This is a genomic window from Robertmurraya sp. GLU-23 (assembly GCF_052983275.1).
Window position 1 is genome coordinate 1 of sequence record NZ_JBRKCV010000006.1, and the last position, 57,671, is coordinate 57,671.

Annotated in this window: 51 protein-coding genes, 2 rRNA genes and 1 riboswitch (1 of these 54 running past the window's edge); of the genes, 31 read left to right on the forward strand and 22 right to left on the reverse strand. The window is 38.3% G+C overall.

The features are described 5' to 3' along the window. The 5 genes from ACVBAX_RS11585 to ACVBAX_RS11605 form a co-directional block, all read left to right on the forward strand. A 23S ribosomal RNA gene (locus ACVBAX_RS11585) occupies positions 1-229 on the forward strand; the annotation flags it as partial. A 190-nt stretch (positions 230-419) separates the two neighbouring features. Next, positions 420-535, forward strand: a 5S ribosomal RNA gene (gene rrf / locus ACVBAX_RS11590). Between the two features lie 123 nt (positions 536-658). Beyond that, positions 659-1,510 (forward strand): DNA-3-methyladenine glycosylase family protein, encoded by an 852-nt coding sequence (locus tag ACVBAX_RS11595; protein ID WP_447117166.1) that lies wholly within the window; start codon positions 659-661, stop codon positions 1,508-1,510. Positions 1,511-1,527: 17 nt separating this feature from the next. Beyond that, on the forward strand, positions 1,528-2,910 hold the full coding sequence (gene rlmD / locus ACVBAX_RS11600; RefSeq protein ID WP_447117167.1) for a 23S rRNA (uracil(1939)-C(5))-methyltransferase RlmD: 1,383 nt from the start codon (positions 1,528-1,530) through the stop codon (positions 2,908-2,910). 210 nt (positions 2,911-3,120) lie between these two features. Further along, a complete protein-coding gene (locus ACVBAX_RS11605; protein ID WP_447117168.1) occupies positions 3,121-3,615 on the forward strand; it encodes a DUF1456 family protein in 495 nt (164 codons plus the stop codon). A gap of 112 nt (positions 3,616-3,727) precedes the next feature. Here ACVBAX_RS11605 and ACVBAX_RS11610 read toward each other — a convergent pair whose 3' ends face one another. Next, complete coding sequence (locus ACVBAX_RS11610) at positions 3,728-5,281, reverse strand: ABC-F family ATP-binding cassette domain-containing protein (RefSeq protein WP_119706760.1); 1,554 nt, start codon at positions 5,279-5,281, stop codon at positions 3,728-3,730. Between the two features lie 522 nt (positions 5,282-5,803). On the opposite strand from ACVBAX_RS11610, the gene ACVBAX_RS11615 reads away from it, so the two are divergent. Together ACVBAX_RS11615 and ACVBAX_RS11620 are read left to right on the forward strand one after the other, a co-directional pair. Then, positions 5,804-6,133, forward strand: a complete 330-nt coding sequence (locus ACVBAX_RS11615; protein WP_447117170.1) for a hypothetical protein — start codon at positions 5,804-5,806, stop codon at positions 6,131-6,133. 238 nt (positions 6,134-6,371) lie between these two features. Next, positions 6,372-7,298, forward strand: a complete 927-nt coding sequence (locus ACVBAX_RS11620) for a DMT family transporter (RefSeq protein WP_447117171.1) — start codon at positions 6,372-6,374, stop codon at positions 7,296-7,298. Positions 7,299-7,523: 225 nt separating this feature from the next. Here the strand turns inward: ACVBAX_RS11620 and ACVBAX_RS11625 are convergent, their stop codons facing one another. Together ACVBAX_RS11625 and ACVBAX_RS11630 are read right to left on the reverse strand one after the other, a co-directional pair. After that, entirely contained in the window at positions 7,524-8,324 is an 801-nt protein-coding gene (locus tag ACVBAX_RS11625) for an ABC transporter ATP-binding protein (protein WP_430777151.1), read from the reverse strand. A 167-nt stretch (positions 8,325-8,491) separates the two neighbouring features. Further along, positions 8,492-9,454, reverse strand: a complete 963-nt coding sequence (locus ACVBAX_RS11630) for an iron-hydroxamate ABC transporter substrate-binding protein (protein WP_447117172.1) — start codon at positions 9,452-9,454, stop codon at positions 8,492-8,494. A gap of 124 nt (positions 9,455-9,578) precedes the next feature. Here ACVBAX_RS11630 and ACVBAX_RS11635 point away from each other — a divergent pair, with 124 nt between their 5' ends. The 5 genes from ACVBAX_RS11635 (at position 9,579) to ACVBAX_RS11655 (ending at position 15,972) form a co-directional block, all read left to right on the forward strand. After that, the gene (locus ACVBAX_RS11635; RefSeq protein WP_447117173.1) at positions 9,579-10,592 is read left to right on the forward strand and encodes a FecCD family ABC transporter permease; all 1,014 of its coding nucleotides are present in this window, start codon (positions 9,579-9,581) and stop codon (positions 10,590-10,592) included. Continuing rightward, on the forward strand, positions 10,592-11,614 hold the full coding sequence (locus ACVBAX_RS11640) for a FecCD family ABC transporter permease (protein WP_447117357.1): 1,023 nt from the start codon (positions 10,592-10,594) through the stop codon (positions 11,612-11,614). Before ACVBAX_RS11635 ends, ACVBAX_RS11640 begins: the two co-directional genes overlap by 1 nt. A gap of 18 nt (positions 11,615-11,632) precedes the next feature. Then, entirely contained in the window at positions 11,633-13,018 is a 1,386-nt protein-coding gene (locus ACVBAX_RS11645) for a M14 family zinc carboxypeptidase (protein WP_447117174.1), read from the forward strand. Positions 13,019-13,211: 193 nt separating this feature from the next. Further along, positions 13,212-13,898 (forward strand): response regulator transcription factor, encoded by a 687-nt coding sequence (locus ACVBAX_RS11650; protein WP_447117175.1) that lies wholly within the window; start codon positions 13,212-13,214, stop codon positions 13,896-13,898. Beyond that, positions 13,873-15,972 (forward strand): histidine kinase dimerization/phospho-acceptor domain-containing protein, encoded by a 2,100-nt coding sequence (locus ACVBAX_RS11655; RefSeq protein WP_447117176.1) that lies wholly within the window; start codon positions 13,873-13,875, stop codon positions 15,970-15,972. The genes ACVBAX_RS11650 and ACVBAX_RS11655 overlap by 26 nt, the downstream gene beginning before the upstream one ends. Before the next feature lie 43 nt (positions 15,973-16,015). Here ACVBAX_RS11655 and ACVBAX_RS11660 read toward each other — a convergent pair whose 3' ends face one another. Continuing rightward, positions 16,016-16,945, reverse strand: a complete 930-nt coding sequence (locus ACVBAX_RS11660; RefSeq protein WP_447117177.1) for an iron-hydroxamate ABC transporter substrate-binding protein — start codon at positions 16,943-16,945, stop codon at positions 16,016-16,018. 218 nt (positions 16,946-17,163) lie between these two features. On the opposite strand from ACVBAX_RS11660, the gene ACVBAX_RS11665 reads away from it, so the two are divergent. From ACVBAX_RS11665 to ACVBAX_RS11675, 3 genes are all read left to right on the forward strand, one after another. Further along, on the forward strand, positions 17,164-19,248 hold the full coding sequence (locus ACVBAX_RS11665) for a 7TM diverse intracellular signaling domain-containing protein (protein ID WP_447117178.1): 2,085 nt from the start codon (positions 17,164-17,166) through the stop codon (positions 19,246-19,248). Beyond that, a complete protein-coding gene (locus ACVBAX_RS11670) occupies positions 19,245-19,934 on the forward strand; it encodes a response regulator transcription factor (protein ID WP_447117179.1) in 690 nt (229 codons plus the stop codon). The genes ACVBAX_RS11665 and ACVBAX_RS11670 overlap by 4 nt, the downstream gene beginning before the upstream one ends. Positions 19,935-20,242: 308 nt before the next feature. Then, complete coding sequence (locus ACVBAX_RS11675) at positions 20,243-20,410, forward strand: anti-repressor SinI family protein (RefSeq protein WP_430777180.1); 168 nt, start codon at positions 20,243-20,245, stop codon at positions 20,408-20,410. Between the two features lie 193 nt (positions 20,411-20,603). On the opposite strand, the gene ACVBAX_RS11680 is transcribed toward ACVBAX_RS11675, so the two are convergent. Genes ACVBAX_RS11680 through ACVBAX_RS11690 form a run of 3 tightly spaced genes read right to left on the reverse strand, consistent with a single transcriptional unit; the run spans position 20,604 to position 24,421 of the window. Beyond that, a complete protein-coding gene (locus ACVBAX_RS11680; protein WP_447117180.1) occupies positions 20,604-21,557 on the reverse strand; it encodes an NAD-dependent epimerase/dehydratase family protein in 954 nt (317 codons plus the stop codon). Between the two features lie 21 nt (positions 21,558-21,578). Continuing rightward, entirely contained in the window at positions 21,579-22,733 is a 1,155-nt protein-coding gene (locus ACVBAX_RS11685; protein ID WP_447117181.1) for a glycosyltransferase family 4 protein, read from the reverse strand. Between the two features lie 41 nt (positions 22,734-22,774). Beyond that, positions 22,775-24,421: a CotS family spore coat protein gene (locus tag ACVBAX_RS11690; RefSeq protein ID WP_447117182.1), complete on the reverse strand. Its 1,647-nt coding sequence runs from the start codon at positions 24,419-24,421 to the stop codon at positions 22,775-22,777. A 368-nt stretch (positions 24,422-24,789) separates the two neighbouring features. On the opposite strand from ACVBAX_RS11690, the gene ACVBAX_RS11695 reads away from it, so the two are divergent. After that, positions 24,790-25,740 (forward strand): ribose-phosphate diphosphokinase, encoded by a 951-nt coding sequence (locus ACVBAX_RS11695; RefSeq protein WP_391558714.1) that lies wholly within the window; start codon positions 24,790-24,792, stop codon positions 25,738-25,740. Positions 25,741-26,159: 419 nt separating this feature from the next. On the opposite strand, the gene ACVBAX_RS11700 is transcribed toward ACVBAX_RS11695, so the two are convergent. Further along, positions 26,160-26,498 carry a hypothetical protein gene (locus tag ACVBAX_RS11700; RefSeq protein WP_447117183.1) on the reverse strand — a complete coding sequence of 113 codons (339 nt, stop codon included), beginning with the start codon at positions 26,496-26,498 and terminating at the stop codon, positions 26,160-26,162. A 76-nt stretch (positions 26,499-26,574) separates the two neighbouring features. Here ACVBAX_RS11700 and ACVBAX_RS11705 point away from each other — a divergent pair, with 76 nt between their 5' ends. Together ACVBAX_RS11705 and ACVBAX_RS11710 are read left to right on the forward strand one after the other, a co-directional pair. Next, entirely contained in the window at positions 26,575-27,288 is a 714-nt protein-coding gene (locus ACVBAX_RS11705; protein ID WP_447117184.1) for a hypothetical protein, read from the forward strand. A gap of 2 nt (positions 27,289-27,290) precedes the next feature. Beyond that, complete coding sequence (locus tag ACVBAX_RS11710; protein WP_447117185.1) at positions 27,291-28,040, forward strand: hypothetical protein; 750 nt, start codon at positions 27,291-27,293, stop codon at positions 28,038-28,040. Between the two features lie 55 nt (positions 28,041-28,095). Here the strand turns inward: ACVBAX_RS11710 and ACVBAX_RS11715 are convergent, their stop codons facing one another. Genes ACVBAX_RS11715 through ACVBAX_RS11730 form a run of 4 tightly spaced genes read right to left on the reverse strand, consistent with a single transcriptional unit; the run spans position 28,096 to position 31,479 of the window. After that, positions 28,096-28,698, reverse strand: a complete 603-nt coding sequence (locus tag ACVBAX_RS11715) for a response regulator (RefSeq protein ID WP_447117186.1) — start codon at positions 28,696-28,698, stop codon at positions 28,096-28,098. Next, complete coding sequence (locus ACVBAX_RS11720; protein ID WP_447117187.1) at positions 28,695-29,831, reverse strand: histidine kinase; 1,137 nt, start codon at positions 29,829-29,831, stop codon at positions 28,695-28,697. The genes ACVBAX_RS11715 and ACVBAX_RS11720 overlap by 4 nt, the downstream gene beginning before the upstream one ends. Positions 29,832-29,837: 6 nt before the next feature. Then, positions 29,838-30,575 (reverse strand): ABC transporter permease, encoded by a 738-nt coding sequence (locus ACVBAX_RS11725; protein ID WP_447117189.1) that lies wholly within the window; start codon positions 30,573-30,575, stop codon positions 29,838-29,840. 1 nt (position 30,576) lies between these two features. Then, positions 30,577-31,479: an ABC transporter ATP-binding protein gene (locus ACVBAX_RS11730; protein ID WP_447117190.1), complete on the reverse strand. Its 903-nt coding sequence runs from the start codon at positions 31,477-31,479 to the stop codon at positions 30,577-30,579. Positions 31,480-31,654: 175 nt separating this feature from the next. On the opposite strand from ACVBAX_RS11730, the gene ACVBAX_RS11735 reads away from it, so the two are divergent. The 3 genes from ACVBAX_RS11735 (at position 31,655) to ACVBAX_RS11745 (ending at position 34,408) form a co-directional block, all read left to right on the forward strand. Further along, positions 31,655-32,362, forward strand: a complete 708-nt coding sequence (locus ACVBAX_RS11735; RefSeq protein ID WP_447117191.1) for a M48 family metallopeptidase — start codon at positions 31,655-31,657, stop codon at positions 32,360-32,362. A gap of 123 nt (positions 32,363-32,485) precedes the next feature. Next, positions 32,486-32,568: riboswitch (cyclic di-GMP riboswitch) on the forward strand. Between the two features lie 61 nt (positions 32,569-32,629). After that, positions 32,630-33,706 carry a GGDEF domain-containing protein gene (locus ACVBAX_RS11740; protein ID WP_447117192.1) on the forward strand — a complete coding sequence of 359 codons (1,077 nt, stop codon included), beginning with the start codon at positions 32,630-32,632 and terminating at the stop codon, positions 33,704-33,706. Positions 33,707-33,838: 132 nt separating this feature from the next. Continuing rightward, positions 33,839-34,408, forward strand: a complete 570-nt coding sequence (locus ACVBAX_RS11745) for a hypothetical protein (RefSeq protein WP_447117193.1) — start codon at positions 33,839-33,841, stop codon at positions 34,406-34,408. A gap of 43 nt (positions 34,409-34,451) precedes the next feature. On the opposite strand, the gene ACVBAX_RS11750 is transcribed toward ACVBAX_RS11745, so the two are convergent. From ACVBAX_RS11750 to ACVBAX_RS11775, 6 genes are all read right to left on the reverse strand, one after another. Then, positions 34,452-36,038: a bifunctional metallophosphatase/5'-nucleotidase gene (locus tag ACVBAX_RS11750; RefSeq protein WP_447117194.1), complete on the reverse strand. Its 1,587-nt coding sequence runs from the start codon at positions 36,036-36,038 to the stop codon at positions 34,452-34,454. 77 nt (positions 36,039-36,115) lie between these two features. After that, entirely contained in the window at positions 36,116-37,519 is a 1,404-nt protein-coding gene (gene gnd, locus ACVBAX_RS11755; protein WP_447117195.1) for a decarboxylating NADP(+)-dependent phosphogluconate dehydrogenase, read from the reverse strand. A gap of 18 nt (positions 37,520-37,537) precedes the next feature. Then, a complete protein-coding gene (locus ACVBAX_RS11760) occupies positions 37,538-38,884 on the reverse strand; it encodes a GntP family permease (RefSeq protein ID WP_119706789.1) in 1,347 nt (448 codons plus the stop codon). Positions 38,885-38,906: 22 nt separating this feature from the next. Further along, positions 38,907-40,445 carry a gluconokinase gene (gene gntK / locus ACVBAX_RS11765; protein WP_447117196.1) on the reverse strand — a complete coding sequence of 513 codons (1,539 nt, stop codon included), beginning with the start codon at positions 40,443-40,445 and terminating at the stop codon, positions 38,907-38,909. Beyond that, entirely contained in the window at positions 40,438-41,160 is a 723-nt protein-coding gene (locus ACVBAX_RS11770) for a GntR family transcriptional regulator (protein ID WP_447117197.1), read from the reverse strand. The genes gntK and ACVBAX_RS11770 overlap by 8 nt, the downstream gene beginning before the upstream one ends. 179 nt (positions 41,161-41,339) lie before the next feature. After that, a complete protein-coding gene (locus ACVBAX_RS11775) occupies positions 41,340-42,668 on the reverse strand; it encodes a YheC/YheD family endospore coat-associated protein (protein WP_447117198.1) in 1,329 nt (442 codons plus the stop codon). Positions 42,669-42,843: 175 nt separating this feature from the next. Here ACVBAX_RS11775 and ACVBAX_RS11780 point away from each other — a divergent pair, with 175 nt between their 5' ends. Then, positions 42,844-44,241 carry a UDP-N-acetylmuramoyl-tripeptide--D-alanyl-D-alanine ligase gene (locus ACVBAX_RS11780; RefSeq protein WP_447117199.1) on the forward strand — a complete coding sequence of 466 codons (1,398 nt, stop codon included), beginning with the start codon at positions 42,844-42,846 and terminating at the stop codon, positions 44,239-44,241. A gap of 5 nt (positions 44,242-44,246) precedes the next feature. Here the strand turns inward: ACVBAX_RS11780 and ACVBAX_RS11785 are convergent, their stop codons facing one another. The 3 genes from ACVBAX_RS11785 to ACVBAX_RS11795 are packed head-to-tail and all read right to left on the reverse strand — an operon-like array spanning position 44,247 to position 45,920. Continuing rightward, complete coding sequence (locus tag ACVBAX_RS11785) at positions 44,247-45,353, reverse strand: YheC/YheD family endospore coat-associated protein (protein ID WP_447117200.1); 1,107 nt, start codon at positions 45,351-45,353, stop codon at positions 44,247-44,249. A gap of 30 nt (positions 45,354-45,383) precedes the next feature. Continuing rightward, positions 45,384-45,704 (reverse strand): nuclease-related domain-containing protein, encoded by a 321-nt coding sequence (locus tag ACVBAX_RS11790; protein ID WP_447117358.1) that lies wholly within the window; start codon positions 45,702-45,704, stop codon positions 45,384-45,386. Then, complete coding sequence (locus ACVBAX_RS11795) at positions 45,705-45,920, reverse strand: hypothetical protein (protein ID WP_447117201.1); 216 nt, start codon at positions 45,918-45,920, stop codon at positions 45,705-45,707. Positions 45,921-46,126: 206 nt separating this feature from the next. Between ACVBAX_RS11795 and ACVBAX_RS11800 the strand changes: the two genes are divergently transcribed. The 7 genes from ACVBAX_RS11800 (at position 46,127) to eutH (ending at position 54,512) form a co-directional block, all read left to right on the forward strand. Then, positions 46,127-47,746, forward strand: coding sequence for a choice-of-anchor I family protein (locus ACVBAX_RS11800; RefSeq protein WP_447117202.1), 1,620 nt, complete (start codon positions 46,127-46,129; stop codon positions 47,744-47,746). Positions 47,747-47,921: 175 nt separating this feature from the next. Beyond that, a complete protein-coding gene (locus ACVBAX_RS11805) occupies positions 47,922-49,007 on the forward strand; it encodes a sensor histidine kinase (RefSeq protein ID WP_447117203.1) in 1,086 nt (361 codons plus the stop codon). Beyond that, positions 49,004-49,576: an ANTAR domain-containing response regulator gene (locus tag ACVBAX_RS11810; protein WP_447117204.1), complete on the forward strand. Its 573-nt coding sequence runs from the start codon at positions 49,004-49,006 to the stop codon at positions 49,574-49,576. The genes ACVBAX_RS11805 and ACVBAX_RS11810 overlap by 4 nt, the downstream gene beginning before the upstream one ends. Before the next feature lie 96 nt (positions 49,577-49,672). Then, the gene (locus tag ACVBAX_RS11815) at positions 49,673-51,109 is read left to right on the forward strand and encodes an ethanolamine ammonia-lyase reactivating factor EutA (RefSeq protein WP_447117205.1); all 1,437 of its coding nucleotides are present in this window, start codon (positions 49,673-49,675) and stop codon (positions 51,107-51,109) included. A 16-nt stretch (positions 51,110-51,125) separates the two neighbouring features. Next, on the forward strand, positions 51,126-52,496 hold the full coding sequence (locus tag ACVBAX_RS11820) for an ethanolamine ammonia-lyase subunit EutB (protein WP_447117206.1): 1,371 nt from the start codon (positions 51,126-51,128) through the stop codon (positions 52,494-52,496). Positions 52,497-52,513: 17 nt separating this feature from the next. Then, positions 52,514-53,215, forward strand: a complete 702-nt coding sequence (gene eutC, locus ACVBAX_RS11825; protein WP_447117207.1) for an ethanolamine ammonia-lyase subunit EutC — start codon at positions 52,514-52,516, stop codon at positions 53,213-53,215. A 31-nt stretch (positions 53,216-53,246) separates the two neighbouring features. Continuing rightward, positions 53,247-54,512 (forward strand): ethanolamine utilization protein EutH, encoded by a 1,266-nt coding sequence (eutH, locus tag ACVBAX_RS11830; RefSeq protein WP_447117208.1) that lies wholly within the window; start codon positions 53,247-53,249, stop codon positions 54,510-54,512. 36 nt (positions 54,513-54,548) lie between these two features. Here the strand turns inward: eutH and ACVBAX_RS11835 are convergent, their stop codons facing one another. Continuing rightward, a complete protein-coding gene (locus ACVBAX_RS11835) occupies positions 54,549-55,256 on the reverse strand; it encodes a peptidoglycan recognition protein family protein (RefSeq protein ID WP_447117209.1) in 708 nt (235 codons plus the stop codon). 250 nt (positions 55,257-55,506) lie between these two features. Between ACVBAX_RS11835 and ACVBAX_RS11840 the strand changes: the two genes are divergently transcribed. Continuing rightward, positions 55,507-56,712, forward strand: coding sequence for a hypothetical protein (locus ACVBAX_RS11840; protein ID WP_447117210.1), 1,206 nt, complete (start codon positions 55,507-55,509; stop codon positions 56,710-56,712). 21 nt (positions 56,713-56,733) lie between these two features. Beyond that, a protein-coding gene (locus ACVBAX_RS11845; protein WP_447117211.1) for an allantoate amidohydrolase crosses the window boundary here: on the forward strand, positions 56,734-57,671 show its 5' portion. The gene runs 292 nt beyond the window's last position; 938 of the gene's 1,230 nt are visible here — the first part of the coding sequence; it begins with the start codon at positions 56,734-56,736; its stop codon lies beyond the right edge, outside the window.

The window sequence follows — 57,671 nt, forward strand, 5'->3', positions numbered from 1 at the left end:
ATGGACGCACCGCTGGTGTACCAGTTGTCTTGCCAAAGGCATCGCTGGGTAGCTATGTGCGGAAGGGATAAGTGCTGAAAGCATCTAAGCATGAAGCCCCCCTCAAGATGAGATTTCCCATAGCGCAAGCTAGTAAAACCCCTGAAAGATGATCAGGTTGATAGGTCAGAGGTGGAAGCACGGTGACGTGTGGAGCTGACTGATACTAATCGGTTGAGGACTTAACCAAAGATGCGTAGGCGGCTTGGTTAGTCCCGACAGGCATAAGACGAAGACTGTAAGAGGTCCTGACCTCTGGAAGGCTTTGGCTTATGACCCCGAGGGACTAGCCGCCGGAGCTCGTTTATGCAAAATGATACTCATTCTTCTGACTTTGACTCTTTATCTAGTTTTGAAGGAACAACCTTCAAAATTAAAAGTCTGGTGGCGATAGCGAAAAGGTCACACCCGTTCCCATACCGAACACGGAAGTTAAGCTTTTCAGCGCCAATGGTAGTTGAGGGTTTCCCTCTGTGAGAGTAGGACGTCGCCAGGCACACATAAAGAGAGTAGTCATGTGACTACTCTCTTTGTTTATGACATGACTACCCTTAGGTTTTTTCTATATTACATATAAAGATGCTATACTTACAGAAAAAACAAGGGAACGGGACAAACTATGGAGAGAATAAGCATTAAAGGACCTTACAACTTTGATCAAGTCCTATCCAGACTTGCATTAGATCCATTAAATCAAATCGATCTACAGGAACGCTCGGTTAAAGTACCCCTCATCGTCGACCGAGATAAGCAAGTTGTAAAGGTAATAGGAACGGGAACTACTAAAGAGCCTTCATTTGAATTGAGTGGTAAAACAAATAGGGCGATTACCGCTCGTTTACGGGAAATCTTCCAATGGGATCAACCTTTAGATGATATTCACACCCATTTTTGTCAGACAGATTTAGCCCCGATTTTTAAAGAGCATGTGGGAACTCCTCTGGTTTTAGACTTTGATCCTTACAACTGCTTACTAAAATGCATCGTTCATCAGCAACTCAACCTGAAGTTTGCCCACACATTAACTCAGCGATTTGTTACAACCTTTGGCACAGAAAAAGACGGAGCTTACTTTTACCCAGATCCAGAAATATTGGCTAGTGTAAAAATTGAGGAGCTACGTGAGCTTCAATTCAGTGGCCGTAAAGCGGAGTATGCGATTGGTGTGGCACAAGCGATTGTAGAGGGCAAATTAGAGCTTCATAAGTTGCATGAAAAGTCAGATGATGAGATTATGGAAGAGCTCGTCAAATTAAAGGGCATTGGTCCATGGACCGTACAAAACTTCCTCATGTTTGGACTGGGTCGACCAAATCTCTTCCCAATTGCTGATATCGGTTTACAAAATGCACTCAAAAAGCTATACAATATGGACCGTAAGCCGACGAAGGAAGAGATGGAAAGCTACAAGCCAAGCTGGGAGCCATACGCAAGCTACGCTTCTCTTTACTTGTGGAGAAGTATCGAATAATAGATGGAGTGAACAAAATGAAACAGGAGCAATCTGTAAGAATAACTGAAAAACAAACCTTTCCACTGACAATTAAGAGACTCGGTATCAATGGGGAAGGAGTAGGCTACTTTAAAAAGCAAGTCGTCTTCGTACCAGGTGCTCTCCCAGGTGAAGAAGTAGTTGTAGAAGCAACAAAAGTTCAACCGAAGTTTGCTGAAGCGCGGATCAAAAAAATCCGAAAAAAATCAGAACATCGCGTTGCACCACCATGTCCTGTATACGAGGAATGTGGAGGCTGTCAGCTCCAGCATCTCGACTATCGTCAACAGCTTGTGGAAAAAAAGGACATTGTGAAGCAATCACTTGAGCGTCATACAAAGCTAAATGTAGAAAAGTTAGATATCCGTGACACACTTGGCATGGAGAACCCTTGGAACTACCGAAACAAAAGCCAGTTCCAGGTGGGGCAGCGTGACGGTAAATTACTAGCCGGATTATATGGAATCAACTCACACAAGCTTGTTGATATTCAACATTGTGCGGTACAGCATTCCGCTACAAACAAGGCAACATCAACCGTGAAAAAGATTTTACAAGACCTTAAAGTGTCTGTATATAATGAGAAAACACGCAAAGGTATCGTACGTACCATTGTTGCTCGAATTGGTGTGAAAACTGAGGAGCTTCAGATCGTATTAATCACAAGCCAACGTGAGCTTCCTTACAAGGACGAAATCGTTGCTCGCATCAAGCAAGCTCTGCCAGAAGTAACATCCATTGTGCAAAACGTAAACGGTCAAAAAACATCCCTTATCTTTGGTGATGAAACTAGACTATTAGAGGGAAGAGAATTCATCCAAGAAACTCTAGGAGAACTCGAATTTGAGCTATCAGCAAGAACGTTCTTCCAGCTAAATCCAGAGCAAACCGTGAACCTTTACAATGAGGTAAAAGAAGCAGCCGGACTAACAGGTGTGGAAAAAGTTGTGGATGCTTACTGTGGAGTCGGAACAATCGGTCTATGGTTAGCAGATGGAGCAGAAGAAATCCGTGGAATGGATGTGATTGCAGATTCGATTGAAGATGCAGAAAAAAATGCCGAAAGACATGGAATCAGTCACGCTACTTATGTTGTCGGTAAAGCTGAACAAGTCCTACCAAAATGGGCCAAAGAAGGATGGAAACCAGATGTACTTGTAGTGGATCCACCAAGAACTGGCTTGGATCAACAGTTATTAAATACGATTTTAAAGGTAAAGCCAAAGAAAATTGTGTATGTTTCATGTAATCCATCCACACTTGCGAAAGATATCTCGGTGTTGGTTTCTAAATATAAGGTTGGTTATATACAACCTGTGGATATGTTCCCACAAACAAGTCACATTGAAAGTGTTACTAGTTTAATTTTAAAGGGATAAATGGCAGTTTTTTTGGATAAGTCAGACAATATCCACAATTTTATTCACATTTTGTATAAAAGCGGGATAAAAATCCTGAAAAATAAGTTATCCACAGTCTAATAAGTCTGAACCAGACGAATGGCTCCTTATTTTCAGGGGGCCATTTTATTTTTTGTAACGACAAGTGCTATAGTAGGTAAGGTAAACCATCTTCAGGGGGATAAATCAATGAATAATAACGATATATTAATCAGATTAAGATACGCTTTAGATATTAAAAATGTAGACATGGTAGAAATCTTTAAACTTGGTGGAGTTGAGGTAACCAAAGAGGAGGTATTAAAGATCCTCACGAAAATAAATGAAGAAGAAGAAGAGGACAATGAGAATGTGATCATCTGTGATGATCAAATGTTCGATGCCTTTTTAAACGGCTTTATTATTTTTAAAAGGGGAAAGCAAGATCCAAAACCAGGTCAACCTGAAAGACAGGCTCCATCTCTAAAGGAAAGCTCGAATAATCTGCTACTAAAAAAGCTGAAAATCGCTTTGTCATTAACAAGTGAGGATATGCTTCAAATTTTAGAAGATGCAGGTGTCCATGTAACCAAAGGAGAAATAAGTGCCTTATTAAGAAAAGTCGGTCATAAAAACTATAAGTTCTGTGGAGATCGTTATGCTCGTAATTTCTTGAAAGGGTTAGCTATTAGATATAGAGGATAGGGATCTATGTTTACGCACACCGCACACGTTGAAGGTGTTGCTAACCTAATATTGAATTAGATAGAAAAGGGTACCCCAGTAAAATTTTTCTGAGGTACCCCTTAATCTTTATTTAAAACACTTTTGTAGTCCAATCCTCACAATTCCAAATATCAGTAGCAATTTCACGATAGAAATCAGGTTCGTGTGATACCATCAAGATACTTCCGCGATAGGCCTTTAAAGCACGCTTCAATTCTTCTTTTGCATCCACATCCAAGTGATTGGTAGGTTCGTCTAGAATTAATAAATTCGTTTCTGTGTTTAGAATTTTACACAATCGAACTTTGGCTTTTTCGCCACCAGAAAGGACTTCGATTTTACTTTCAATATGTTTCGTCGTTAATCCACATTTTGCAAGAGCAGCACGGACTTCAGCCTGATTCATACTTGGGAACTCGCTCCAAATCTCTTCAATACAAGTGTTGTAGTTGGACTGTTTAACTTCCTGCTCGAAGTACCCGATGTATTGATACTCACCACGTTCCACTTTACCCTCCAGCGGATTAATCAACCCAAGAATACTTTTTAGAAGAGTAGACTTCCCAATACCGTTTGCACCAACGAATGCAATTTTTTGTCCGCGTTCCATTTTTAAATTCAGAGGGCGAGAAAGTGGTTCATTGTAACCAATAACCAGATCTTCAGTCTCGAAAATCCAACGACTAGATGAACGAGCTTCTTTGAATTTAAACTCTGGTTTCGGCTTCTCTTTCCCCAATTCAATAACTTCCATTTTGTCGAGCTTCTTTTGACGAGACATCGCCATATTACGGGTTGCAACACTTGCCTTGTTACGAGCAACGAAATCTTTCAAATCAGCAATTTCTTGTTGTTGACGCTTGTAAGCAGACTCTAGCTGTTGCTTCTTCATTTCATATATTTTTAAGAAGTTATCATAGTCACCAACATAGCGGTTCAACTCTTGGTTTTCCATGTGATAGATCAAGTTAACAACATTATTCAAGAATGGAATATCATGTGAAATTAAGATAAATGCATTCTCATATTCCTGTAAATAGCGCTTCAACCATTCGATATGCTGTTCATCCAAATAGTTCGTAGGCTCGTCTAGTAATAGGATTTCAGGTTTTTCTAGTAAAAGCTTAGCTAGCAAAACTTTCGTACGTTGACCACCGCTAAGATCATCTACATCTCGATCGAGTCCAACAGCGTCTAACCCTAGACCACGAGCCACTTCCTCAACTTTTGAATTAATTTGATAGAAATCATTACTATCTAACGTTTCTTGTAGCTCTCCAACTTCTGCAAGTAATCCATCGATATCGGCACCTTCATCACCCATTTTTGCATAAAGTTCATTGATCTCTGATTCAGCATCAAAAAGATATTGAAAAGCAGAACTCAAAGCGTCACGCATCGTAGTACCTTTTTGAAGTACAGCATGCTGATCTAAATAGCCAACACGAACTTTTCGTGACCACTCAACTTTTCCTTCGTCGGGTTGCAACTTCCCAGTAACAATATTCATGAAAGTAGACTTACCTTCACCATTTGCCCCAACTAGTCCAACATGTTCGCCTTTTAATAGTCGAAAAGACACATCATTAAAAATTGCACGATCACCGAAACCATGACTTAAATTTTGTACGTTTAATACGCTCATTTTTTTACTCCTTATCTTATGTCACATGTGGATATCTTACTAGATTTAGACTAGTTTTTCTATCTTGAATTTATTTTATTTGCAAAATGTAATTGGATTTTTGGGCTAAATTGAAATCTGCCCCTTCTTAATTAAATGAGGTTATTGAACTAAAATACTTGGACGTATAAAAATAGGTATTGTCACTTAAATTTATTCGAATTATTAATTGTTGACAAGATTGAAAGATAAAATTATTATATAGACAACCTCACATTGCCCCGCACTATTACACATTTTTTTCACCTTGTACAAAATGAAACCCTCTCAATTTTATGCCAATATTTGATGCAACCTCTTGATTGAACCTTCGCTCTATCTACGTTAACTCCCTTTTTTCTTCCAAACTGTTTCAACAAAAATTGATTGATAGAAAGACAAACTTGAAGGAGTGATAACTACTTATTATTTCATTTATTATCTTTCTAAGGCTTAGTATACCATTTTCGAGTAAATAAATTTTATTTTAAAGGAGGATAATCAGTGGGTCACGATATTCTAGGATACAATAAAGCAGGAGAAGAAATTGCTTATGCTCGTTTTAGTATGGGGAATTATAATGCTATTACACTGTATAGTTTACTTGAAGCATATAGTTATTATGCAGGAGTAAGTGGATCAGGCAAGAGCACGACCTTTTCAATAAAACAAATTGAAAAAGCTTTGTATGCTTACAAGCAACTATACAATAATGGTGATTCTCTTTCAGAGAGTGATGTCCAAACTTGGGATCAAAAGCAAATCTTGGATTTTATACTAAACTGTTTAGCAACAGTACAGAAAGAAGGCAGCGTTAGAGTTTATTTTGGCTAATGGTTTATACGGTATGGTAATCTCTTCAATTCTTCTACTTTTCCTCTACAATTACTTCCTCTTCAGGCTCCTATCACTCAATTGAATTTTCTTTTTAAAATTAAAAACTAACAGGTGATTGTTCTTATTTTTATCACAGATGTAACATAACTGATTTACAGACTATCTAACTATCTAGTAATCTTGATAGAAAAGATTGTTCATATGTAAGGACAAGGAACAGAAGGAAGGGCTAGGTTTGTCTAGAGGATTATTGTACAGCTCACTATTTCTATTAATGGTGATATGGGGGTTCAATGTATCGGCAATAAAAATTTTAGTGACGTATTTTCCACCAGTTTTTATTCAAGGTGTTCGTGTGTTTTTGGCGGGGTTGGTGGTAATAGTTGTCCTTATTTTATCCAAGAGGTTTGAGAAGATATCTCGAAAAAATATACTTGGAATCTTCGTTGCTGCCTTATTTGGAGTGTTTGGTCATCATCTTTTCTTAGCACTTGGATTAACTCTAACGACCGGTTCAAATACGGGTCTTATTCTAGGTTTGGTCCCACTTTTCACTTCCATTTTTGCCATGATTTTTCTAAAAGAGGTCTTAACAGTGGCCAAGACTCTCGGTATCTTAGCGGCTCTAAGTGGTGTTTATTTTATTATTTTAAAAGGAAATGGACCTGTTTCTGGGTTTTCATTAGGTGATCTATATATCTTTGGAGCGGTAATCACGCAAGCGATTAGTTTTATTTTGATAAAAAAATTAACTACGAATTTTGATTCCCGGCAAATGACAGGAATCATGCTGATCTTTGGGTCTTTAATGATGTTCGGATTTAGTTTCTGGATAGAACCAGTTGAGGCAAGCCAATTCCAACAGCCAGTGTATGTTTGGTTGGTTTTATTAGCTTCAGCTGTTTTTGCCACAGGACTTGGCCACATGCTATATAATTATGCGATCCAACAATTAGGTGCAGGCTCTACAGCTATTTTTATCAATCTTACCCCGTTCTTCTCATTGCTTGGCTCAGCTCTGTTCCTAGGAGAAAAGATTGTGCTAGAGCAGTTAATTGGTTTTGTTCTAATCGTATTTGGAGTTATTTTAGGCACGGGGATGCTAGAAGGTTCTTTTCGCAGTCTGAAACGTCGTAATTTCTCGAGGTCATTGGAAAGATGATTTCTAAGAATATAAATTGCCGTATCTATAAAAATAGTTCACTCATGAGAAGCTGTTAAAATAAATATCAGCTTCTTTTTCTCGCCCTTTTCAAAATGGGTGTTTTCAAAACCAGGTCCCTCACTTTATTCACCATTAATCTTATATATTTTTTGACTAATGGAGACAAAATAAAAAGCCAACCCAATTAACTTGAGTCGGCTTCAATATGTTATTCATTCTATCCTAATTCGACAAAACCGACCGCCCTTTTCCGTGTGGGACACAAACCGGAGTACCAAAAATAGGATCGCAAGATATGCTGCAATTCATTTGGAACACTTCGCTGACCAATTGGCACGTAATGATGTCCTCAGGTTTTCCTTGGGCATATACTTTTTTGTCTTTTACGGCAACGATATGATGGGCATAACGACTAGCAAGGTTTAAATCGTGTAAAACCATGACTATGGTATGGCCTTTTTGCTCGTTTAGGTCAAATAATAGATCAAGGATTTCGATCTGGTGTGTCATATCTAAATAGGTTGTAGGTTCATCTAATAAGATGATATCTGTTTCCTGTGCTAAGGTTAAAGAGATCCATGCTCGTTGGCGTTGACCACCTGACAAAGAATCAACGGCGCGGTCTTTTAAGTGAAGCATGTTGGTTGCTTCAAGCGCACGTTGAACCGCGTCTTCGTCTTCTTTAGACCATTGCTTGATAAGGGAACGGTATGGGTGTCTGCCTTGTTTGACTAGTTCATATACAGTTAAGCCTTCAGGTGAAACAGGGCTTTGTGGTAGTATTGCTAGCTTTTTTGCAATCTCTTTTGTTTTCATTTTGGAGATTTCTTCACCGTTAAGCAGGATATTGCCACTCTTAGGCTTTAGTAACCGAGCTAAAGACCGAAGAAGGGTGGACTTCCCACAACCATTGCCTCCAATAAAAACAGTGATTTCCCCTTTAGGAATTGTGATATCTAAATTATCAATGATGATAGTGTCCCCATAACCTAGTGTTAAATTCTTTGCGGATAATGAGTGCATTGATATCTCTCCCCTAAAGTAAAACGTAAAATGTTACTTTCATTTTATTTGGTTTCCACTACGCAGTCAATGATAACTGTTATCAGTCGGAAAATAGACACAATTCATATCCAAATATTTGTAAAAAAATGCTGTTCTCATGAGGAGACAGCATTTTTGAGAACAGGTTATTTTGCTAACGCACTTAAAATATCTTCAATGGTTTGTTGAGATGCAAGCAATCCTTTGTTTGTCCAATTACTTGGATCATTGATGATATGGATGTTTCCATTTTTAGCAGCAGGTGTACTTTGCCATACTGAGCTATTTTCCAATGTCTCGATTCCTTGTTCTCCTTCAAGAGCTAATAAAAAGACATGGTCGGCATCGAGTTCAGACAGCTTTTCAACGGAGATTGGATTCCAAGATGCAGCATCTGCTGGCCCTAGTTCCTGAATCAATGTTGGTTGCTTGATTCCTAACTCCGAGTAAAGAACCTCTGCGCTATGACGGTTTTGTTCGAATAGGAAGAATTGATTTCCAGCTGCCCAGATAACAGCTACTGTTTCTTCACCGATCGCTTCTGATAATTGATCACGAGCAGATGAAACGGTGTCTTCGTACTCACTTAAAACTTTTTTCGCTTCCTCTTCTTTGCCGAGGATATCCCCGAAGGTTTCAAGTTGCTTTCTCCAATCTTTAACCGTTTCTTCTGTCATTAAATATGTTGGAGCAATTTTGTTATAATCTTCATAAGTACCTTCATAGCTTTCCATATTATTTTCTAAAATAATCAATTCTGGTGCATGATTCAGTACTTGTTCAACTGGAAGATTCCATTCTATTGTAGGGACATCTTTTAAGTCAGACTCTAAATATTCTTGAACAGATTGTCCAATAGCCCACTTAGCAACAGGAGTAACACCTAGAGCAAGTAGAGCATCTTCATGATAAGGAGCAAGGATTTTTTCAGCATTCGCTGGGATGGTTACTTCACCCATGGCAGAATCTAATGTGATCTCGGAATTGTTTGTTTCAGGTTCTGTCTCAGAGTCAGAAGTGGAATTATCATTTCCACAAGCTGACATAATAAATAATAAACCAACCATCATAATAGTAAAAATACGACGAAATTTCATATTAGTTTTCAAAATCAAATTCTCCTTTATGGTATAATTTCTTCGTTAATGATAATCACTTTCAATTACTGAGTCAATTCGATAGTGTGTTTTTTTTTGACAATTTAAAGAATTTAGCAGAAAACAGGGGAGATCCATGCGCGAATTTATTCATCATTCGAACACATCCAAACTTATCATCAATATTATAACCATCCTTTTATTAATTGTTTCAATTGGCTTATCGGTTTCATACGGGTCAACCAATATTGCGCTTGAAACGGTATGGCAGGCAGTATTTCATTTCAATCCAGAAATAACCACTCATCAGGTGATTCAAGAATTACGTTTGCCTCGTGCTTTTTCAGCGGCATTAGTAGGTGCTTTTCTAGCTGTTTCCGGGGCGATCATGCAAGGAATGACACGAAATCCATTGGCATCCCCTTCGATTATGGGGGTTACGGATGGAGCGGCTTTTGCCCTTGTCCTGTTGCTAGCATTTTTCCCTACCGTTTCGACAATGGGGTTAATCAGTTCGTCCTTTATTGGTGCTGGTTTAGCTGTAGGACTTGTTTTTATGGTTGGGTCCTTTTCACCTAGTGGATTAACGCCTGTAAAACTTGCCTTAGCAGGTGTAGCAATCGGCACGATGTTACGTTCCATCTCTTCGATTCTTTCCTTACATTTTAATTTGGAAAAACAAATGGGATTTTGGCTTGCTGGTGGACTAGATGGGACAAGTTGGGCCTCCGTCACCATTTTGTTCATTTCAGGTGCCATCGGTTTATTTATAGCTATATCGATCTCTAAATCGATTACCGTGCTTAGCTTAGGAGAAGACATGGCAACAGGTTTAGGACAAAATAATATGATGATCAAATTATTTGGAATAGTGTCCATTCTCATCCTTACAGGTGCAGCCGTATCTGTAGCTGGAGCAGTTGGGTTTGTCGGACTTATTGTTCCTCATATTACGAGATTCATTATTGGAACGGATTACAGGTGGATTATTCCATCATCTATTCTTTTTGGGGCGTTGTTACTTGTATTAGCAGATGTGGTCTCAAGACTAGTGAATGCTCCTTTTGAAACACCAGTGGGAGCCATTACCTCAATTATTGGAGTTCCCTTCTTCCTATATTTAGCACGAGGTAGTGGAGGTGGAAAATGATGAATGCGTTTGAAGCAAAAAAGAAGAAAAAGCTGATTGGTATCATTGTTCTATTAATCATAACGATTCTACTCATGTTTTTTGTTAGTTTAAGCACAGGGGTCATTCAAATTGCCCCAGCAGATGTTATAAAAACATTATTTCATAATGGTACGGCTCGGCAGGAGCTTGTTCTGTTTGATTTTCGATTACCAGGCATTTTGTTAGCTTTATTAATTGGAGCAGGATTAGCTATTTCTGGTGTCATCTTACAGGGAATTACTCAAAATGAACTGGCTGATCCTGGAATTTTAGGGATTAACACAGGAGCAGGTCTTGCCGTCGTTTTATTTATTTACTTTTTCAAGGGGCAACTCGATGTGAGCAGCTCTTTCACTATTTTTATTATGCCGGTTGCTGCATTAATTGGTGCAATTGTCGCTGCACTGATCATCTATGCACTTGCATGGAAAAGAGGTGTCAATCCGATTCGGCTTGTCTTAGTCGGGATTGGTGTAAATGCAGGTTTTGCCGCTTTTCTGACCATTTTTCAATTGAAAATGGATCCCCAAGATTTCAGGCAAGCGACGGTTTGGCTGACAGGCGATATATGGAATGCTAGCTGGCATTTTGTGTTTGCTTTACTCCCTTGGATTTTACTATTAATTCCTATCGCTCTTCAGAAAGCTCACTCCTTAAATGTATTAAATTTAGGAGATGACGTAGCCTCTGGATTAGGAACAAATGTAGAGTCTGAGAGGCGGCTATTATTACTTATTGCCGTTGCGCTTGCCGGTGCTTCCGTTGCAGCCGGTGGAGGAATTGCCTTTTTAGGATTGGTTGTTCCGCATATTGCTAGAAAAATCATGGGTCCATTACATCAATATATCATTCCCGTCTCAGCGCTTATAGGGGCGTTACTGTTAATGGTGTCTGATACGATAGGAAAGAATCTGTTAGCACCAACAGAAATTCCTGTTGGTATTATCGTTTCATTACTGAGTGCACCTTATTTTGTTTATTTATTAATCAAGACCAAATAAAGATGTTGAGAGGTAACTATGAATTTACAATCTGTTGTTGATCATGTACCGGATTACAAAGCTTTTCTGACTGTAGATGAAATGGATGAGAGCTGTCGGAAGCTTGCTCGTGAGTTTCCAGGCATCGTTACCGTTTTTGAAGCAGGAAAATCAAGAAAAGGGCATCCCATTTTATGTATGAAAATTGGAGATGGACCAAAGAATGCTTTGTGCTTTGCTTGTCCACACCCGAATGAACCGATTGGAGCGATGACACTAGAATATTTTTCTCGGGCATTAGCTGAGAATAATGAATTACGAGAAGGGTTAGGGTTTACGTGGTACATGATTAAATGTATTGATCCTGATGGTGTTCGTCTAAATGAAAATTGGTTTAAAGGACCGTTTACAGTATATAATTATACGAAAAATTATTACCGGCCGATCGGGTATGAACAGGTGGAATGGACCTTTCCTATTGACTATAAAGAACTGCATTTTCATAACCCACTTCCAGAAACAAAAACGTTAATGAAGTTAATAGAAGAAACCCAACCAGAGTTTATGTACTCTTTACATAATGCAGGTTTTGGGGGTGCTTATTGGTACATCACCCATGACTATCCAGAGCTATATGAAGGGTTGCGTAATTCAAGTATAAAACAAGGCATTCCCTTAAATTTAGGTGAGCCGGAGGAACCGTTCATCACGAAGTTTTCTCCTGCGATATTTAAAAATATGACCATTGGTGAGGCGTATGATTTCATAGAGAAATATACTGGAGAGAAGCCGAATATTAAAAATGGTACGTCAAGTTCAGACTTTGCTGGGAGCGTAAACGCGGATTGTGTCACACTTCTGACGGAGCTGCCTTATTTCTTTGATTCTCGGATCGAGGATATGAGCGAAAGTGAAATGACAAGAAAAGAAGCCATCTTAAAGAGTGTGGAAGTATCTCAAGCTCATTTTGCTCGCTTAGATCAACTACTGCAGGATATTCGCCCCTATATACAACAGGAAAATCCTTTTGTAAAGCTTGTGGAGGAAGTCATTCATTATGTTCGAGAAGGCAGTGAAGCCAAAATTAAATGGGCCGAAAGCAATCCAGAGTTTGAAAAATGGGCGAAAATGGCGGAGGTTTTTGATAATCTTTATGCGTCAAAATTTTATAATGGTTTGTATTTAGGATTAACGGTCCGAACATGTGAATATGAACTAGAACGACTCCAACTACTTGAACACAGGGATGAACAAGCTCTTTATAAGCTGAAGGAAGCGTTTAATAGAGGTGAGAAGTTACTAGAAGATTATTGTAACGTGTTAGAAAATGAACTTAATTACACATTTATCCCGATTCAAAAACTGGTGCGTATTCAAGTAGAGAGCGGATTAATAGTAGCAAATTACATCCGAGAAAACCGATAATATACCTGCTCTATCTACCAATCAAATAAACCTAAATTCAAAAGTCAACTTCATAGTTGGCTTTTTTTAAACACTAAGAAAATCTTAAGGTTTGCATTAGGTGTTTATTAATATTTTGAGGGTATGCTTAGTCTAGAAGAAAAACACATAGGGGGTATAATATGTTTGAACTTATAAATTGGAGTGAAGGCTCATGAACATATTGGTTTGTGATGATGACCAATCGATTGTAGATGCAATCGGAATCTATTTGGAAAATGAAGGCTATCTAGTCTATAAAGCATTTAATGGTGTAGAAGCGATAGAAATGATTGAGAATCATGATATCCATCTGATTATCATAGATATTATGATGCCTAAGATGGATGGAATTACAGCTACCGTAAAGATTAGAGAAGAAAATAAAATACCATTGATCATGCTTTCAGCAAAATCGGAAGACTACGACAAGATATTAGGATTAAATATTGGAGCGGATGATTACATAACCAAGCCTTTTAATCCTCTGGAGTTAATCGCTAGGGTGAAATCGCAGTTGAGGAGATATACAACCCTTGGAAGCCTTGAAACAAGGAGTAATCTCTATCAAACAGGTGGTCTGATGATTGATGATGAAAGGAAATTGATCACTGTCGATGGAGAAGAGGTACATCTTACACCTGTGCAATACAAAATTTTAAAACTTCTAACGGCTAATGCTGGAAGGGTTTTTTCCATAGAGGAAATCTATGAGAAGGTATGGAATGAAACAGCTTTTAGTCCAGAAAATACAGTAACCGTTCATATAAGAAAAATTAGAGAGAAAATCGAGATCAACACCAAAGAGCCAAAATATTTAAAGGTGGTGTGGGGAGTTGGATATAAAGTTGAGAAAATTTAGCCACTTAAACATAACGAAAATAGTAGTCTTTATCATCGTATTAATCTGTTTTACCGGGGTGATCAAGAACATTTCGGTTGTGGAAATTGAAAATAGTAGTAATTTCAGCGTTGTTTTTGAAGAGAACTATTTTCACAGCTTATCCTATGTGCAGGAAAGTGAAGAGATAATCAGTAAACTATCAATCCTAATAGAAGAATATAAGAGTGAGGAACATATCCAGAAAGGTGGGACGATCACTGAGGAGGAAATAAGGAGTGAAGAAGAAAGATTATATTCAGATTTTCAAGCGTATTCCAGAAGCTACAATCCTGAACAAAGTGAAGAAGCTAACTATGCAAGGTTTAAGGAGGACTATGCCGATCAAATCACCGAGGCAAAGACTGAACTGATACAGAATGACTTAAGAGATTATCATTACATCCTACAAAGATTAGAAGAGTTAGATGGTCCCTTGTATTATGCTAGTGATAGTGTAAATGTATACTCAAACACCACGTTAAAGGAAAAACAACAGTTTCAAGCGCATCCATCCTATATGATTTTTGAAGGATATAAACAAGAGATATATCCAAAAGAAGTGACAAACAACGAACATCTATATCGGATTACAGAAAGTATTCAACAACAGGATCCAGAAGGTCAGGTTATTTATGTATCTTTTGATGACGATTTTTTAGATCTTAAGATAACAAAATGGGAAGAAAACAAAGAGATTGTCCAAAAAAGCCTATTTGGCTTACTAGCCTTTTTACTAGGATTTATCGTGTTCTTTTCTTATTTAGTATTTGTGATTGGCAGAAAAAAGTTTGAAACTCATGAGGTACACTTACATGCATTGGATAAACTATATACGGATGTTAATCTAGTTGTATTAATGCTTCTCTCAGGGCTATGGTTTACTCTGATCGAAGAAATCAACGTAACCAACATCGATGTTATGATCATTCCGTTAACACTTTCCTTTGGAGCAGTTGGATTTGTCCTCTTTTTATCATTAGTTAAGCATATTAAAAATAAAACCATATTTAAGCATAGCCTAATCTATACGATATTTTATAAGCTTTATACATTCTTAGGAAATGTCTACGCAAGTGGAAGTGTTGGTATCAAAACGGTATTGCTTGTGATTGGGTATCCTTTATTGGTTGCGGCAACGTTTTTCATGTTTCCTGTAACCTTGGGGGTTGCAGCTTGGTTTGCCTTAAAGAAGGTTAAGTCATTTAAAGCAATAAAGGATGGGGTAGAAAGAATAAAGAATGGAGATATACAGCATTCAATCACAGTTGAGGGAAAAGGCGAGTTTGCCAAGCTAGCTGGTCATATTAATAGCCTCACCGATGGGTTGAAAAAAGCGTTTGATAGTGAACTAAAGAGTGAAAGATTAAAAACAGAGCTCATTACCAATGTATCTCATGATATACGAACCCCTTTGACTTCGATTATTACGTATGTAGATTTGTTGAAACAGGAAAAAGATTTATCAAAGATAGAAGAATATGCGGAAGTATTAGATCAAAAATCGAAAAGACTAAAAATATTAACCAATGATTTATTCGAGGCAGCAAAGGCGTCTAGCGGGAACATCCCTGTACATTTTGAACAAATAGATATTGTATCATTAATAACCCAGGGGTTAGGAGAAGTGAATTCGAAAATCGAAGCCATGGAATTAGAGATTAAGTTAAACTATCCAGATAATAAAGTATATATCAAAGCAGATGGAAAACTTTTATGGAGATCCCTAGAAAACTTATTATCCAATATCTTTAAATATGCACTGAGAGGATCAAGAGTGTATATAGATATTGAGGACTTAGGGAAAGAAATACTTATCACCTTCAAAAATATATCAGCATACGAGTTAAATATATCAGCAGATGAATTGATGGAACGTTTTACAAGAGGTGACGAATCCCGATCTAGTCAAGGCAGTGGCTTAGGGCTGTCGATTGCAAAAAGCTTAATTGAAATCCAAAAGGGAAGATTTGATATTCAAGTGGATGGAGATTTGTTTAAGTCAACCATTTATATCCTAAAGACATCTCCTGAGCCTAAGGGGAAACCTTCTTAGATAACAAAGCATCCCGTTACATAAGGGATGCTTTGTTTTTTCATTAATTTCCTAAGAAAGATGTTTTAATAAACTCTAACTGCTTTTCAAGTGTAACCGGGTCACTAAAGGACGCACCTTCACCAGGCATTTCAAACACTTGGTTGTTTTTTACCGCTGGAATATTTTTGTAGGTTTCTGTTTCTTGGAAAGAAGTGTCTGCATCTGAGTACTTACTTAGAATCACATAATCGCCTGCGTATTCATGAATCACTTCAGTAGATAAGGCATAGTATCCAGAATCAAGAGCAACTTCTTTTACCTTTTCAGGCATTTTTAGTTTCATACCTTGGTATATGATTTCTGTGCCACGTGCCCAGTTTTCACCAAATACATAAAGGTCTTTGCCATAGCTTTCCATAACAGATACGGTTGCGTCTTCACCAATCTTAGCACGAATTTCTTCACCTGCAGCCTCTACACGCTTGGTAAAGTCATCAACCCAGCTTTGAGCTTCTTTTTCTTTATTTAATAGTTTCCCAATTTCGATATGTTGCGTTAAATAATCAACTTTCCCCCAAGTGTAGGTTACAGTTGGAGCAATTTCTTTTAATTTATCGAGGTTTTTGATATTAGATAGTCCAATAATTAGATCGGGCTCTAATTCAATAATTTTTTCTAAATTTTCATCTGAAACTTCTTCCACATCTTTTAGTTCTTCTGCGAAGGTTGGATTATTTTTCGACCATACATCAACGCCAACAACATTCACTCCTAAATCTAATACATTTCCTGTAAAACCAGAAAGAAGGATCACTCTTTGTGGATCAGCAGGTACTTCAACCGGGCCTGTTTCAGACTCGTATGTAATCGTTGTAGGTGTTTCTTCTTCTTTCGGTGTTTCTGAACTGTTATCAGTTTCTTCTGTTTGGTTTCCGCAAGCACTGATAACAAGAACAAGCAAAAGCAAAAATGGAACAAAAAGTTTTTTCATGAGGGGGTTCTCCTTTAATAATGTATTTCGTTACTGGAATTTTATTGATAATGATTATCAATATCGTTTATGCTTTTAATATAAATCTAGTTATGTAGAATGTCAATGAAAATTTCAATAAAAAAAGTAGAGAATAGGAAATAGGTATTGCTTCTTACGTTGGAGGAAATTGGAACATTTGTATAGAATTATTGTTAGACATGACTAACGGAGGTTCCATGATGAAAAAAATATTGTTGATGCTTTCCTTACTATTGATCATCATATGCGGTGGAATCATAAATGAAGCCCAAGCTTCCGTAATCATCAACCAAGAAAAAGTGGGGGAATATAAGATCTATGAAAATATGGAAATACTTGAGGATGAGGAGGGAAAATTTACGATCAACGATGTGTCCTCATCCACTTTTTCCAACCAGTTTACAGAAAATAAAGAAGGCATTCCTAGTTATGGTTATAAGTCATCTGTCTATTGGATGCGCTTCGAAATAGACAATCAACTTAGCACAAATGAATATATTTTAGAGTTTCCTTATGCCCCTCACGACTCCATTACATTATATGAACAAACGGGAACGAATAAGTATACAGCCTATTATGGTGGTGATTTACTGCCGTTTTCCGAGCGAGATCGCAAGCATCGGCATGTGACATTCGAACTAACCCTACCTGAAAAGGAAACAAGAACGTATTATGTCAAAATAAAAAGTGAAGGATCCTTACAGCTATCCGTTGTACTATGGAATGAAGAAGCTTTTTCGGAAAAAAGCATTATAGAGTATCTGCTATTCGGAATTTATTATGGATCAACGCTTGTAATGGTTGTTTATAACATCTTTTTGTATTCCTCCTTACGCTTACGGAGTTATTTATGGTATGTCCTGTTAATCTTTGCATTTAGTATGACGCAATTAACACTGAATGGATTTGCTTATCAATTTTTATGGCCGGACTTCCCATGGTGGAATAATCGCTCGATTGTATTTTCCATTGCTTTCTCTAACTTAGCCGGAGCTCTATTTGTGAATAAATTTCTTGATGTTCAGCAGTATGCAAAGTTTTGGAGCAGAATTCTTCATATGCTTACCACATTCAATATAGCAATACTCGTTGTGCTATTGATGTCCTATTCTATTGCTTTACATCTTGTTACCTTTTCTACTATTCTCTTTATTCCTGTTGTATTAACTACGACAATACTTTGTTGGAAGCGAGGGAATAAGGCGGCTCGTTACTTGTTTTTTGCCTGGATTATTTTTTTACTAACTAGCTTGGTCTCATCCTTGTCAGACGCAGGAACATTGCCACTGAATACTTTTACACGATATGCATCCTTAATAGGATCACTGATCGAGATGATTCTCTTTTCGTTGGCACTAGCTGATCGAGTGAAAATTATTCAAATGGAAAAAGAAAACGCAGAACGAGCCACGCTTTTATTAAATGAAGAGCTCGAAGAAAGGGTACAAAAAAGAACGGAAGAACTGCAAATCAGTACAGAAAAGCTGGTAAGTATGGAGAGGTCACGTCGCCATCTATTATCGAATATCTCCCATGATTTAGGTACGCCGATGACGTCCATTCAGGGGTACGTCAAGGCGATGCTAGATGGGGTGATTGAACCTTGTGACCAAACCTATTTGAAAATTATCCATGAAAAAACTATCTATATTGACCGATTAATACAGGATCTTCATGACCTTTCTAGACTAGAAGAAAGGGAGACGAGTTTTTCTTGGAACAAAGTATCTGTTCAGCAGTTTATTCAATTTTTGTATCAATTTAAAGCAGATGTTACTAATAAGAACATTGAATTTCAATTTGATCATCAGCTTTCGGTAGAACAAAATGAATGGGTCCTCTTAATGGATTTGAACCGAATGAGGCAGGTGATGGAGAATTTAATTTCGAATGCGGTTAAGTATACAAAAGAGAATGGAATCATTAAGATTGATGTCATTGAATATAAGGAGTTTTATAAAAGACAGGGACATCAAGAGGAAATCGCATCGGCCTTGGAGAAGATTGGGGACAGTCACCGTAATCAGAGCTTAGTCATTGGTGTTCATGACAATGGAATAGGAATTGATGCCGAATCACTTTCATATATATTCGACCGGTTCTATCGAGCGGATGCTGAACAATATGATACGTATCGGAATGCTGGACTGGGGCTAGCTATTGCGAAGGAGATTATTGATAATCATAAAGGGATTATTTGGGCTGAAAGCTTGGAATCACAGGGAAGTTCTTTCTATTTCACATTGCCAATCTATACTGGGGAACTGGGGGAGAATAAATGAGAACAGTCGTTATTGCTGAAGATGAAGTAGATATACAGAATTTATTGAAGCTCTATCTTGAACAGGAGTATCGTGTGATCTCATTTGCCAATGGAGAGGAGGCACTAACAGGTATCATAGATGTTATGCCAGATCTTGTGATTCTAGATATTCTCCTTCCTGGAATGAATGGATTTAAGGTTTGTGAGAGATTACGGGAGAAACAAATCAACATCCCAGTGATTTTTCTAAGTGCCAAAAGAGAACAAAGTGAAAAAATCCGCGGGCTCGAGATCGGTGCCGATGATTATATAACAAAGCCATTTGATCCAGGAGAATTAATGGCAAGGGTAAAAGCACATTTGCGTCGCAGCATGCAGCAGAACCCGTCTGAGGAAGAGAACACACAAATGATTACATGGGGAGAGTTACATATTGATATAGAACAATATGTGGTAGCCGTTGGGGGGAAACCCATCCATTTATCAACAAAGGAAATACAGTTGTTAATTTTACTAGCTTCCAATCCAAGAAGAGTATTTAGTACCGAGCAGTTATATGACTTAATTTGGGGAGAAGACCAATTTGGTGATTTAAAAACAGTGTCCGTTCATATCAGTACATTAAGGAAAAAGATTGAGAAAAATCCGTCTAAACCAGAGTATATTATTACAGTAAGGGGATTTGGATATAAATTTCTTTCGTAAAGGCTCTTTTCTAAAACATTGTTGCTACAAACACGCTTTTAGGAAATCAACAGTATGTTTCAACAGCCAATCAGAATTTTTTCATCCTTAGAAAAGAGCTACTCTCCAAATAGACCAATAAACCCAGCGTTATACGGGGAAAAATCCGGCATTTGGGATTTTTCCAAAAACAACAATCTTTACGAAATCAACTTTCGTAAAAGTTTAATTTTCTCCTTTTATTATAATTTTCCAATTTCTTAACTTTAATTTAACCTTCACCATTTATGATTAAAGCTATGAGACTGGAATGATATAGGAGGAAAGCCATGAAAGAGATTCAGAATCTTGACGGGGAATGGATTCAACTAATCAAACAGGCTAAAGATATGGGAATGTCCATAGAGGAAGTACGTACATTCTTACAATTTATTATGGACGGGAAAAATGTAACCGAGATCGTGGAGACGTTAAGTCTAAAAGTTTCTATTACATAAATCTTCATTTCCCTCATTCGCACCACTAGTCACCCTCATTGATATGACATCTTTTCCAAATGATTGATATCCTAGTAGTTTAATGTCCCATTTATGTAGTTTTTCCATAAGATGACTTTATTAAAAAAGGAGACTGATATGATCAATATATCAGGCTCCTTATTTTGTTATTAAATAGATAATCTGCAGCCTCTTATGTCTTCTTATACAAATCCTTTATATCCTCAATTTCCTTCAATAGGCCTTCCTTCAAAGTAACCTGTGGGTCGTAATTTAATAGTTTTTGTGCTTTCGAAATATCAGCCCAAGTATGACGTGGCTCTCCATAAGTGGATCCTGTATATCTACACTTAAGCTTTTGGCCAAGGGCGTCTTCTAGGATGGATAAGCAAGTTAAAAGGGAGGCCCTTTCTTTTCCGCCGATATTGATCGTTTCTCCTACAATGTCGTCAGAGATAGCTGCAGAGGCAATTGCGTTAACACAGTCGCTAATAAAAGTGAAATCCCTTGTTTGCTGTCCATCACCATATATTTCTATGGTTTCGTTAGAAAGTGTTCGTTTAATAAATTTATGAAAGGCCATGTCTGGTCTCTGCCTTGGACCATAGACGGTAAATAATCGTAAGATCGTGATGGGGAGCCCATCGTTTTGATAAAATACTCGACACAAATGTTCTCCAGACAATTTCGTAACCCCATATGGAGATAATGGTGTTGGTTCGGATATTTCGGTTACTTTGCCATCTTTTTGACCGTAGACGGAAGAGGTCGAGGTATAAATGAATTTTTTTATCGGAAACTTAAGACATGCTTCTAATAACGTTTGAGTTGCAATAATATTATTGGTTACATATAATGTGAAGTCCTGACCCCAGCTAGATCGTACACCGGGAACACCTGCCAGATGGTAGATGATATCTACTCCTTCGAGTAAGGTGTCCCAATTCGCATGTTGTAAATCTTCTTCAACAAATGTAAACCTTGTAGAGTGAAGTAGGTTTTGAAGATTTCGTTCACGAATCCATCTTGAAGTACCAACTGGCAAAAACACATCAATACCTATCACTTCATTTTGTGGATTTTGTAGCAAGCGCTCACAGAGATGAGACCCGATAAAACCTGCAGCCCCTGTGACAAGAATTTTCATAATGCACACTTCCTTTGGCTGCTAATTTTCGGAAGGATTTCTCTCCCAGACTGAAAGGATATTATTGGCTACATGATTCCAAGTGAAATTTTCTTCAACGAGTTTTCGACCGCGAAGCCCCATTTCCCTGGTAGACTCTAAATTTACTAGCATGTTATTTAGGTGGTTTGCATATTCAATAGGATCTTCTGGGTCTTGGACAAGATAGCCATTATCGTTCAGGATGATTTCTGGATTCCCGCCTCTAGCGGTAGTGATAAATGGAAGCCCTGCCGCCATGGCTTCATAATGAACTCGAGCTAGTGGTTCTTCCCAGATGGATGTACAAACAAATACATCTGCTGCACAAAACCAATTGTGAACCTCATCTGCTTGAACATATCCAGTAGTGATAACCGGAATAGGTGATCTTTCTGCCAGTGCACGTGTATAGGAGATGTAATCACTAATCCTATCGTCACTATACCAGGCTGCCCCAACGATAACGAGTACAGCATCTTTTGATTTAATATGTGACATGGCCTTAACAAGAACATGTGGACCTTTGTTTCTTGAGAGACGACCAACAAATAAGATAATTTTTTTGGATCCTAAGTCGTATTTAGAACGAATGGCTTTTCTTGCCTGTAGAGCAGATTCTGATTTTGTCCAAGGAGCAAACTTAGATAAGTCTACACCAGAATAAATCGGGAAGATTTTGGTCGCTGCTTCTGGAAAATAAGATACAATAGTTTGACCAATATATTTACTAATGGTTATGATTGTCTCTAATTTTTCTATAGCTGCTGCTCCTTCAGCCCGGCTAATCTTCTCGGGCTTAAACATATCATTGTGCATGCTTAGTATGATTCGAGAGTTCGGAGCGAGTTCGCTTACTGGAAGGACTAGCTTTGGACGATTAAAAATGTGTATGATATCGTATTGCTCTTCTGTTTCTGACAAATATTTTACAATTCCTTGCTTGTAGACATCTAGTAACCTTTGAGAGTCAATACGGACGTAACGAATACCATTAACAACCTCTTCGTCTGGTAAATCCGGATCTGTTCTACTGATGATGGTAATTTGATGTTGCTCGCTTAATAAGTGGGAAACACCGCATATATACGTTTGGATAGCGCCACCTCTAATATTAGGGACAGGTAGCATTTCTGTACAAATTAGCAACACATTCATGTGCGTTCTCCCTTCTTCTTATTTTTCGTAGAAAGTAAACTTTATTTTTTCTTTTGGGCCTTACGTTCGTACTCTAGTTTTTTCCTTTGGACTTTTGCTACAATACTTTCAAATTCAGCATTGGACTTTTGTCTCTTAACTAGTTTAGACGAAGAGGGACGTTCGGTATTTTTTTGAACTTTGGACGGTTTCTCTTCATTCATTTTCTTAAGCAATTTTGGAAGATCATCTTCTAGAATAGATTTTAGTAGGAGATCAAGGTCGACCATATGATCTTTGTTGCTACTTCTTTTAGACTTGAGGGACGGTTCCGTTTTGATTCTTTGGATTCTTGAACGCAAACTTTCTTGAGCTTGAAGGGATTTCATTCTTTCAGATTCCTTAGACTTAGACTCTTTAGACTCTTTAGACTTAGATTCCTTAGGCTCTTCGATAGTGGACGTAACGTTTTGTAGTGATTTAGTTGGATCGGACTTTTGGAATTCATTATTATGTTTGACTAGTAATTCGGTATTGCCTAATACGACAGCACTTGGAGTTACATCATAGATGACTTCTTCCTCTGTATAATCACCTGGAAGGTACTTCTCTTTGTCTTTGGCTAATTCGGATAGAACCTCCCATTTATTGGATTCTGTTAGAGTGATTCTGTCTAAGATGGCATCAAGTTCAGTGTTCATAAAAGTCACTGGTTCGAAAACGACTTCTTTTACATGCTTATAAAACTCATTTGGAAACGCCATATCAATCCATAGTAATTCAAAGGTTTCTTGATCGATTGGATTTGCTTGGTGGTAGGCGTCTATTACACCTCGTATCCATTCGAGATCCCAGGTTCCCATATCATCCATTGTACTTGTAATAATTTTTCGCAAGTCACGAATAGGTAAATCATAAGAAACTCCATCCAAGTCGATGACCCAGATTCCACCAGGTCCTTGTTGTCCATTAGACCATCCATAGTCTTGGTGAGCTAAGCCCCAATGTGCTTCCCCTTTTGCAATCATTTTTCGATATGCGGATTGCTTGAATTTTTCATACATTTCAAAGGCTTGCTGTTCAAATTTGTCTACAACAGAAAGTAAGTGTGGACTCGCGATCGTTTCAGGGTAAGCATGGGCAATATCTCGGAACCAACCTATTTTTTGAATCATTTTCTCGTAATATTGATTCCATCGATATAGTCGAGAGGACTTTTTTGAGCCTGTTGGTGGAATATATCCTTTTGTATGACGATGGAATTCTCCTAGACCATAGCAAAGTGCAGAGGCTGCCTCTAAATCAATTTTCATTAGTTGTTCAAGCGGAGTTACCCAATCGGTGACAATCCATAACTTGCCTCCTGCTTGTACGTAGAGGTGATTTTCCTTTGTGGGAATAAGGGAGGCAACTCGTGCTCCCTGCTGAACAACATAAAGTTGAGCACCAATACTAAATAAACTCCTTGTTGGCTGGCGGTGAAGAACCTTGATACTGCGTGGTCCGTGGTTGGTCTCTATTTTCCATATAGCTCCGCCTTTATCGGGCTTTGAGGTGATAAGAGTCATTTCAGAGACGGTCATATCATAATTTGATATGACTTCATAGGCCATTTTTTCAAGCTCTGGTGGGACATATTGTTCTAGGTCTGCCTCGCTAGTGGCTGAATCGACTAGATGATCCCACGGTTCAATCATATATTCATGCACATTTTTTTCCTCCAATCTCAAGACAAAAAACTAGCTTGCTTATTTATATGTCAAAGAGAAGGACATGGAATGGGGCATTCGTGGAGCTTTAGCGTAAGAACCGGGAAAATTTGGTCTTTTATCAGTGTTATGCATATTGAATGAATGGGTGATCAAATGAAGGGAAATCTATACGATATAATTGATACGAACGAAGGAAGCATAATGAAGATTCTCAAACCTCACCTAAATAGGTTATAATTAAGACAGGTTGTGACAAAAATCAACAATTTTCACTGTATAAGCAGGAAAAACAGACAGGTAAAGAGAATGTATGAAGAATCGTAAATGAATCGAAAAAGAATGAATAAGAGTATGGGGGATATAAGGTGCCTTATCAATTAAGTAATAATTTTAGGTTGTTTTCATTGAATTCAAACCGTAAGCTCGTTGAAGAGATGGCGGAGATTTTAGGTTGTAAAATGGGAAATTGTTCTGTTTCACAGTTTAGCGATGGAGAAATTCAAATTCATATTGAAGAAAGTGTCCGCGGCTGTGAGGTATTTGTGGTTCAATCCACTTCGTACCCTGTGAATGATAATATTTTAGAGCTTTTAATTATGATCGATGCGTTGAAAAGAGCATCCGCAGGTGTCATTAATGTTGTAATTCCTTACTATGCTTATGGTAGACAAGATCGCAAGGCACGTTCTCGTGAGCCAATCACAGCTAAACTAGTAGCCAATCTACTAGAATCTGCTGGAGCAAATCGAGTTCTTACAATGGACCTTCATACTCCTCAGCTACAAGGTTTCTTTGATATCCCTGTGGAGCATTTAATCGGTGTGCCCGTTCTTGCGCAATATTTTATGGAAAAAGGGTTAGAAGATATGGTCATTGTAGCTCCACACAACGGTAGTATCGGAAGAACTAGAAAATTGGCTAATACTCTAAATGCGCCAATCGCTCTTATCGATAAAAGAAAACCAGAAGAAGGCGGACATGAAACGTACGATGTGATTGGGAATGTAGAAGGCAAAAACGCCATCATTATTGATGACCTCATTGATACAGGAACAACGATCACATTTGCAGCAAAAGCATTAGCCGAACACGGTGCAAAAGCTATCTATGCTGGCTGTACACACGCAGTATTTACAGGGAACTCAATTGAAAAAATTGAACAGTCGCCAATTAAAGAACTGGTTGTGACTAACACGATTGAACAACCTGAAGAGAAACAGCTTGAGAAAATCACTTGCTTATCTGTTGCCCCATTGCTAGTAGAAGCGATAGACCGCATTCATAGTGAAAAAGCGGTAAGTCCATTATTTGAATAACATAGAAACTCTATCCGACTAAAGTAGCGGGTTCGGTTTTGGAGTACAAAAAAATGCAGTCCAATTCGCAACTGAATTGGACTGTATTTTTTTTTGAATATCAAGGCTTTCCATAAATGTAATGGTCTGTTGTTAATTATTATTGACTTTTTCGAGGAGATACAGGAATTCATAGGCGGAGAAATTCCGGTTAATGTGAATAGTAGGGGCTCAAGAAGCAGATATAAGCGGATGTATTCCGATTAACTTCTCTATATATACCTAAATCTAAAGATTCGGTTCCTATAAGCGGAAAAACTCCGCTTATATTGCGGGAAATGTTGGTATTTCCCAAGATAAACGGAATTTCTCCGTTTACTTTTCAATTAGTTCTAATATTGTACTTCAAAGCCGAACTACTTACGACTAGTGGGTACGCATTATTGATATGCTTGAATCATCTTAACAATCGCTACACATAGACCTAAAGCACTGGCCTTTATTTTCGCAGGGTGTTGACGCTTGCTAGCATAAAGGTAAATCAACACCATAACGAATCCTATCGGAAACCATAAGGTGAAATCTCCCCCATCCTCAGTTGAAGTTGAAAAAACGGGACCCATATTCGTACTAACTAAAAAATATATAAACACAGTAAAACTGCGATTTTCAAGTTCTTTACTCCAACTATAAAGTAAATATAATATGCCAATAAATAATAAAGGTATGAGGACATTATAAATAAGCAGAAGAATCCATCCTTTCACCAATGAATACATATATTGTAGCACCTTATATGGTAAAATTGGAAAATAATAGTGTTTGTTTTGTGACGTGAAAACGGGGGATGGAACAATGACGGTAGACTTTACTTTTAACATAATTACCATCATCTTAGATCTTATAGCTATGGTGAGTATAGGGATAATATCCTTTCATATCTATCAAAAAAGAGCTATTAAACTAAAAGCTTGGAAAGTTATCGTCGTTTTATACATAGGGCTTTTTTCATTTAATATAAATTGGCCCATGTTTGATACTGTGATAAAGCTTCCAATTTTACCTCTGGGTGTGTGGATATTGTATTTCATTCTAAAGAGGAAAGAAGGAAGATGGGAGACATACCGATCGCATGCTTGGTTAGGTTTTGGGGCGAATGTTATTTTCATAGCAACGACGTTACTTGCTGTACCGTTAGAGCATGTATTTTATCCTGAAAAGGTAGCAACTACCTATCTGTCAAATATCGAGAATGCTTATTGTATTCCAGTTCACCCTTCTGCAACTGAGAAAAAGATAAATAAAGTAACCTTAAAGGATCAACTCCCTAATATGACGGTTGAAATGGTATATAGTCAAGATTGGTATGAAGAGACCTATATGGAAATGGAATCTAATGAACGAAATGAACGATTCCCATATCAGCTTACAGGGGTGACATCAAAGTGGGGCAGTGGGAAAAGCCCAGTTATATATATTGAAAGTGATGGAAAAGGATTATTAATTAAAACAAAGGAAAAGGAATTATATTTTAGATCAGCCGATTCGTTTCTTGAGGAGGTCAATTGATCGTGAAAAAGAAGAATATATGGCTACTCATAGCTTTCGGTGCAGTATCACTGACAACTTTTTTAGTGTATTGGTTCTTTTTTTGGCCACCTAAACCATTTCTCTCTAATGAGCAAATCGTTCAAGAGATTAATAGAACCTATGAAGAAGCAGGAGCAAAGGTCATCCAAGATATCTTATTAGTTGACACACATCATGTGGTTGTCCCATATATTTCAGTTAATGAGGATTATGGACTAAGCTATTGGGGCTGGAGGAATCATAAATGGCAAGTCTTAACGATCGATACAAAAGGTGAACCAAAAGTATGGAAGGTAAACGGAAATGACCTTACTTCATTCGCTATTGTTTGGAATGCGCATCCGGACGATCATCTGCAAGCGATTCAGTTTTACTTGCTTAGGAATAGAAACTATGGAATGACCAATGGGGTGGAACATTATTCACCAAGAATTCAAATGGAAAAGGAAATCTCATTAAGAGAAAAGTCTTACGGAATATTACAACTACCAAAGGATTGGGCTCTTGTTTTAAGTTCAGTTTTAATAGAAGATAGAGGAGGACAATCTAGCTTATTCTTCAATGACTTATTTCCTTCGCAAAATGCCTATTTTGGTTGGATCCCTTATGACCAATCCGGAAAAGAAGTATTCCCAGAACGAACAGTGAATGGGAATACGTATGTTGTAGATGATATTTACCAGGAGCATGTGATGATATTAAATACAGTAGATTTAGAAATCCCGAAATAAGATTGTTAAGGATCTTTCCGACGAAAGATCCTTTTTTACGCAATCAGGTATGTTGTTAAATCCAACCTTTTGTCTTTGCAATGCTAGCTGCTTCTGTGCGATTTTTAGCTTCAAGCTTTTGAATGATCTCTGATATATAGTTGCGTACAGTTCCAGAGGAAAGGTAGAGCTCTGAAGTAATCTCTTTAGTGGTTTTTCCTAAGGAAGCCAATATTAGAATTTGCTGTTCCCGCTCTGTAAGTGGATTTTCCTCACGGATTAGATCAAAGGTAAGCTCTGGGCTGAATATCCGTTTTCCTGTCATGCACTTTCGGATGGCATCTGCTAATTCGTCAATCTCTCCATCCTTTAACAAGTAGCCATGCACCCCACTTTTTACCGCACGTTCGAAGTAGCCAGGGCGAGCGAATGTTGTTAAGATAATTACTTTGCTGTGAGAACCTCTCTGTGCAAGCTGCTCAGCAACATCTAATCCACTAAGTGCTGGCATTTCTATATCCATCAAGCAAACATCGGGTTGTAGTTTGAGGATGGAGGAGAGTGCTTCTTCTCCATTGACTGCTTGGCCGATCACTTCCATATCTTCTTCTAAATCTAGAAGGGAGCCTAGTGCACTTAGTAACATTTTTTGATCTTCTGCAATAAATAACCGAATCATACAATTGCTCCTCTTTGCTCTGCTTTTTTAATAATAGGGACGGTAATGGTTAGCATGGTTCCATGGTGGTTTTTAAGCCCGAGCCCGCCATCTATCAGAGCAAGCCTTTCTTCCATGCCCGTTAAACCATTTCCAAATGGTTTGTTTTTCTCTACCCCCATCCCATCGTCGTGAATGATAATGTCCATTTTTTCAGTAGATTGAGAGATTGAAATATTACAATGAGTGGCCTTGCTGTGCTTAACGACATTTGTTGTCGCCTCTCGAATGCACATGCTCACAATGTTTTGTGTAACAGGTGGGATGAGAGAAAAGTCAGACGATCCATCATATTCGTACGTAATTTCTGCAGCTCTCAATATTTGCTGAACTTGTAGTAATTCCTCAGCGATGGTGGAGGTTCTCATATCGGATACAAGCTCCCGAACTTGCTTTAGAGCCGTCCGTGAAGTGACTTCCATTTCTCTAGCTTCCTTTCGAGCACGATCGGTATCAACTGCGACTAGTCTCTGGACCAGCTGACTTTTTAGTGTCAATAAAGATAAGGTATGCCCAAGCGTGTCATGAAGATCTCGAGCAATTCGTACCCTCTCTTCTCGCTTCACTAATTCTTCGATATGCTGATTTGCTTTTGCAAGCTTCTGTTCAAGCTCCATTCTTCGATTCATGGAGCGAATGCCAAACGGTGAAATGAACATAATGACCAGAAACGGAACAAAATAAAGGATGTCTTTTGAAAAATGTATGTTTCCCATTACAAAGTGATAAACAAAAGGAGCTAAAAGGACAGCAATTAGACTAAAAAAAGCTCGTTTAAACTTCATTTTTTCTCGGTAATACCCAATAAAATTAGCTGGGAAGAATCCTAGAAAGATATGATTAAGATCGTAAAAACAACTAAATATAAAAATAATCGACATTTGAACAGCTAGCCAATAAGTGAATGCCCTTTTTCCTGTAGTAAAATAAAGCTGTCGGTAGGTGATTAAAAAAAGGAGTACCAGTCCGAAGCCGATGATTTGCTTCGGCCCAGTCTCCGCAAGTAAATAGTTAATGGGAAAAAGAACATAAACCAAAAAGATGTAGGGGAAAAAGCCAAATTGCTTTGGAAAAATCCCGATCGACTTTTTCATATTTCATCACACCGCTTCTTGTTTACTTCGAATATACTTCGATAGTAACATGAACAAAGCAAGATAGGCGACTAATATCAGAAAATTTGTCCAATTAGGCATCCCTCCTTGGACAATCTCCCATGCACCACTCCCAAAATGAAAAGCGGGGAGTGATTTTCCTATTGTTTGCATCATCTCAGGCATGATCTCCAAGGGCATCCACATTCCGCCGGTAACCGCAAGAACCATGTATAACACATTGCTAATACCAGCGGCTGTTTCTACTTTTTTCATTAAACCAATTAATGTTCCAATAGCCAGGAAAGGTAAAGAACCGAATAAAATCCATAATCCGCTAGCGATCCATTCCAATGGGGTAAGGGATACGCCATTAATGATGGCACCTGAGGCAAAAATAACCGTAATGGAGAGTACATGAATGAAGGTTTGACCAACCATTTGAGCCGCAAAATATACACTTTCTGATAATGGAGTCATGCGAATATACTTAGACCAGCCTTCTGCTCGTTCTTGAACCATTCGGATGCCAAGCGTCATAATGCTAGAACCCATAACGCTGAACACAGTCATGGACATTAAATAATGAGCGTCCCATGCGGAAGGATTGTCTGGGTTCGTATTGACTACATTGGTAAAGATATAATAAAAGATAATCGGCATAACTAAAGACCAAAAGAGAAAATACTTATTTCTCAGGATTCGTTTTATTTCCATTTTGCATTGTAATAAAAAAACATTCATTTTAGATAATCTCCTTATTAGTACTTGTTAGCTGTTCAAAAGCATCTTCCAATCTTCCACGTTCAATTTGTATGTCATGGGCGCCAAGCTTTTCTTCAAAGAGAATCGCTAATACTTTATCCGCATTCGTCGAATGCACATAAACTCGACCGTTGTTTCGGGTGATTTGTTGGATCTCTGGATATTGGTACAATTTTTCATATGACAGGTCAGGATTTAAGATGAATGAAACGGTTTGGTTGGTTATTTTTGATTTAATTTCCGACGGTGTCCCATCAGCGACAATCGTTCCGTCTTTAAAAAGAAGAATCCGCTCTGCAGCATCATCCGCCTCCTGCAAATAGTGAGTAGAGAAAAGAATCGTCTTTCCTTGTTTGGCTAGGGCATGAATGGTCTGCCAAAATCGGTTTCTTGATGAGATATCCATACCTACTGTTGGTTCGTCAAAAATGATGAGATCGGGATTTCCAGCAAGGGCAAGGGCAAAGCTAACTCGACGTTTTTGACCGCCTGATAACTTGTCTGCCAGTGTTTTTAAATCTTGATTTGTAAGACCGGTTAATTCAATAAGTTCATCAAGTGAAAGAGAATTAGGATAATAGCTTCGTATAAGGGTGAGTATTTCGTGAACCTTTAAGCCAGGCATCATACTAACTTCCTGCATCATTACACCAATTTTCTCACGTACGTTCTTGTTTTTTGGGGGAAGTCCAAAGATCTGTATGCTACCTGTTGAGTGTTTAAGTAAACCTAAAATCATGGATATCGTAGTTGTTTTTCCTGCTCCATTCGGTCCTAAGATGGCCACTATTTCTCCCTTATTAATCGAAAAGTTGATATGGTTAACAGCTGTCTTTTGCTGGAAAGATTTTGATACATTAGTCAAGCGAATGACCTCGTTCATATTTGAACACCTCCTGATTTGATACTCTCATTGTATAATCATGGAAAAGGTGATTTTAGTAAGTGATGTCATGAAAATCAGATGACAAATGTCATTTTTACAAAGGCTCTTGAGATCATATAGGGAATCATCATAAAATGAAGGGTATAGCATTTGAGAAGATAAAGGTGATGACATGATACACAACTATGAAGGTGAAACCATCAGTTACAATATAAACTACAAAAAACGTAAGTCTATTGGAATTACCATAGATGTTTATGGAAATATTGAGGTACAGGCTCCTAAAGGAACACCCAATGCTTATGTGCTTTTATTTATTGAAGAAAAATGGGAATGGATTCAAGAAAAGTCTAAGGAAATGAAGGCGAGAGCGCTTGGACCACAGGAAAAGGTGTACGACCATGGCGAAAGTTTTCTTTATTTAGGAAATACTTATCCTATTCAAATCTGTCACGACTCCAATCTAGTGCAGAATCAAGTGAAGTTTGAAGAAAATAAACTGCATATCTATGTAAAAGAGTTAGAGGAAGAAAATATCAGACAGGCATTAAAGCGTTTCTACTATCAGCAATGTAAGGCATTAGTGGAGAAGAGTATCAAGACTTATCAAATCAACTTTAAAATAAAGCCAAAGGGGATCCGTATTAACGACAGCAACCGTACATGGGGAACATGTGATTCCAACCAACAGTTAACATTTAACTGGAAGCTTGCAATGGCCCCCCAAAGGGTAATTGATTATGTGGTTGTGCACGAGATGTGCCATATGTTGCATTTAAATCATGATCGTTCTTTCTGGAGACTTGTTGGGAAAATAATGCCTGATTATAAGGAACAAGAAAATTGGTTAGCTTTTTCGAGTTGGAAAATGACTGTGTAGTAAGGGGGAAGTCTTCTTTTTGAAGGCTCTTTTTGTCACCAATTGGTTATTTTTACAATCTGTATTCATATATCTATCCATCAATATTGCGAGTATAATAGTACTAAAGTAGTAATTATTCCAATTACGAAAAGGCAAATCTACTGAAAGGTAGAGACGCAAAACCGTGGGTCTAAGGTGAAAGCTAAGATTGCCAGGTTATCGAATACAGCCAGAGATGGCTTTCACGAAGTGCTAGAGTGCTACGTGAAATTGGAGGAAGAAAAAATGAATAGAGAAGAGATGTTTGATAAAAGATTACTTATTCGTGATATTCTGAATACCCTATGGGTTATTATTGGACTGTATTTATTAGGGACTGGTATACACCTTTTTCTTACTACGTATGATAAGTGGTTGTTCTTTTTAGAAGTGATTTTATTTCCATTATTTAAGTTTATCGCTGTCATGCTGTGTGCAGAGATCTATATGAGAAAATTCCGAAAGCACATGGACTACTTGATCATGATTGTCATTACACTTTTTATTAGCATTATCATTATTAGTATTTACGATAAAGTAATTTTGATGGTTTTACTCATTACTCCTGTTCTGGTTTCATTGTTTTTCTACAATAAAAGTATCATTCGATTTTCTGTGTTTATATCAATTCTCACTTTTTTAGTCATTTATTTTTTCTATGAACCGATACATGCTTATATGGATAATGCAGATTTGATTATTATCATATTAATTTTATTGGGGATTTCACTACTTATAAACAGCCTGATGAAACATAGTGATCAAGTAATGAAAGAACTAGTAAAAACAATAAAAGAAAAAAATGATCTGTTCTCTAAAAACGTTCAAATGGAAAGGCTTACTCGGTTAGATCCGGTGACCGAATTATATAACCACAGGTCTTTTCATGAACAGTTGGATTCGATTGTAGGTTTACGATCACCAGATGAGTTAAACGCTCATGTAGCAATTCTCGATATTGATAATTTTAAACAAATCAATGATACGTTTGGTCATAGAGCAGGAGACAGTGTCATTATCGAAGTTGCAAGGCAAATTAAATTTTTCTGTGTTGGTGATGACTTTCCTTCCCGGTACGGAGGAGAGGAATTTGGAATTATCACAATGGGTACATTGGAAGAGGATTTTATTAAACGTGTGGAAAACATCCGGGAAAGTATTGCAAACACTAGTTTTCCAGAGCTCAAAGGGTGTCAAGTAACAATCAGTATTGGTGTTCAAAAACTGTTGCCTGGTATGAACAAGGAAGATCTATTTAAAGGGGCAGATACAGCACTTTATACAGCAAAGAGAACAGGGAAAAATAAAACGGTAGTAAAATAGAACAGAGGTGACAATGGAGGGCTAACCATTGTCACCTTTTTAGTGGGGGAAAGTGCAGAAACTTGACTCCATTTCCTTGTTATAATCGTAGGTAATAAATAGAGTAGTTTTTTATGTAATGGGGGGGCGCAAATGGACGATAAAGAAATAAGTAATATGAGGTTAAAGCAGTTACTTGTCACCAACATTCTTATATTTTCAAGTGTTACATTATTTTTCACTGTAGTTAAGATCGCTTCCATTTCAGCCTCCCAATTTTCGTTCATTTTGGGTATACTTTTGGGACTTCAAGGAATTGTTGGGCTTATAAGAGGGGACACAACCAAGTCAGTGATCCCCATTTTCGAGAAGGTAGCCGTTTATGAAAAGGAGAAAATGGGCAGTGAATGGTACAAAGAAAGGAAAACAAATTTCATTTGTAATATTATCCTGGGTGGCTTTATGTTTATGCAATCCTACTGGAACCGTCGTATGCCAGAGCAACCCTTTGAATGGGAGATCGCCTTTTTAATTACAGTTCTATTTATCATTCTATTAGTGATTAATATCGCTTCTATCATTCGTTTTCGTAAAATTGACACCTCCATAAATAGTACGGAATTTAAAGGTTATACGCGAAAATCAAACGCAATAGGAGTGGCAATAGGTATTATTCTCGCTATAATACTTGGTGTAATCACCTTATCTTTTGTTTTTCTATAAGATAGCTAAGCGGCAAAGAAGGAATACTTGCCGTTTAGCATCTTTACGTTTGGATTACCTTCCAATTATCATTGACGGTAGCTTTTATTGTGCCATTCTTGGAAAAATAATTAGCAAGCAGTTCAGTCATGTCGGTTTGAATTTCCCTGATCACTTTCTTTCCTTTATACATAGAATAGTTTCCTCCGCCGGTGGCTCGATAATTATTCATGACCACGTGATACATCTGCTTCAGGTTCAAAGCTTCACCATTTTTCATTAGAGAAACAATTCGTTCACCAACTGGTTTTCCAACATCAATTGTGTATTGAATGCCTTCCCACATATCATAATTATAATGCTGTGGCTTAGGGTCGATGAATTGGGGATTCACGGCTATTTCTCCCTGATCGTTCACAATAAAATAAGTGGCGCTTTTTTCTAATCCGTCCTTAATATCCTGACCTGATAGCTCTAATACCGTCAACGTATTTGGATAGATATAATTTGAAACAATATCCCTCATCGTTACGTTTGTTGGAAGGCCAATCGAATGATTGCTGAACAGAGCGGTGTTGGATATCTCAACATGGCTTGCTTCCATTTGCACACGGTTGATAAACTCTATAAAAGGATGTTCCTTTGTGCGAGCAAGAAAGGGATCTTTTATGATCATATCTCCTTGAATATGTCCGATGGGTTGATCGAGCCATGATTGCGTTTTCTCTTCGTAAGGTAAAATCAAGCGTACTATTTCCTCATCCTCTCTCCATTCTTTAACCGGAACAAGAGAGGCTTTTTTAGAAAGACACTTCCATTTATGATTTTGATCCATGGTAAACTCTATATCAACCTGCCCCATAAAAGCTCCAAAGTTCCCAGGTTGAACAATCGTAACACCGTTTAGCTCATCGGCCAATAAGCGGTGCTGATGTCCCGTTAATAATACATCAATACCTTCGACTTCTTGGCATAGTTGATAGGCTTGGTTTTCACCTGTGATCGCTTCGGTTGGTTCTCCAGTTTTGAGGTTTCTTTCGAAGCCGCCATGATAAGAAACAACGAAAAGGTCAGGTTGTTCGGTTTCCTTAATATGAGGGATCCACTTTTCAGCGCTTACCACAGCATCCTCAAATTCTAATCCTTCTATATGTTCTGCTTTTTCCCAGTTTGGGATATAAGGCGTGGTTAAACCTAAAATGGCCACCTTTATGCCTTCTGGGTAGACTTTTATCGTATAGGGCTTTCCAAAGTACGGTTCTTTAGTCTGTTTATTAAGTATATTGGCAGATAAAATGGGAAATTGAGCTTCAGAGACACTTTGTTTTAAAGTAGACAGGCCATAGTTGAACTCGTGATTTCCAATAATAGCTGCATCATAATGTAGCTGGTTAAAAGTTAGAATCACGGGATTAGGTAAATGACTTTGCTTTTTTACATAATGATAGGTTAATGGTGTGCCTTGAATACTATCACCATTATCAATGAGAAGGAGGTTTTTTTCCGTTCTACGGAGGTGTCGTATATAGGTAGCGACTTTGGCTAAACCAATTGATTCGTATGTATTGGTTCCATATAAAATAGGGAAGATCTGTCCGTGGGTATCACTAGTTTCTACTATCGTAAGTTTAGCGTATTTGTGATAGTTCATTTCATTTCCCCCTTAGCCTTTCATGGTGTCATTATACAGAAAAAGGTGCATGACCACAAAGGTCAGCACCAATACTATTATTGCCATTCGGTATGGAAAATTCCATCCCGATCATTTCGCTCATACGTATGTGCACCAAAATAATCACGTTGGGCTTGTAAGAGGTTCGCATGTGAACGACCGGTTCGATAGCTATCATAGTAGGTGAGGGAAGCACTTAAACAAGGGAAGGAGATCCCTGATTGAATTCCCTCACATACGATATTTCTTAATCCTTGTTGGTATTTCTTGACCTTTTCAGCAAAGAAAGGAGCAACAAGCAAGTTAGAAAGCTGTGGATTCTCTTTATAAGCTTGGCTAATGACATTCAGGAACTCCGCTCGAATGATACAGCCACCACGGAAAATGAGCGCAATATCTTCTAATGGAAGATTCCAATTATAAAGCTCTGAAGTAGATTTATACTGGTTGAAGCCTTGCGCATATGCACAAATCTTCCCCATATATAAGGCTTGTCGGACGTAATCAATATATATTTCTTTGTTCCGCTTCGAGTGCAGGGTAGACGGTCCTTCTAACATTTCTTCAGCAGCCACTCGTTCTTCCTTTAATGAAGAGACATAACGAGCAAACAGTGATTCGGTAATGATGGAGGTAGCAATGCCATTGTCAATCGCTTGAATACTTGTCCATTTACCTGTTCCTTTTTGACCGACCTTATCTAAAATCATATCAATCAGAGGAAGTCCAGTTAACTCGTCTTTTTTTCTTAAAATCTCAGCCGTAATTTCAATCAAGTAACTCTTCAATTCTCCTTGATTCCAAGTTTCAAAGATATCAGCAATTTCATCCACAGTTAAAAGTAGGATATCTCTTAAAAACGAATACGCTTCGGTAATAAGTTGCATATCGGCATACTCAATTCCATTATGGACCATTTTAACAAAATGACCAGAACCCTTTGGTCCAATATATACACAGCAAGGGGTCCCATCTACCTGTGCAGCAATCTTTGTTAGAATAGGAGCAACCTTATCGTACTCTTCCTCGTCTCCACCTGGCATGATAGAGGGGCCAGTTAATGCCCCAACTTCTCCACCAGAAATTCCAATTCCTAGGTATCCCATGCCTCTAGCTTTTAGGGCCTCATATCTGCGTTCGGTATCTTCATAGTGGGAGTTTCCACCATCCATAATAACATCGCCTGTCTCAAGATAAGGAAGCAAGGCTTGTATCACAGAATCAATCGGAGCACCTGCTGTGACCATAAGAAAGATTTTTCTAGGTGTTTCTAACGATTGAACAAAATTCTTAATATCATAGAAAGGATGGATAGACTGACCATCTAGTTTTTGAACAAGCTGATCAGTTAAGTCCCTTGTGTAATTGTAGACGCTTACTTTTTCACCGTTATTAGCCATGTTTAAGACGATATTTCTTCCCATGACTCCTAATCCAATGACTCCAATGGTATTGTACATCTAACTTTCGACTCCTTTTTAAACAAACAAGCTTAGTAGTAAAATAAAACCTAATCCAGCTACAGAGATAATCGTTTCTAGCAATGTCCATGTAGCAAATGTTTCTTTCATGCTTAAACCAAAATACTCTTTAAACATCCAGAAGCCTGCATCGTTTACGTGAGAAGCAATTAAGCTTCCAGCACCAGTTGCTAGTACGACTAGTGCAAGGTTTACATCCGTTTGACCGAGCATTGGAATAACTAATCCAGCTGTTGTTAATGCAGCCACAGTAGCAGATCCTAGAGAAATACGTAGAATCGCTGCGATGATCCATGCAAGTAAGATTGGTGATAAAGAGGTTCCTTTGAACAACTCAGCTACATAGTCACCTACGCCACCATTGATTAATACTTGCTTGAAGGCACCACCTCCACCAATGATTAACAGCATCATTCCAATATGAGAGATAGCTGTTGTACAAGATTCCATTACGTTTTTGATTGGAATTTTTCTTGCTAATCCCATCGTGTAAACGGCAAATAATAAGGAAATCAACATAGAAGTACCAGCATTACCGATAAAGCGAATCATTGCTAGGAAACTATTATCCTCAAAGCCCATCGTTTTTTGAAGCAAAGTAATAATCGTAGCGATGGACATTAAAATAACAGGAAGTAAAGCGGTAAACACACTAATACCAAATCCAGGTGTATCTTCAAGCTTAAATGTCTTTTGTTCACCTAATGAAGCAATATTACCTGTTTTTGTAAATGAAGCTGGAACTAACTTCTTTGCAATCTTAGTGAATACTGGTCCAGCTAAGATAACGGTTGGAATGGCAATAATAAAACCATAAAGTAACACTTCACCAATGTTGGCACCATACTCACCAGCAATAACTGTTGGTCCTGGATGTGGAGGTAAGAACCCGTGTGTGACAGATAAAGCAGCTGTCATTGGAATACCAAGATACAAAATAGAGATCTTTAATTGTCTTGAAATCGCAAATACTATCGGAATTAATAAAACTAATCCTACTTCAAAGAATAATGCGACACCAATAATGAATGAAGCGGCTACAACAGCCCATTGAATATTTTTCTCACCAAATTTGTTTACTAGGGTCATCGCAATTCGTTGCGCACCACCAGAGTCTGCAATCAATTTTCCTAACATCGCACCAAGTCCAAAGATTAATGCTAAGTGACCGAGCGTACCACCTAAACCTGCTTCAATGGTCGTAACGATTTCATCTAATGGCATACCAAGTGCTAAAGCAACCCCGAATGAAACGATGATTAATGAAATAAATGTGTTTAATTTTAATCCCATGATCAAAATGAGTAATGCTATAATTCCTACTCCGACGATAACTAATGGCATCGTAGTTTCCCCCTATATGTGTTTATTTTTCTATTAAATTTCTTTGATATGTGGCAATTTGTTTATATTCATTTTCTAGCACTCTTGATAAGTTAATGAAAATCGGCAATAGTTGTCTGTATTCGTTGACCGCCTCTTCATTTGGTGTGTGTTTGTAGGTACTGCCGATCATCTCAGAAGCAATCTCAAACGAATCAATTTTTCCAGTTGCAAGTAAGCCTAAAATACAGGCTCCTAGACAAGAACTTTCATAGCTTTCTGGAACGACTAATTCAGATTCAAAAATATCAGACATCATTTGACGCCATACATTTGATCTGGCAAAGCCTCCCGTTGCTTGAATACGAGTAACAGGACCCTCCATGCATTCCATTAAAGCTAGAAAAACCGTGTATAAGTTGTAAATCACGCCCTCTAGTGCAGCACGAATCATATGCTCCTTTTTGTGTGAGAGTGTTAATCCAAAGAATGAACCACGAACATCTGGATTCCAAAGTGGAGCTCGCTCACCAGCTAGGTAAGGATGGAAAAGCAAACCATCAGCACCTGGTCTGACGCGTTCGGCAATCTTCGTTAATACCTCGTACGGATCAATTCCAAGTCTTTTTGCTGTTTCAATTTCTGAGGAAGCAAATTCATCTCGAATCCAGCGAAGAATCATTCCACCATTATTTACTGGCCCACCAATAACCCAGTGATTTTCAGTTAGTGCGTAGCAGAAAATTCGTCCTTTTTCATCGGTTTGTGGCTTCTCAATAATGGTTCGAATCGCTCCACTTGTACCAATTGTGACAGCGATTTCACCTTTGCGAATGGCATTCACTCCAAGATTTGAAAGGACGCCATCACTTGCACCAATGACAAAAGGAGTTTTGGCATCAAGTCCCATTTGCGCTGCAAAATCTGGATGAAGGTCTGTGAACACTTGTGTGGTTGGGACCAAATGTGACAATTGATCTCTTGTAACTCCTGCAATCGATAACGCTTCCTCATCCCAATCCAAGGTTTGAAGATTCATCATGCCCATGGCAGATGCAAGGGAATAGTCGACCACATACTGGTTAAATAACTTTTTGAAAACATATTCTTTTATCCCGATGTATTTCTTTGCTTTTGTAGCAATTTCTGGGCGGTCATTCGTGATCCAAGCCATTTTACTTAATGGTGACATCGGGTGAAGAGGTGTTCCGGTACGTTTATACACCTCATGACCATTCAGTTCCGTTTTAATTTTATGTGTCCAAGCTTCACTTCGATTGTCAGCCCAAGTGATACATGCTGTAAGTGGCTGATCATTTGCATCGATAGCAATCACGCTATGCATCGCACTGCTGAAGGAAACAAAGGCTATATTTTTTTGTGCGTTTTTCTTTGTGATGTTTGAAATGGCTTTCAAAACTGCTTGGAAAATTTCTTCCGGATCTTGTTCAGCTGTTGAAATATTGGGAGTGTAGAGAGGGTAGCCAATATTCTCTGTTTGAATCACTTCACCTTTCTCAGTAAAAAGAACGGATTTCGTACTGGTTGTTCCTATATCCACACCTAACATATAGCTAGTCATTTTCCTTCTCTACTCCTTTAGAAAGCATTTGTTGTGACATCCAGAGATCATCTACTTTTCCTTGAACATCATCAAAATTTTGATGTAATGATTGAACCATAAGGGCTCTTTCCTTCGATTGAATGGCTTCTATATATAATTCGTGATTTTTAATAATTCGCTCAAAGTCTTCGTATTTTTCTTGAAAACGAGCTCTCATTGATAAAAGAATGAGGCTTTCCATGACGGGTCTTAAATTGTTCCATATCATGAGCATGTACGAATGATTGATGGAGCGAATAATGGTTTCATGGAATAGGAGATCCTGATAAGAGAACTCATCTGCATCTTGATACTTAATCGCAACTTTCATCATTTCAAGGATCTTACTAAGCTCTTTTACCAATTCAGTTACGTCCATTTTTACTAATCGTTCAAACACAAATGTTTCAATCAGTAGACGAACATCATATATTTCTTCGATTTCTTTCTCGGTTAATCCAATAACAACAGCACCCATTCGTTCTAGTCGAATGATGTTTTCTGATGCAAGTACTTTTAACGCTTCACGAACAGGTGAACGACTCACAGCAAAATCTGCAGCTAGTTTATTTTCAGAAATAATGGCACCGCTTTCAATTAAACCAGAAATAATTCGCATTCTAAGCTCACATGTCACACGATCGCCAGCAGAAGCCTTTGAGAGCCATTTTGATGGATATAAAAAATCAGTCATATCTACACCTTCCTGTTAATCAAGTATACTTGTATACAAGTATTATAACTCTAGGTTTTAAAAAAATGCAAGCGCTTTACAAAAGATTATTTTGGGAATTTTATTAAACTAGCAAGTTATCCCGTAAGTAAAAGTCTATTTAACAATAAAAAATGCTACCCAGATGTGAGTAGCATTCTTTAAAATCCCTCTAAATATTTGGCATACATCATGTTTTTATAACGAGCTAAGTAAAAGGCATTCCTGTTATTGGCCTTTAGTGCGATATATGGATCTGGATTTTGATGATTAATTTCTATTACATAGAGTTTTCCATTTTCATTCATTCCGATATCAAAGCCGATGTTTGCCAGGTGATATCCTTGTTGTTCGAAAAGAGCCAAAATTTCTCTTACTAATGTATCAATCTTAAAGAGTACGGTCTCTATCTCCTCTGAATCTAGTTTCCATACGTTTTTAAGGGTAGCAGAAGCCATTTCTGTTTGCCCGCCTGCCGTAATATTGCTTACCAATTGCCCCTTCGCACCGTATCTAGAATATACTCCAAGGTTATCCCATATCCCCCATTCATTTTTTATCATCATCACACGAAAGTCGATCATTCGATCATCATATGTCATTAAAGGAATGGTCTGTTGTACTACATACATATAAGGAAGAAGATTAGCTTGGAAAAAGCTCATCATATCTTGCTGGGTAGAAAAGACTTTTACTTGTTTACTACGGTTGATATAAAAAGAAACAGCAATGTTGGAGGCTGTTTGAACCACCTTGAAAATACGCTTACCTAATCTCCCATTAATAGGTTTGATATAAATACTTTTATAAAGCTGAAGCATATGACTGATGTCGTTAGGTTCTTGATAAAGAGTCGTTTGAGGTAATACATGATCAAACTTGGGAAGGAGCAGCTTGTGCATCTCCCATTTTGAAAAGTGTGGAAAGTTAAATACTTTAGGACCTAATATGGATGTCAAATGCTTTATTTTATCATGAAAGTTTTTATATTTTGAGGTTAAGCTAGCCTCGAGAATGGTCATAATGGTTGCTGGAAAAGGAAACGTTCCGTATTTCCATGACTTGTGTTCGGGTTGATATAAGAAACCGGAAATGGTCTGCTTCTCAATATGAATACTTTCGAGAGAAAATACAAGGATGGCTCCACCTATCTGCTGATATCTTTTCACAAAGCTCTTATAGGTAAAAAGCATTTGTTCGACTTTTTTATCTGTCAGTTCTGTAAGAATGCCTATAAAGGGACCAATCCGTATGAGATTGTCATTTAGTAGGATGTCATATGAGCAGGTTAATGGGATTTGAAGTTTTTGGATAATATCTTCTGATAATAGAATCACATTTCCTTCAACAGAGTCTGAAACCTCTATTTTCACCTCGACTGCCTTAACACCGAATGTTAAGCTTCCGTTTTCCTGTTCAGGAGTCAAGATTGAATGAGAAGAAAATGTGATGGTCTGTTTTGTTTGATTGCATGGTTTAATTTGATGCATTATTTTCACCTCCATTTTCAAGTGATTAGGCCCCGTTTCTTCTTGTAGTATATGTTCACACAAGAATGTAGGAATGTGTTTTGCACAAAGGACTGGAAAATGGTTAAATGCCCTTACCATGAATGGACCTTTTCAATAGAATAAATCAAAGCCACAAAAGAGAGTGGGTGACATCATGAAACATCTTCATTTAAACCAACTACTTCCTGTTTTGGGGGGAAAGGTGATTCACGGAAATGGATCGCAAGTCATAAAAAATGCTGCAAAGTACGGGGAACATGTCATAACCGATCATTCTTTGGTTTTTATAATAAAAAAGGGAAAAACGTTGCCCTTACCAACAAAGGTTTCCTCCATTACGGTCGTTACTTCCACACCTAGATTGTTGCAACATGTTAGTAGTGACACAACGATTGTCTATGTACCAGATGTAAAAAAGGCGTACTATCAGTTTATAACCTTTTATAGAAAGCTTTTTACCCTCCCGGTAATTGGGGTAACAGGGACCTCTGGGAAGACGACTACAAAAGAGATGATCTCATGGATTTTATCAGAAAAGCAAAAGGTGGTAAGCACATATTTAAGTCATAATGGTTTAAGAAGAAACTTGGATTATTTATTGGAAATAGATGATACCACGGACCGTGCCGTATTTGAAATGGGGGTTTCAGGTCCTAATCAGCTGCTGTATTCAGCCCGATATTTCCGGCCGCAAATTGGAATTATCACAACCATTGGCACCGATCATATTGAAGGATTTAAAAATCAAGATTCATATGTAAAAGAAAAAATTAAGATGATTCAAGCGATAGGACCAAAGGGGACGTTAATACTAAACCATGATAATCCGTACTGTAGAAAGCTTAATTTGGAATCTTTTAAAGGAAAAGTCATTTATTACGGAATGGAGAAAACAGCTGATTATTATGCCCATTCCGTGACTTATAATCTTAAAAAAAATGGAATGGATTTTGTACTAGTTTGTAAGGAAGGGGAGTATTCAGCCTTTGTCCCGGGGTTCGGGAAGCATAATGTGTACAATGCGTTGGCCGCAATTATCGCATGTTCATTAGTCGGTAAGAGCATTCCTGAGACCCTGACTAGATTACAAACCTTTTCACATGTAAAAAGTCATCTTCAGTTCCACAAAGGAATCAAGGGGAGCCTAATTATAGATGATACATGGAATACAAATCTTACATCGATCGAGGCAGCTCTAGAAGTGCTTAAGGAAACAGCACAAGGAAGGAAAACCATTGCAATTATCGGAGAAATAGAAGAACTAGGGGAATATTCGGTACCCGAGCATCAAAAGGTGGGAGAACTGGTTGTAAAGAACAAGGTTGATATCTTAATAGCAATTGGAAAGGAAGCTATTCCAACCTGTCAAAAAGCACTTGAATTAGGGATGAACAGAACGAATATTCACCATTTAACTAGTCACACAACTTTGATGGAGCTGCTGAATCGTATAGTCGACAAAAACACATCTATCTTGTTGAAAACCTCGATGCGAAGATCCTTCAAAAACACACTAAGCCAATTAATTATAAATGGAAAAGAGTCTGATTAGAGAGTTTACTCTATCAGACTCTTTTTTTGGGTAATTAAAAACTTCGCATAATCTATAGGCGTGCTAAAAACTGATTCCCATTCTGGGTTAATTAACTTCCCCTCCTTGAACAAGCCACTAACATAGTCGGAAATAAAATTACACTCGATAAAATAAGGGGTACCATCTCTCGTAATACCTAGATCGAATCCGAGATCAGCTAAATGTGGGAAGTGCTGTGCAAGATAATTAGCTACATAAAGGGAAAAATCAGTGATCGTTTTAACAAGCGTTTGATAAGGAATGTTTGGATGTGTGACGTGGGCAATACTTTGTAAAGGATAAGTCGTTCCACCCTGAGCACCATTCGTCAGAAAATCGTTGTCTTGAGCTACCTTACACATAATTCCAGATACTTGAAAATTCCCTTTTAAATTTCGTTGAACCGCTACCCTCATATCAAATGGTCTTCCGTGAAAGGTAGCGAGAGGAATCAGCTTCTGAATCAAATACGTATGCTCGTGGATACGCTTTTGTAAAATGGCAGGCAATGTTTTCTGAAATGTGATTTTTTTTAGCTCTTTATCTCCCTTTGTTTTATAGGAAAGTACCCATCCATCAGGAAGTCTTTCAAGCTTCATGGTCCCTTCCCCAAATTCACCATAACTCTTTTTTAAAATAAGTTGGTCATACCTAGCCGCAAGCTTATTTAAGTTGTTAATTGTAAATAACTCTGTATCTGGCAAATGCTTTCGAATATACGAATCTTTGTTAAGAATCTTGTGAACAGTGTATTTTTCCACATCGTAATTAGGAATATTGAATACAGACATCCCGCTTTGGGTGAGAGATTGTATATGCGCTCGGTAAGCAGGAAGATGATCTAGAACTCTTGAGTAAATCACACTGGGAGAAGGAATTTGTTTTAGGCGATAGTTCGTGTCTTCTTTTACAAAAGCCATCACCGTCTTTTTATTTGGCTGAATGTCAAAAAAACGAATATAACAGAGAGTCAAACCATGCTTTCGGGCAGTCTTCTCCCAAATCGAAAACATACTTAAAACATTCCCCCTTAAATCAGGCATGCTGTCATAGGTTGATTTGGGGATAATAATGCCAATATAGTTGTTCACATTGATCGTACTCCTTTCATAATAAGGTATTCATGGGAGGGGGTGGAGTGACTGAGACAAGAGTGGTTTTATTTGAGTGGGTAAAATAAGTGGCTGATCCATTGGAGCTTGATATAAGGTGAACTCAGGGTTAATAAAGATCACAGATGATTCAACAAGGTAGTTTAGTTTGTGGATTTGAAGCAATTGGCGGAAGAGAGAAGAACTCCTTTTTAACTGATCTACAGGATTTTTATATTCTCGTTTAGTAGTTACTGAATAAAGCTTGTCCGATTCTAGGTAACAATCTCCTTGGAAATTTTTTATGTCCAAAAGGTAAATAACTGCCTGGGTAATAATAACAGACTCAATTTAAAAATAGGAGTTATTCACTTCAAACAATAGGTCATTTAAAATATACTTTTCTTCTTGGAGATTTTCTATCAGTTGGTCAAACTTCACCTCGCCCGCAAATCCCTTTTCAAGATTTAAATAATGAAACTTTTCCTTCTCTGTTAACTCCATACGTGTGTTTAATGATCGTAAAGTTAGCAACTCATCCGATTCGGTACGACATTTCAGAAACATAATCCACTTCCCTTCTTTATTTCTAATCCCATTTTATAAAAAATTTCAAATTCTACAATTAAGAGATTTGAACATTTACAGAACATTAACCAAACATTTACCTCCCCGCTGTTTTTGTCGGTTCCCCTATTTGCGACAATAATGAGTGGAATTGTCCTACATAAGTGATTCAACCGAAACAAATCCTATATTTGGGAGGTAAGAAAATGTTAAAGTCAAAAGCAATTCTTGGACTGGCAATGGCAGGTGGAGTATTAGCAGGAACGCTACAGTTTAGTGGTACACCTGTGCTGGCAAAAAACGAGGCACAAATTCTTCAAGCAGAAAGTGTCAACGGTAAACTGAGCTATATCGGAAACTATCAGACCGGAATGAGCAACAAAGATGGTGGGATTGCAGAAATCGTAAAATACAATAAAGACAATCAAAAAATGTATCTCGTAAACGGTGCAGCACAATCAGTAGATATCGTTAGCATAGCTAATGTCAAATCGAACAAAACAACAGAGTTCAAGATCGATACTCGCCTTGATATTACTGCTATGGGACAGGCACATGGATTTGCGAGCGGTGATATTACAAGTATTGATATCAATACCAACGAAAAAATCATTGCCATTGCAGTCCAGGGCGCAACTTATAAGGATCATGGAAGTATTGTGATATTGAATTATGAAGGAAAGTACATAAAACATTTCGAGGCGGGCGTACAGCCGGATATGGTTACTTTTTCTCATGACTATAAATACTTACTGTCTGCCAATGAAGGTGAGCCAAGGGAAGGATATGCTGAAGCAGAAGCAACTGATCCAAAAGGTTCCATTACCATTATTGAGATAAAAAAGGGTGTAGATAAAGCAACGGCTCAAACGATTGGTTTTGACAAGTTCGACTCCAAAGAGGCAAGAACAGCACTTGTGGAAAATGGGGTGTTATTGAAGCCTAATACGGCACCTTCTGTTGATTTAGAGCCTGAGTATCTATCTGTTTCAGATAACAGTCATTACGCGTACGTATCTCTACAAGAGGCCAATTCAGTAGCGACGATTGACTTAAAAACTCAAGAGATTGTAAGTGTCAAAGGGCTTGGATTTAAGGATCATATAATAGAGGAAAATGCACTTGATGCATTAAAGGATGGTCAAGTAAATCTCACGACTCAAAACCTTTATGGTACCTACATGCCCGATGGAATAGCCTCGCAAAAAATAGGTGGAAAACAGTATATTTTTACGGCTAACGAAGGTGATGGCAGAGAATGGGGTGAGTATGAGGATACAGGGTCTTATACATTCCCAGGCACCTCTTATAAAATTGATACCCTATTGAATACCGAAAGAGACGGACTTGAGGCTGATAAAACGTATATTTATGGTAGCCGTTCCTTCTCAATTTGGGATGCAGATACAATGGAGCAAGTCTATGATAGTGGAAGTGACTTTGAAAAAATAACAGGGGAGCTTTATCCTGAAGCCTTTAATTCGTCCAATAATAAAACTGAACTAGATTCTCGCAGTGGGAAAAAAGGGCCAGAGCCAGAAGATATAAAAGTGATGAAAGTAAATGGCAAAACATTCGCCTTTATCGGATTAGAAAGAACTGGCGGTATCATGATGTATGACGTCACAAATGTGGAAAATGTAAAGTTTCATGACTATGTGAACTTAAGAGATTTCTCAGGTACAGACGTATCTTCAAGTGGTGATCTTGCACCAGAAGGACTGTGTTTGGTAGAAGCAAAGGATAGCCCAACTGGGAAGCCATTAATGCTCGTGGCGAACGAAGTATCTGGTAATGTAAGGGTTTTTGAAATCAATGGAAGATAAGTTTACTAAAAACAGAGACCTTCTTGTAAGGTTTCTGTTTTATTTTGTAAGAAAAATGAAACTTATCAGAATAATATCTGTTAGATTTTCTTACAGAATTGTTGGTCGTGTGAGGAAAGGGTGGTATTGTTGTTTTTATAGAAAACGATCATATAAAGAGAGGGTTACAACTGACATGGTAATGAATCTCAACTTAGATCAGATAACAAATCTAACGTATGAACATCATGAGATAATTAAAAACATGTCTTCTAATCTTCAAGTAATAGCTGATATTTCTCAAGCAGATGTATTCATCGACTGTTTATTACCAGGCGGGAACGAAGCCATTGTGGTGGCTGAAGCCAATCCGAACACGGCAACTTCATTATATAAGAAAAGTGTGGTTGGAAAGATAGCAGTAGAGGAAGCGGAACCAGGAGTCCTATTTAGTTTAATAAATGGGAAACCGGTAATTGGTTCAAGGGGCATATCTCAGGAAAACATCGTCATGCAGCAGGATATTGTCCCAATTACTGATAGTGATGGAATGACGATAGCTGTTTTAATAAAAGAGCGGGACATCTCAGAAATCATTCGAAATGAACAAAAAGTAAAGTCTTTAATGGAAACAACAAATAGTCAAGAAAAAGAAAGGTTGGTGCAATCTCTTGTCGTCCAAGAAATTCACCACCGTGTAAAAAATAACTTACAGGTTATCTCGAGTTTACTACGACTACAAATGAGAAGATCTTCGTCACAAGAGGTTAGGGAAGTTTTTGAAGATAGTCTTTCAAGAATTGCAAGCATGGCACTTGTTCACAATTATCTAGCAAAGGATGGATTAGAAGAAGTAGATGTCAAATTTGTAATGGGGCAAATTGCGACACTACTAGTCTCTTCATCATCTATTCCAGGACAGGATATACAAGTTTCTGTTCAAGGAGAATCATTATTTTTACCATCAGATAAAGCTACCTCCCTTGCACTTGTTGTAAATGAATTGATCCAGAATGGGTTAAAACATGCTTTTCATACTCGAGTAAATGGGAGAATAGAGATTACCATTAATAGTAGAAAGCAGATGGTCTATCTCATTGTATCTGATGATGGATCGGGGATGCCAGATCAATCCAGTGATCAACCTTCATCCTCCTTGGGATTACAGTTGGTAAGAATGCTAGTTGAAGAGGAGTTAGAGGGAGTGGTATCTTTCTTTCCTTCAGCTCGTGGGACAAAGGTATCGATTATGTTTCCGATCATAGATAGGGTGATAGAATGATTCAATCAAAAATACTTGTAGTTGATGATGAGCCCATCACAAGAATTGATATTAAAGAGATTCTCCAAGGCAAAGGGTACATGGTGGTTGGAGAAGCGAAAAATGGGGAAGAGGCGGTAGAGAAAGCATATGCTTTGGAACCAGACCTCATAATCATGGATGTGAAAATGCCGAAGATGGATGGAATCAAGGCCTCGTCTATTATCAAGGGATTTTCAAGTTCCTCCATTCTTTTTCTCACCGCCTTTAGTCATGATGAGCTAATTGAACAGGCGAAAGAGGTTGGCATCAATGCTTATATCGTCAAACCAATCACAGAAAAAGACCTTATCCCAGCTGTTGAAATCGCTCTGTATCAGCGAGAACAAAGTCTTCGCTTACATACCAAGATTAGGGAATTAGAGCAACAAATGAAGGATCGAAAACTGATTGAAAAAGCAAAAGGTATTTTAATGACACAACTGGAATGTACCGAGGAGCAGGCCTATCGCCATATGCAAAAAGAGAGCATGGAAAAACATATTCCATTAGCTAAATTAGCTGAGAGCATGCTAGAGAAAAGTAAATAAACATCCAAAGCAACGGCGCTTTGAATTAATTCAACTATCTTTTAAGAGGTGGGGAATTGATTTAAGGCGCTTTTTATTTTTAGGGAGGTGGAGAAGTTGGGAAATTGGATCACAAGTATCGGACTGGATATTGGAACCAGCACCACAAAATTTATTGTAAGTCATCTATCAATTGCGGAACACGGTAGTCCTTTTCATTTGCCAACCTCTCAAATTATTGACCGTACCGTTGTGTATGAAAGTTCCATCTACACAACACCCTTAACATCCAATCAAGATATTGATATGCCTAGCTTAGCGGCCATTCTTTCAAAGGAATATGAGCAATCTGGTATTCATTTTAAGGATGTTAAAGCGGGGGCCGTCATTATTACAGGTGAAACTGCAAGAAAAGAAAATGCGGAAAAAATTATAAATTATTTAGCTGACCGAGCGGGGGATTTTGTCGTTGCCACAGCAGGAGCAGACCTTGAAGGCATTTTAGCTGGAAAGGGTTCTGGTGCAAAGGATCGTTCAGAAGAAATCGAAGGAATTGTTGCCAATGTCGATATTGGGGGAGGAACGGCCAATGTTGTTCTGTTTGAAGCGGGTCGAACACTTCAAACCTTCACCTTTCATCTAGGCGGAAGACTAATCCGAATCAATGACCGAGAGGAAGTCGAGTACATTTCAGAATACTTAAGGCCTTGGCTTGAAGCGAACCTCTTTTCCACTCAAACAGATAGAGGCATTACATTTAAAGAGCTGAAAGAAATCTGTACACGTATGAATCAAAGCATGATTTCCTTTTTATCTGGTGAGCCAAAATATCATGCAGATTTATTGCTGCTTGAACCAATGGATCAACCGCTTCCGTCAATAAATGAGGTGATTTTTTCCGGTGGGGTTGGACATATGATGGCTGAGAAAGAGCCCGTTCAGATGAGTGAGGTGACAACGTTTGGTGATATCGGTCCGTTACTTGCTTCCACACTATGTAAGGAGAGTAAGGTGTCAAGATTAAAGATAACTGAGGCGAAGGAGACGACAAGAGCAACCGTCATTGGAGCAGGCATGCAAAATACGGAATTAAGTGGAGCGACGATCTTTGTTCATGAGAATCTGTTACCGATAAAAAATCTTCCGATCGAACGGATTATGGTCGATACGGTACACTTCGAAACGATCGTTTTTGCTAATCAGCTAGAAGAAGTCATGACACAAGCGAAAAAGCTATACGAAGTGCAGGATCCCCCATTTGCTCTAGGTTTGTTAGGAAGGGAGTATTGCTCTTACCAAACGATGAAATCTATGACAAATACAATCTATCAACTCTTCAAACGCCATTTTCCAAATGCTACTTGTCTTGTTGTCATTTGTGAAAGAGATATAGGAAAGGCACTCGGTCAAGCTTTAAAGAAGATGAGTCATGAGGCGATACAAATTATTTGTATTGATCAGGTAGATTTTCTACACGGAGATTATATTGACTTAGGCTTACGCACAGCGGGGGAAGCAATCTCTCTATCAGTGAAAACTCTAGCTTTTGGATAACGAGGAGGAATCTAGCATGTATAGAAAAACAACCTTATATGGGCTCACCTATGAGTTTCATAGCTTAAAAGAAATCATGGCAAAAGCTAATGAGAGCCGGTCAGGGGATGATCTAGCCGCGATTAGTGCTGAAAATATGAAGGAAAGAATGGCTGCCAAGCTCGTACTAGCTGATATTCTCCTTTCTGATATTCGGAATACCCCTTTATTAGATCCTGACACAGATGATGTCTCACAGCTCATTGAAAACAATGTGAATGAAGAGGTTTATCAGCTGGTTAAGAATTGGACCGTAGCTGATTTACGAGAATATATTTTGAGTGACGAGCAGACGGGCAAGGATTTGCTCACATTGGGCAGCGGGTTAACTAGTGAAATGATTGCTGCAGTAGCCAAAATCATGTCTAATCTTGATTTGATCCAAGCCGCATCAAAAATAAAGATTATTACACATTGTCAAACAAAAATTGGCCAACCAGGGGTTCTTGCTTCAAGAGCACAGCCGAATCATCCATCCGATCACTTAAAGGGGATGACAGCATCCTTATATGAGGCTTTAAGCTTTGGGATTGGTGATGCGGTGATTGGAATTAATCCGGTTATTGATACAACGGAAAATATCTCTGCATTATTACATGAAACAAAGAAAGTAATTGATCAATTTCAGATTCCGACTCAAAACTGTGTTCTATCCCATGTTACCAGTCAAATGCGAGCGATTGAAAAAGGTGCTCCGGCAGATTTGATTTTTCAAAGTCTGGCAGGTACTAAAGCAGGAAATGAGTCCTTTGGAATATCCCTCTCCATGCTAGAAGAGGCAACAGCCATGATTCATGAAAAAGGAACAGCAACGGGGCCAAACCGCTGGTATTTTGAAACTGGCCAAGGCTCGGAACTTTCGTCTGATGCTCACTTTGATATAGACCAGGTGACATTAGAAGCAAGGTGCTACGGCCTAGCAAGGAAGTTCAGTCCTTTTATTGTGAATACAGTCGTTGGGTTCATTGGTCCCGAGTATTTATATGACAGCAAACAGGTGGTACGGGCAGGATTAGAGGATCATTTTATGGGGAAAATGCACGGCCTTCCAATGGGGGTAGACGTTTGCTATACGAACCATATGAATGCAGACCAAAATGATATGGATACATTAAGCACCTTATTAGGAACGGCCGGTGTGAACTTTGTCATTGGTGTTCCGATGGCTGATGATTGCATGCTCAATTACCAGTCTCTAAGCTATCACGATATCGCGACATTGCGAAGCATTTTACGCTTAGAACCAGCTCCAGCATTTAAAGGATGGCTAGAGAGGCTTGGATTAATGGAAAATGGAATGCTAACCAAGCTAGCAGGTGACCCTACCTTCTTCTTACAAAAAGTATAAAAGAGAGGTGAACAGAAATGGGAAAATATCAGATCGAAGCTTTAAAGACATTTACTCCTGCCCGAATTGGAGTAGGCCGGACCGGAACAAGACCGTTAACCAAGGACTACTTATCGTTTCGAATTGATCATGCGGCTGCTGTGGATGCTGTGTATGGGGAGGCTTACTCCCAGTTATTACAAGAATTTAATCTCTTTACAGTAGAAACACGCTATGAAACAAAGGAACTGTATTTAAAAAGGCCTGATAAAGGCAGAGTTTTATCAGTAGAAGGAGAACAGCTTATTCGCGAAAGATGTATTCGAAATCCTCAAGTGCAGATCGTGATCTCTGATGGTTTGAGTGCTAGTGCGATCAATGAGAATGTACTTGATGTGTATCCAGCGTTATTGGATTCTCTTTCTTTCTATCAAATCGACGTGGGAACACCGTTTTTTGTAAAAGGGGGGAGGGTTGCTTGTATGGATGCCATAGGAGAAATTCTAAAACCGGAAGCCTTTATTTTATTAATAGGAGAAAGGCCAGGCCTTGTATGCGCCCACTCACTTAGCGCGTATATGTGCTATCGCCCAAGAAAAGGAATGAAGGAGTCGGAGAGAATGGTAATATCCAATATCCATCGAAATGGAACCCCACCGATAGAAGCGGCCGCCCATATCGGAACCTTGGTCAATAAAATGCTCGAGCAAAAAGCGAGTGGAGTCAGTCTAGTTGTGTAACTAAAAACATTCGTAAAAAGGGGGAAAAAGAATGGTCATGGTTGGTGAAATTGTAATTTATATTATTATGGCATGTGCAGTATTAGGAGCTTTTGCCGCGATTAAAAATAGTGAGCAAGGATTAGGGCAACAATTTATGGAAGGCTTACATGCAGTGGGGCATATTTTTGTCCCAGCAGCGGGTATTATGGCTTCTATACCATACCTTTCTTGGTTTATTAACAAGGTATGTGGTCCATTCTTTGCAACAATAGGAGCAGACCCAGCGATAGCCGCCACAGCGATTCTTGCTACTGACATGGGAGGATATCAATTAGCACAAGAGTTGGCCACTTCTTACGAAGGTTGGATTATGGCCATGATCGTTGGTTTTATGGCAGGTGCCACAATCGTATTTTCGATTCCGATGGGCTTAGCAATGCTAGATAAACGTGATCATAAATATATGGCGTTAGGCGTGATGTCTGGGATATTAACCATTCCGATTGGTGCCTTTATATCAAGTGTGTTGGTCGTTGTAACCAATTCTAAAATTAGAGATGCGATATCAACAACCACCGATTCAACCTATGAATTTACGATCAGCTATTTAAAAATATTTGCCAATCTATCTCCTTTAATTATATTTGTCGTTGTTTTAGCAGCTGGATTATACTTTTTACCAGATGTAATGATTAAAGGATTTATGTGGTTTGGAAGAATCATGGATGCAGGAATTAAACTGGTGTTAGTGTTCTCGATTGTAGAAATCTTCACCGGTCTTTTCTCAAAGTTGTTTGGTTCATGGGGCTTCCATCCCATTATGGCTGATGCGGATGACCAGTTTCGTGCACTTGAGACGGCAGGATATATTGGTATTATGTTAGCTGGTGCATTCCCGATGGTCTATTTATTACAAAAATACGCAGGGAAGCAATTGGAAGCAATGGGAAGAAAGATTGGGCTAAGTAAAGAAGGAAGTGCAGGACTAGTGGCAACTATTGCAAATATCTTAGCGATGTTCAAGCTAGTTCGTACGATGTCACCAAAGGACAAAGTCATCAATATATCGTTTGCGGTATGCGCAGCGTTTTTACTAGGAGATCATCTTTCATTCACTGCCAATTTCCAACCAACATTAATTCTTCCCATTATTATAGGGAAGCTAAGTGCCGGTGCAATCAGCATTGGATTAGCGTATTGGTTATCCGTACCGAAAGCTTTGGAATTAGAAAAGAAGGATCGGGAAGCTGGAATTATCGGAAAACATGAATATAGAGAAAATGAAGTGGAAATTAAGAAACAAGCAGTTTCCTAAGATAGAGAGAAGGTTGGTGAGATTTCACCAACCTTTTTATTGTAACTCTTTCATTTTTCGTGACACTAGGGGATAGAAGTGTGTTTTAGCAGCAGTGGTCGTATTTCCCCCAAAAAAATTTGTTCCTGGACAAGGTTTCACTTCATAGCTCTTGGCATTATCTAGCACCCTTTGTTTGGTTTTGTAATTCCACCAATGATGGTAAGTGACGGTATCTACTGAAGGGGTGAGGTTAAATTTTAGGCATAGCAAGGCAGTAATGTTCACAATTGTTTCCTTTTGTTCAGCAGTCATCACATCTTGCCCTTTATCAAAATTACCTACATTTTCGATGGCGATGCCTACAGAATTGGCCTTTGCTCCAATCGACCCTTCTGGAGCCATATCAAATGGGCGAGATACAGCTATTTTTCCATCAGGGAAGGTTGTGATATTTTGTGCGATGGTCTTCCAGTGCATTTGGTTTTTATGATAATTCTCCATGCCTTGGAGCAAACGGAAATGATTAGAACCATTGAATCGTTTATAAGATGGAGCCCATGTATGATGCTGCTGAATAAGACTAATTTTCCGGTGAACTTGAATATTTAATAACCAATCCTTGAATTGTTCCCTCGTCATCAAAATATGTTGCCCCTGCTTTTGCGGGGGAGTGCTCACTTCTTGGACACTAACCGTTGCAAGAGCGGTGTGAGTGGTGAAAAGCAAACAAATAAAAAAACCAAATAGAACTTTTCTCATCATCCTTTTCCTTTCTGTTGCCTAAATAAATACGTACATAGTTTATTTAGTTATGACTTAATTTAACCCCTTTGAAATAAGAAAAGAGGTTTTTTAATATAATTTTGTGCACAAATATCTTATAAGGTATATAGAATGAGAGCGGTTTTATTAAAATTTTAAATAATTTAAATTGACTGAAAAGTATAATTATATTATTATTAGGAGAATAATTTTCGTTTATCGAAATATAAAGAAAAAGGAGGGAACCGCCGTGTCCCAAATGTTAGCTTTAGTTATTCTAGTACTTATTTTATTTATTGGAGATCTTGTTGCCGTTCGAACAAAGGCATGGGTGCCTTCCGTATTTGTCTGTGCAGTTCTATTTTTAATTGGGTATTGGACATTCTTTCCGCAGGACATAGTTGCTTTGGCAGGTGTGCCATCCGTTGTAGCTGTAATGATGATGTATTTGTTAATTACGAATATGGGTACGTTGCTTTCGATAAAAGAACTGAAAGCTCAATGGAGAACGATAGTTATTGCTTTATCAGGAATTTTAGGAATTGTTGCTATATTATTTGCAGTAGGTACATTTATTTTTGGATATGAAACGATTGTAGTTGCTATTCCTCCATTGGTAGGTGGAGTTGTTTCGGCGTTGATCATGTCTGAAGGAGCAAAGGAAGCCGGTTTAGCGTCATTATCTGTTTTTGCAATTGTTATCTATGTTATGCAGGGATTTGCTGGATACCCAATTACGTCAATTGTATTGAAAAAAGAAGGGAAAAAACTTCTGGAACAGTACCGAAATGGTGAACTTTCTTCGATCGATCTAACACTAGCAAAGGAGGAAGTCGCAGCAACGGCAACTGCCCCTGCTCAAGAGCTTAAACTTTTTAAACATATGCCTGAGAAATACAATACGGATTTCTTTAAACTATTTAGATTAGCAGTTGTTTCATACGTGGCTTATCTTGTCTCCACATTATTAGCTCCTGTAGTTAGTGTAAGTCCATTTGTTCTTTGCTTATTGTTTGGGGTTATTGCTAAAAGTATCGGATTCCTTGAAACACAAGTATTACAAAAAGCAAACGGATTTGGCTTTGCGATTATGGCACTTATGTTGTTTATATTTGACGGGTTAAAACAGGCCACACCAAGTATGATGCTAGAAATTATTTGGCCACTTGTTGGAACGATTGCTTTAGCTTTGATTGGAATGTACCTTTTCTCATTCATTGCTGGAAAGCTTTTAAAAGTTAGCAAGAACATGGCTTTTGCTGTTTCTTTAACAGCTTTATATGGATTCCCAGCAGACTATATTATTACAAACGAAGTAATTAAATCTTTAACAGAGAATGAAAAAGAAAGAGAAATGCTTACTAGTCACATGCTTCCACCGATGCTTGTTGGAGGATTTATTACCGTTACAATTGTATCGGTCGTATTAGCAGGGATTTTCGTAGGACTTTTATAGGGGAAGGACGGAAAAGAAAGAATGCTAGATGTTAAAAGTAGAATTGAAAAGCATATTGATGTGTTAAGTGAATTTACGGCAACACCTGGGTTTGGCACGACTCGGCTTACGTATAGCCAGGAGGATTTAAAAGCAAGGGACTATATTAAATTACAAATGAAAGAACTCGGTTTGCAGGTTACAGAAGATGGGTTTGGTAATATTTTTGGCAAACTTGAGGGTGAGTTAGAAGGACCTAGTGTGCTTGTTGGTTCCCATTTCGACTCAGTACCTAATGGTGGTTCGTATGATGGTCCAGCGGGAGTGGTAGCTGGGCTTGAAGTGGTGGCTCTATTTGTAAAAAATAACTTAAAACCAAAATACCCACTTGAAGTGGTTGCTTTAGTTGAAGAGGAAGGGTCAAGGTTTGGCGGAGGACTTTTGGGTTCAAGAGGAATTACTGGTTTGCTAAGTGAAGAAGACTTTTTCCAGCTAAAGGATTCAAACGGTATTTCCACGGTGGATGCGATGAAAAAAATCGGGTTGGATCCGACCTTACCAAAGAAGAGAAATCCAAGAACGATGAAAGCATTTCTTGAATTGCATATTGAACAAGGTCCTATCTTAGAAGAAAAAAAGATTCCAATTGGTATTGTTGAATCTATCGTCGGGCTCACTCATTTAGAGGTTACGGTCAGAGGACAAGCAGGTCATGCAGGAACTACACCAATGGACCGACGGGCGGATGCACTTGTTGTTGCAGCAAAGATTATTGCTCAATTACCTGAACTCGCAAAAGAGGAAGGAAATGGAACGGTGACGACAACAGGCCGTCTAAATGTATTCCCGAACGGAGCGAACGTTATCCCGGATATGGTGGTATTTTCGGTTGATATTCGTTCAGGTAAGGAAGAACAAGTAGTAAGTGTGGTCGAAAAAGTGAGGGAACTGGTCTCCTCTTATCAAGGTAACGGAATAGA

Bases quoted from the DNA above. Each gene is read 5' to 3' on its own strand.
- ACVBAX_RS11595 (WP_447117166.1), top strand. From the start codon at position 659: ATGGAGAGAATAAGCATTAAAGGACCTTACAACTTTGATCAAGTCCTA.
- rlmD (WP_447117167.1), top strand. From the start codon at position 1,528: ATGAAACAGGAGCAATCTGTAAGAATAACTGAAAAACAAACCTTTCCA.
- ACVBAX_RS11605 (WP_447117168.1), top strand. From the start codon at position 3,121: ATGAATAATAACGATATATTAATCAGATTAAGATACGCTTTAGATATT.
- ACVBAX_RS11610 (WP_119706760.1), bottom strand. From the start codon at position 5,281: ATGAGCGTATTAAACGTACAAAATTTAAGTCATGGTTTCGGTGATCGT.
- ACVBAX_RS11625 (WP_430777151.1), bottom strand. From the start codon at position 8,324: ATGCACTCATTATCCGCAAAGAATTTAACACTAGGTTATGGGGACACT.
- ACVBAX_RS11635 (WP_447117173.1), top strand. From the start codon at position 9,579: ATGCGCGAATTTATTCATCATTCGAACACATCCAAACTTATCATCAAT.
- ACVBAX_RS11640 (WP_447117357.1), top strand. From the start codon at position 10,592: ATGAATGCGTTTGAAGCAAAAAAGAAGAAAAAGCTGATTGGTATCATT.
- ACVBAX_RS11645 (WP_447117174.1), top strand. From the start codon at position 11,633: ATGAATTTACAATCTGTTGTTGATCATGTACCGGATTACAAAGCTTTT.
- ACVBAX_RS11650 (WP_447117175.1), top strand. From the start codon at position 13,212: ATGAACATATTGGTTTGTGATGATGACCAATCGATTGTAGATGCAATC.
- ACVBAX_RS11660 (WP_447117177.1), bottom strand. From the start codon at position 16,945: ATGAAAAAACTTTTTGTTCCATTTTTGCTTTTGCTTGTTCTTGTTATC.
- ACVBAX_RS11665 (WP_447117178.1), top strand. From the start codon at position 17,164: ATGATGAAAAAAATATTGTTGATGCTTTCCTTACTATTGATCATCATA.
- ACVBAX_RS11670 (WP_447117179.1), top strand. From the start codon at position 19,245: ATGAGAACAGTCGTTATTGCTGAAGATGAAGTAGATATACAGAATTTA.
- ACVBAX_RS11675 (WP_430777180.1), top strand. From the start codon at position 20,243: ATGAAAGAGATTCAGAATCTTGACGGGGAATGGATTCAACTAATCAAA.
- ACVBAX_RS11680 (WP_447117180.1), bottom strand. From the start codon at position 21,557: ATGAAAATTCTTGTCACAGGGGCTGCAGGTTTTATCGGGTCTCATCTC.
- ACVBAX_RS11685 (WP_447117181.1), bottom strand. From the start codon at position 22,733: ATGAATGTGTTGCTAATTTGTACAGAAATGCTACCTGTCCCTAATATT.
- ACVBAX_RS11700 (WP_447117183.1), bottom strand. From the start codon at position 26,498: ATGTATTCATTGGTGAAAGGATGGATTCTTCTGCTTATTTATAATGTC.
- ACVBAX_RS11705 (WP_447117184.1), top strand. From the start codon at position 26,575: ATGACGGTAGACTTTACTTTTAACATAATTACCATCATCTTAGATCTT.
- ACVBAX_RS11715 (WP_447117186.1), bottom strand. From the start codon at position 28,698: ATGATTCGGTTATTTATTGCAGAAGATCAAAAAATGTTACTAAGTGCA.
- ACVBAX_RS11720 (WP_447117187.1), bottom strand. From the start codon at position 29,831: ATGAAAAAGTCGATCGGGATTTTTCCAAAGCAATTTGGCTTTTTCCCC.
- ACVBAX_RS11725 (WP_447117189.1), bottom strand. From the start codon at position 30,575: ATGAATGTTTTTTTATTACAATGCAAAATGGAAATAAAACGAATCCTG.
- ACVBAX_RS11730 (WP_447117190.1), bottom strand. From the start codon at position 31,479: ATGAACGAGGTCATTCGCTTGACTAATGTATCAAAATCTTTCCAGCAA.
- ACVBAX_RS11735 (WP_447117191.1), top strand. From the start codon at position 31,655: ATGATACACAACTATGAAGGTGAAACCATCAGTTACAATATAAACTAC.
- ACVBAX_RS11740 (WP_447117192.1), top strand. From the start codon at position 32,630: ATGAATAGAGAAGAGATGTTTGATAAAAGATTACTTATTCGTGATATT.
- ACVBAX_RS11745 (WP_447117193.1), top strand. From the start codon at position 33,839: ATGGACGATAAAGAAATAAGTAATATGAGGTTAAAGCAGTTACTTGTC.
- ACVBAX_RS11750 (WP_447117194.1), bottom strand. From the start codon at position 36,038: ATGAACTATCACAAATACGCTAAACTTACGATAGTAGAAACTAGTGAT.
- gnd (WP_447117195.1), bottom strand. From the start codon at position 37,519: ATGTACAATACCATTGGAGTCATTGGATTAGGAGTCATGGGAAGAAAT.
- ACVBAX_RS11760 (WP_119706789.1), bottom strand. From the start codon at position 38,884: ATGCCATTAGTTATCGTCGGAGTAGGAATTATAGCATTACTCATTTTG.
- gntK (WP_447117196.1), bottom strand. From the start codon at position 40,445: ATGACTAGCTATATGTTAGGTGTGGATATAGGAACAACCAGTACGAAA.
- ACVBAX_RS11770 (WP_447117197.1), bottom strand. From the start codon at position 41,160: ATGACTGATTTTTTATATCCATCAAAATGGCTCTCAAAGGCTTCTGCT.
- ACVBAX_RS11775 (WP_447117198.1), bottom strand. From the start codon at position 42,668: ATGCATCAAATTAAACCATGCAATCAAACAAAACAGACCATCACATTT.
- ACVBAX_RS11780 (WP_447117199.1), top strand. From the start codon at position 42,844: ATGAAACATCTTCATTTAAACCAACTACTTCCTGTTTTGGGGGGAAAG.
- ACVBAX_RS11795 (WP_447117201.1), bottom strand. From the start codon at position 45,920: ATGTTTCTGAAATGTCGTACCGAATCGGATGAGTTGCTAACTTTACGA.
- ACVBAX_RS11800 (WP_447117202.1), top strand. From the start codon at position 46,127: ATGTTAAAGTCAAAAGCAATTCTTGGACTGGCAATGGCAGGTGGAGTA.
- ACVBAX_RS11805 (WP_447117203.1), top strand. From the start codon at position 47,922: ATGGTAATGAATCTCAACTTAGATCAGATAACAAATCTAACGTATGAA.
- ACVBAX_RS11810 (WP_447117204.1), top strand. From the start codon at position 49,004: ATGATTCAATCAAAAATACTTGTAGTTGATGATGAGCCCATCACAAGA.
- ACVBAX_RS11820 (WP_447117206.1), top strand. From the start codon at position 51,126: ATGTATAGAAAAACAACCTTATATGGGCTCACCTATGAGTTTCATAGC.
- eutC (WP_447117207.1), top strand. From the start codon at position 52,514: ATGGGAAAATATCAGATCGAAGCTTTAAAGACATTTACTCCTGCCCGA.
- eutH (WP_447117208.1), top strand. From the start codon at position 53,247: ATGGTCATGGTTGGTGAAATTGTAATTTATATTATTATGGCATGTGCA.
- ACVBAX_RS11835 (WP_447117209.1), bottom strand. From the start codon at position 55,256: ATGATGAGAAAAGTTCTATTTGGTTTTTTTATTTGTTTGCTTTTCACC.